We start from the raw sequence: 57,671 nt of genomic DNA, 5'->3' as shown, positions 1-57,671 counted from the left end.
GCTGCGGTGCAGGCGCAACAGGGCTTGAACTCATCAATCGGCAGCCTGTTGACATGTACGGGGTAGAGCCGGATTCACTAAAAGCGACGATCGCAAAAGCATATTATCAAGAAGTCAAAGAAGTGAAAGTAGATGAGTACCCTTGGTCAGAGAAGGAAGCCTTTTTTGATGCAGTCATATTTTCTGATGTATTAGAGCATGTGTCAGATCCATGGCAAATCATTGCACAAGCGCACAATTCTTTAAAGCCAGGTGGCGTCATCATTTGCTGCTTGCCTAACATGATGCATGCGGAGGTGCTCCTTCCATTAATGACAGGGGATTTTACGTATCGAGATGTAGGGATTTTAGATCGAACGCATATGAGATTCTTCACACCAAAAACGATGCGTGCACTATTTCCAGACCATTTGTTTGATCGCGTGATAGAACAACAAATTAATGTACAGATTGATCAAACCGTCCAATTGTTTTTTGACGAAGTAGCGAGAGTCGGAGAGTCACTTGGCTTTCAAACAAAAGCTTTATCTGATCAAGTAACACTATATCAGCTTCTGATTGTGGCACGTAAAAAAGGAGGCACCCCTTCACGGTAACCGCCTTTTTGCTGCGCCTTCTGCACCGAAGTTCAAAATGTCGCCTTTTACATCATAATGAATATCAGCTTCTTGAAATAGCATGTCCCACTCGTCCCGATGCTGATCCCAAAAGTCAGGATACTTGATGCGCACCTGACGACTTAAAAAGATAGGATCAACTCTGGTCGTTCATGCACGAATACTAACTATACGCTCTATTATGATATCCAAGTTTATAACAAATAAAAAACGTCCGGCTTCCTAATAAGAAGCAGGACGTTTTTTGTGTAAGAGCTGCTGTTCTATAAATGATAAGAGCTGCTCACTTGATTGGCCCTTTGAATATTGGTTCCACTCCTCAGCAAAGGTTTTTAATGTATCTCGATTTTCTGATTCGTTTAGATGTAAAAGCTCCTTCAAGAGCATGTCTTGAGTCACGCAAGCCTTCCCTGGGATCATGTCTTCATAATGATCGACTAAGCCCCGTTTCTTTCGATAAATCTCTAGGTCATAAGTGAAGAACAAAACAGGCTTTTGGAGCAGCGCATATTCAAACACAATCGACGAATAATCCGTAATCAGGACATCACAAGCACAGAGTAAGGGATAGAGCGGCTGATCGGACACATCAAATATCCACTCACCATCTGTTTCTGTTTTCGCTAGATGTTTGACCGCAGGATGAAGCTTGACGAGTATAATGTAGTCGCCACTGAGCTCTGTCTGCAATTGCTCTTTTGAAAAGGGCAAAACAAGGCCATCCATAGCAAAATCTCGATAGGTCGGCGCATATAGTAGGACTTTTTTACCTTTCGGACCATCGTTCGCCTCAAAGAAAGACGAACACTGATCATAGTACACATCCGTGAGTGGAACACCTGTTGGTAAAAACCGTTCATCATTGATCCCAAATGATGTCTTGAACATCTCACGCATATGATCTGAGCCCGTGACGATATAATCGAAAGACGAATAGACCCGCTTGAAGCGTTCGATATCACGTGGACTCCGGTTAAGATTTGAAGCATCTTCAAGACCAAACTTTTTCAAAGCGCCATTGGCATGCCACACTTGAATACAGGTGGTAGAAGGACGGTTTCTTAGCACGCTTGTCATGAGAAAGTAATTATCCGTCACGACGACTTTGCTTTTCAGCATCGTATAGATACATCGAATAAGATGAAAGGGATTTTTTTCATGAAAATAGCGAGATGACAGGAGAGGCCCGTCCTTTTCTATTGCGGAAGCATGCTTCGTATAGAGGACAGTCAGCTTCATCGTCATATTCACTTGTTGTTGATAGGTATTAATGAGAGCAGTTGTATTCTCCTGGAATGAAACAAGCAGCGTCACCTGATTTTCACACGGTTTCACGCCGCTCATTAGCCATCCAATAAAAGAAACGAAAGCTGCATAACATGAGATGATCATTGAGCGTATATTCATCATTTGTCAGTCTCTCACAGATGTTTCGTTTGATCCTTTACTTGCTCAGGATAGTAACGTTTTTTTTCTTTGTTTTCTTTTAGAACGGCAAAGGCGTACTTGGGAACATTTAGCATTCTTTTCCATCTCCACGGATTGACAATCAGTCTGTACAGCCATTCCGTATTTGTCTTGATCATCCAGCGTGGTGCACGCTTTACCGTTCCGCTAAATACATCAAAGCTTCCGCCTAAACCGATGCAAACAGCTTGCGGGAATAAATGTTGGTATTCATAAATGAAGTTCTCCTGGTTTGGATATCCTAAAGCAACGAACACCATATCTGCTTTCAAGCGTGCAATTTGTTTTGCCACAAAACGTTTATCGGCTTGATAGCCGTCACAGCTGCCTGCAATGACCACATTTGGATATTCCGTATCAATCCGCTGTTTGACAGCCTCAAGCACTTCTTTTTTTGCACCATATAAAAAGATTCTTTTAGACTGCTTGTTTGCAAGATCAAGCATAGACATGAAAACATCAAAGCCTGCAATTCTTGATTTAAGCGGACTTTGTGTCATGCGTGACATCAACACGACGCCTACACCATCCGGCAATACATAATCTGCAGATGAAACCACTTGATGGTAAGCGTCATCCTTCATGACTGCATAGCCAATCTCGGGATTAACCGTCGCAATCATGGCGCCTCTTTTCTGAGAAATATGATGCTGGTTTATATAGCTGATAAATTCATCTAAGTCGCCGTTTACATAAGAAAGGTTAGACACCACTTCTGTTTGCATTGTTTAGACCTCCTTTTTCAACTTGTTATCTATAATCATTCATTGTAAATTCATTCTTAGCCTACTCATCATTTTATCACAGTTGCTCCATGAATGATTAACAATAACTTTACAATTCTTTAAATTTCGTGACATTTTCATAAATTCATATGGTGAAAAAAAGCGTGAAACATTGAGTTTTCGGACTTTTACTATCCTATCCATTAAAATGGAAATAGTGTGTCTTTACATTTTCTTAACCTTTCATAGGCATTGTGATATAATGAGTTTCCATAGAGCGAAAAAACGACCGAAGATAATAGGATAACGGATAAACATTACTGCTTGAAGAATAAATAAGGATGAAAGAAAGGAGTTTAGTTTGCAATGAAGAAAGTTATTACTTATGGTACATTTGATTTATTACACTGGGGGCACATTAAGTTACTGGAGCGTGCAAAACAGCTCGGAGATTACTTAGTGGTGGCCATCTCTACAGACGAGTTTAACTTACAAAAGTCAAAAAAGGCTTATCATAGCTATGAGCATAGAAAGCTGATTTTAGAGACAATTCGTTATGTAGATGAAGTCATTCCAGAAAACAGTTGGGATCAAAAAGTCCGTGACGTGCAAGAGCATGACATTGATGTATTTGTTATGGGAGATGACTGGGAAGGTAAATTCGACTTCTTGAAAGAGCATTGTGAAGTCGTTTACTTGAAGAGAACGGAAGGGATCTCTACAACACAAATCAAGGAAGAAATTGCGGGACTTTAATATTTTAACATTGTACTTCTTACCATGGTAAGAAGTACTTTTTTAAGTTAGTGTTAGTGACTAAAAAAGGAGACTTCAAGTTGATTACTAATTTCTTAAGCAAATTGAAAAAGGTTAACGTAAACTATACCAATTTATCAGAAGTAAAGCTCCCAGATATGGAATATTACTTTATTAGTGGATTAATTCCTTTTAACTTTGGAGGATTAACAAAGTCACTTTTACTGAGAATGAAAATGTTTGGAGAAGTAGGTGTCAATACAACATTTGTGACATATAGGTTTGACCCGAATTTTAAATTTAAATTGGATCAAATTATTCGACAAAAAATGATTGATCCCTCAAAATCAACTATCCTTAATATGATAGAGGACTTCCTTATTCCAAATAGTGGAAATAAGAGGGTTTATGAGGAATTTGCTGTAGGTAAAAAAGTGGTGAACATAAATGATATTAATATAATAGAAAATGAAATTCGCACAAAAAAATATGACGAGTTTCCATCGTTAATACAATATATTGATGTTCTAAACGAAGCAGGACATATCATTAAGCGTGAAGAGTATAATGTGGATGGCGCTTTATGTAGAATTATGTACTATCTGCCGGGTAAAGAAGCCCCTTACCATGAGGAATATGTGAAAAATCACAACGAGATATACCTTGAAAAAATGTTTAATACCCTTAAGAAAAATAACCCTACAATTAATATTAATTGGTATAGTAACAACGGCATCAAATCTTTTAATAGAAAAACAGACTTACGTCAGTATTGGATCGAGTTTATACAAAAACGTAATGATCAAAAAAAGTTCTTCCTTGTAGACAGCCGTCATCAGGATGAACATTTATTTAGGGTGAAGAAAGATTCAACTTCTTATTATGCAGCTTTTATTCATAGCCGTCATTACTCGGACACTAAGTATAAACTCCAAAAAAGGTTTGAAGAATTATGTAAGCATATTGGATTGGGAAAGATTGATTGCGTGTTTTTTATTACAGAAGATCAAAAAAAAGATTTTGGAGATTTCTTGGGTAAACAGCATTGTTTTTATTTTACACCTCACACACACAAAAAAGGATTCCATCCCGAATTATTAAGAGAAGAGGTTGACCATAAAAAGGCAGTGATTATATCTAGACTAGTACAAGAGAAGAATTTAACAGATGCAATTAAAGCATTTAGAATAGTTGTAGACCATTTACCTGATGTTCGTCTAGAGATATTTGGATCTGGAGAAGAAGAAGAAAAACTGCAACATCAGATTTGTAGCTTGAATTTAGAAAATCATGTTTTACTTAAAGGGTTTACCGCAGATCCTGATAAAGAGTTTCAAACAGCAAAATTTTCCATTTCAACGTCACACTCAGAAGGTTTGCCTTTATCTATTATAGAATCAATTTACAATTATTGCCCTGTTGTTTCATATGATTTTGATTACGGTCCTAATGATTTGGTACATAATGGTGTTAATGGATTTTTGGTGAAACAATATGATGTACAAGAATTGGCAGATAGAATGATTACTCTTTTTCAGGAGAAAAAGAAATACCTAAAAATGGTTAAAAATTGTCGACCAATTGCTGAGAAGTATTCACATAATAGCTATTACTACCATTGGGAGAAGGCACTTAACGAGGTAGTATATAATAGGCCAAAAGTGGAAAAAATAAAAAAAACACTTGAAAAAATCACATGCAATATTAATGATGTGATAGTAGATCAAAGTAGATTGATTTTGTTATTTGAATGGAATCAAAAAAATATAGATTTGAATAAATATACAGCTGAAATAGTAGGCATAGATAGACGTCATAGTGCTGAGTTATTAGCGGCTCAGATCACTGATAATAAGGTGGAGTTTAATTTACTAGACACAAAACTCAAAGAAAAATTGAAGTGTTATGATACAGAGTATGTTGATTTTTACATGAAGATGCACGATCGAGATGAGGAACATATTGAAGCCTTTAAAAGACTCTCATTGAATGAAGAAGTTGAATTTGAAAAGATTAATCATCGTATATCCTATGCAACAGTAAATGGGGATTATTCATGGAAATTATAATGCAGTGTGATATTTTTAGAAGAGGAGAATACTAATTAATGATTGAAGAAACTACTCAACGGCATTGTAAGGTTGAAAGTATGCAAAGACATCACAAAGAAATTGAGATGTTAATTAGTATACAGGAACAATCTCCATTAGAAGGTAAAGAGTTCTTCCTATTAATCAGAGAGAGAAATTCTCAATATGAAAAATATCTTCCTCTTTATCATTCAAGTGAAAATTTATACAAAGTAACTCTGAATGAAGCGTCTCTACAAAATCCAAATGAACAAGGTCAAAGATATAATTTATATGTAACTAATTTTAATGAACAAGAATTAGGTGAAATGAAGTATGCTGATTTCACAATAGATCCTACTAAATTAGAAGAACATCATTTTTACATGAAACGACTAAAAGTAAATGTCGCTATGCCGGAAATCACATTTATAGTGAATGATCAGAGTATGTTGATTATTGCTCCATATTGCACCGACAAAGGAAACTTGTCCATTAAAGTAAAACGTGAAATGAAAATTGTGCGATTTAAGAATATTAGCCTTTTAGACAATCGGGACCTTCTTTTGTCTGGATATACAGGTGTTTTAAGTGCAGAAAAGCCCTATAGGATTAAAAATATTCAATTACTTATCAGGCAGAATAAAGAACCGATCCATGAATATCGTTTTCCCGTTTCGATTCGAAAGAAAGATATGGAAATAGAGGGACATCAACCAATACCTGAATTATATCTATTTGAATCAACATTTTCATTAGACGAGTTGGCTTTCTCTTTAAAAGAGCGGTACGTTTATGATTTTTATTTGGAATTTATTTGCGAAGCAAATGGGATCGAAGAGACTTTAACAACACCATCTCTTGTGCTTGGAGATCGATTTAATAAATTAAAAGGTTTTGTCCAAATACAAAAAAAGAACGATATCCCGGTTCGATATGAAGTGTACCGAAAGAAAAAGCGACAAACACTGGGTATCCGAATTAATGATTACACAATCAAAACCCGTGCGAAGTACTATGTCAAAAGCAAGTGGAAGAAATTCAAAAAGCAAATCGGCAAAATCAAAAAAGTCCGTAACCGTCTTGTGACGCGAACCTTCCAAACGACCTTTAAGCTAGCAAGTAAATTGTCAGTAAAAAAGAAAACCGTTGTTTTTGAAAGCTTTAATGGGAAACAATTCAGTTGTAACCCACGTGCTATTTATGAGTATATGAAAGAACATCACCCTGAATATACGTTGATCTGGAGCGTTAAAAAAGGTCATGAAGTACCATTTAAAGAAAAGGGCATCTATTATATTAATCGTTTGTCATTCAAATGGATTTTTGCCATGGCCAGAGCGGAATATTGGGTCGTAAACAGCCGTCTCCCACTTTGGGTACCAAAGCCTGATCATACAACATACTTACAGACATGGCATGGTACACCGTTAAAACGACTTGCGATGGACATGGACGAAGTGCATATGCCTGGAACGAACACGAAAAAATACAAAAAGAATTTCACGAAAGAAGCATCGAATTGGGATTATCTCATTTCTCCTAATGCATACTCGACGGAGATCTTTATGCGTGCCTTCCAATTCCAAAAGACGATGATTGAATCAGGATATCCAAGAAATGATTTCCTTCACAATCAAAACAATGAAGAAACGATGAGAGCACTCAAGAAAAAAATGAATCTGCCGCTTGATAAAAAATTGATCTTATATGCACCAACATGGAGAGATGACCAATTTTACAAAAAAGGCCAGTACAAATTTGATTTAGACCTTGACCTGCATGAACTAAGAGCATCTATAGGGGAAGAATATATCATTATCCTACGTATGCACTATCTAGTAGCTGAGAACTTTGATTTGGGTCCTTATGAAGGCTTTGCCTATGACTTCTCTCATTACGAAGACATCAGAGACCTTTATATGATTTCTGATCTACTCATAACAGACTACTCATCTGTGTTCTTTGATTATGCAAACCTCAAACGTCCGATGCTGTTCTATGTACCAGACATTGAGACATATCGTGACAAACTAAGAGGCTTCTACTTTGACTTTGAACAAGAAGCACCTGGCCCGCTTGTGAAAGAAACAGCAAGTGTCATTGACTGGGTTCGAGAAACAGAACAACCAACCTTTACATTACCAGCGTCATTCGCTCCGTTTTATGATAAATTCTGCTACTTAGAGAGCGGTGAGTCATCGAAGCAAGTGGTTGAAGTTGTGTTTGAAAGTTAAATAAATCACAATAAAGGCTTGCAGCTTAGCTTGTAAGCCTTTTAACATGATATAAAGTGAAATATTCCTCAACATCTGTTACAATTATGAGCGGTGCTTTTAATTTTAATGGTACTCAAAATTTTTTCTAAGGAAGATAACAATGAACGCAATGTTGACAATATTGAAGGAGCAAATCAGCTCATTTTCGCTGATTATGCGACTTGCTGTTTATGAAACAAAATCAAAATATCAGATGAATTATTTGGGTGTTTTGTGGCAGTTTTTAAATCCATTAATGCAGATGCTGGCTTACTGGTTTGTTTTTGGTCTGGGAATTCGCGGGGGACAGCCAATTGTTATTGGAGACATGGAGGTTCCGTTTATCATCTGGATGCTTGCAGGATTAATACCATGGTTCTTCATTAGTCCAACGATTCTTGATGGATCAAACAGTGTGTTTAAACGCATTAATATGGTATCGAAAATGAATTTTCCGATTAGTGCGCTGCCATCTGTGGTGATTATGTCCAACTTGTTCAGCTATTTTGTCATGATGGGTGTCTATCTGATTGTGCTGATTTCCTATGGCATTTATCCCGATGCGCATTGGCTACAATATATATACTATCTTATTTGTATGATCGCGTTTATGTTTTCGTTTAGTTTGTTTAATTCAACCATTAGCGTACTCGTGAGAGACTATCAATTTCTTTTACAATCAGTGACACGCTTACTTTTCTTTTTGCTACCGATTTTTTGGAATATCTCAGAGAAGCTTACTGGAGACAAGGCGTGGATTGGAGATATTTTAAGACTGAATCCTCTTTTCTACATTATTGATGGTTTCAGAAATAGCCTGTTAAAGGGAGATTGGTTCTTTCATGATGTGAAATATACGCTTTATTTTTGGATGATTACCCTTCTTCTCTTAACAGTCGGTTCATTGCTTCATATGAAATTTAGGGATAAATTTGTCGATTTTCTTTAAAAAGTAAGGAGATTATACGATGAAACTAAAGGTTTCGTTTCGAAACGTATCCAAGCAGTACTTTCTATATAAAAAGCAGTCAGATAAAATCAAGGGACTGTTTTTTCCTAATAAAAATAATAAAGGTTTCTTTGCTGTTCGTGATGTGTCCTTTGATGTATATGAAGGTGAGACGATTGGTGTTGTTGGGATCAACGGGTCTGGAAAATCAACCATGTCGAACCTTCTAGCGAAAATTATTCCCCCGACAAGTGGTGAAATTGAGATGGACGGCCAGCCTTCGTTAATTGCCATTGCGGCAGGTCTGAACAATCAATTAAGCGGTAAAGACAACATTCGATTAAAGTGCTTAATGATGGGGCTGACGAACAAGGAGATAGACGATCTTTATGAAAAAATCGTCGAGTTTGCAGATATTGGCGACTTTATCGATCAGCCTGTAAAGAGCTATTCAAGCGGGATGAAGTCCCGTCTAGGATTTGCCATTTCAGCACATATTGATCCAGATATCCTCATTATTGATGAAGCGTTGTCTGTTGGTGACCAAACCTTCTATCAAAAATGTGTGGATCGTATCACAGAATTTAAAGAACAAGGAAAAACGATCTTTTTTGTCAGTCACTCCATTAGCCAAATTCAAAAAATCTGTGACCGGGTCGCTTGGATGCATTATGGCGAGCTTCGGATGTTTGATGATACAAAAAAGGTCGTGAAAGAATACAAAGAGTTTGTTGATTGGTTTAACAAGCTGTCCAAAAAAGAGAAAAAAGAATATCAATTGGAACACAAGGAAGGTCGAAAAGGTGTACAAAAGACTGAAAAGTTCTCTCGTTATAATGAGAACCGGAAACGACGTTCATTTTTGGGACCAGCGTTTCAAGTGACAATTTTAGCGGTCTTGACCATCTTGCTTGCCCTTTCTATGTTTTCGGATCGTCCGCTTCGTACGCTGGCGACATTTGGTGTCATTTCATCAGATAAAACAGAGGCGCCTCAGTCAACGAGCCCTGAGAAGAAGGGTGCGTCTGATATGAAAAAGGTTGATCAGCAGGCTGTTGTCACGGCAGATCCAATGACGGTTTATAAAGATCAAGCCATGGAGAAAAAGGCAGATGTCTCTCTACCTTTTGGACAAGCGGTACAGGCTGTGGCTGAAAATAAACAAACCGTTCAAATCAAAACAGCGACAGAGACGTATTTTGTGAAACCTGGTGCGCTTCAAAACGCAGATAAATTGAAGCCATTATCCATTGGACCAGAACAGTTCAATTCCTACTTATCACCCGCATCAGCAGGTTCGTACGAGTACTTGCTTTCTTTTCTTGGGAAAGAGGAATCTGTGCTTAAACAAAGAATGCAAACGCTGAGCTCGGTCAAAAGTGAACAAGGTGAAACCATTGAGCGACTGACAACTGAGAAAACCGATTATGTGATTCAAAATGAGCAGGCGAATGCGATTGTGTTCCGTGAGATCATGCCAATTTCTCCTTCAGCACTGGGGCTAACAGAACAGAATGTCTGGATGAATGAGAAACAAACGAAATTCGCAGTAAAGGGCGAAAACAAACTGTTCGTCATTGATAATGAACAGCATACACTGACCATTTCAGCAATCAAATAAAATGAAAAGCTGCACGATGTGATATTATCTGATATGATCCCCTCTAAGTAGAAAGTGTAAAAAGCTCAATTTTCATAATCGGCTGTAACATTATAATCCTAAGTCTATCTTTAAAAGTGTGGAAGAAGAAAGAGATTATTTAAAGGCACAGGTAAGCGTTATCCAAATCTTCACGGGGAGGACGGATTTTGAAGACTGCACGGTTTGAAGCTGTTCATGAATTAAAGAGCCTTTATTCGTTGACATGGCTGGTGTATCCATGGCGTAAGAATCAAAGGGTTTGAATCGAATTATTTTTCTCTCATCTCAAAACACTTCACAAGAGCATAGAAGATTACATTCAATTCTATAATCACGATCGATTCCAGAAAACATTAAACCAGTGTGCTCCGGTAGAATACCGTCACACACTGGCTACTTAGGCTTTTTATATGTGTCTACTTGACAGGGGTAAGACCAATGTCGGTAGCTTTTTTCATTTGACTTCTTCTTTTTCAAGAAGCTGTTTCATAAATGGAATCAGTTTCCTTTTCAACTCTTCATCCTGAAGGGCAAACTCTAGCGTCGTTTCGATGAAACCTTGCTTTTCGCCGACATCATATCGTTTTCCTTCAAAATCATAGGCAAATACGCGCTGAATGTCATTTAGCTTTTGAATGGCATCTGTCAGTTGAATTTCTCCGCCTGCACCAATCTCTTGTTGATCAAGGTACATAAAGATCTCTGGCGTGAAAATGTAGCGCCCTAATATGGCTAAATTTGATGGTGCTGTTCCTTGCGGCGGCTTTTCAACAAAGTTTTTTACTTGGTAGCGGCGTCCTTCTTGGGTAAGAGGGTCAATGATCCCGTAGCGATGCGTATCGCTGTCTGCTACCTGCTGAACGCCGATCACAGATGAAAGTGTTTTTTCATATTCATCCATTAGCTGGCGAAGGCCAGGTGTTTCGGCTTGAACAATGTCGTCGCCTAGTAAAACAGCAAAAGGTTCATCGCCGATAAAGTTACGGGCGCACCAAACGGCGTGTCCAAGTCCTTTAGGTTCCTTTTGACGTATGTAATGAATGTCAGCAATATTAGAGGACTTTCTCACCTTTTCTAAAAGCTCGCTCTTTCCTTTTTCCTCTAGGTTGCGCTCTAGTTCTGGCGCAAAATCAAAATGGTCCTCGATGGCTCTTTTCCCTTTTCCAGTCACAATAATAATGTCTTCAATTCCTGATTCAACAGCTTCTTCAATGATATATTGAATGGTTGGTTTATCAACGATTGGTAGCATTTCTTTAGGCATGGCCTTTGTTGCAGGGAGGAAACGTGTCCCAAGACCTGCAGCAGGTATAATGGCTTTACGTACTTTTTTCAATGAATTTTGCACCTTCCTTACATATAGAAAAAATGATTTGATTTCATTTTTCATCTTTCATAAAGTGTAACTTACAAATGATAGAAATGACAAATGGTTTACGAAAAATGCATGAGCTGATTTAAAACCTATTTGTAAAGAACTTGTGTAAATATTCATGTTGAAAAGAGTAAAGGCGATGTAAAGATTACCGAATAGAATGATTAGGATTCGATTCTATTCTTTTGTATAATGAACAACATACGATAATTGAGAAGGAAAGAGGCATAAACAAGTGAAAAAACTAAATGTAATGACTATTTTCGGTACGAGACCTGAAGCGATCAAAATGGCTCCACTTGTTCTTGAACTTAATAAACACCCACAAATAAATTCAGTTGTAACTGTAACAGCTCAGCATAGAGAAATGCTTGATCAAGTGCTGAAAGCCTTTGTTATCAAGCCCGATCACGATTTAAATATTATGAAAGAACGTCAAACATTATCTGAAATCACATCAAATGCACTGTTGAAATTAGATCAATTATTCAAAGAGGAGAAGCCTGATATTGTGCTTGTTCATGGAGACACAACGACAACCTTTGCGGGAAGTTTGGCTGCTTTTTATCACCAAATTTCAGTTGGTCATGTCGAGGCAGGCTTAAGAACACACAATAAGTATTCACCATTCCCAGAGGAATTGAACCGCCAAATGACTGGAAACATTGCTGATATTCATTTTGCGCCTACACATGAAGCGAAGCAGAATCTTTTAATAGAAAATAAAAAAGAAGAAACTATTTTTGTGACAGGAAATACCGCTATTGATGCTCTGCAAACAACTGTCACAGACCAGTATCAGCATCCAATTCTAGAGAAAATCGGCACAGATAAAATGATCTTGTTAACAGCTCACCGCAGGGAGAATCTTGGCGAACCAATGAAAAACATGTTTAGAGCGATTAGACGAGTTGTAGAAGAGTTTGAAGATGTTCAGGTCGTATATCCTGTTCACTTAAATCCTGCCGTTCGTGATGCGGCACAGACGGAATTCAGTGATCTTGATCGTGTGCACTTAATTGAGCCGCTTGAAGTGGTTGATTTCCATAACTTTGCTGCTGCCTCACACTTTATTTTAACGGATTCAGGAGGTGTTCAAGAGGAGGCGCCATCTTTAGGGAAACCAGTTCTTGTACTGCGTGATACAACAGAACGTCCAGAAGGCGTGAAAGCTGGTACGCTCAAGCTCGCAGGGACAGATGAAGACACTATTTACCAAATGGCAAGAGAGCTGCTAGAAAACCAGCAAGAGTACGACAAAATGTCGAAGTCTTCTAATCCATATGGTGATGGACAAGCGTCGAAACGAATCGTCCAAGAGCTCCTTCATTGTTTTGGATTCAGTGAAGAAAAGCCAGTCCCATTTACATCATAAAAAAGAAGACAAAGGGCTAAAACAACATCTTAGCCCTCTGTCTACGGTTTGAGAAGCCTACAATAATGTAGTCTTCTTTTTTACTGCTCCAAACTATCCTTCAATTCCTTCTTTACTTTCGCTAAACTGCTATCATCAAGCTGATAATAATAAATGTTACTGATTCGTGTGCCCGTTCCTTTTAATTCATGCTGTTTGACACGCTTTCTTGCATCGCGATAATCATTCATCATGGTCCACATATCGTCAAAGGACATGTTTGTTTTCATGTTGTTTTCAACGACTTTGAACATATCGCCGAATTTTGTAATAGACGAAATGTTGGCACCCTTCGCAATGATGCCTTCAATGACTTGGCGCTGTCTTTGCTGGCGGCCAAAATCCCCTTTTGGATCTTGCTTTCTCATTCTTGTATAGGCAAGTGCTTGATCCCCGTTAAGGTTAATTTCACCTGTACCAAATGAATGGCCGTCATAGTTGAAAGCAAACGTGCTATTTACGGTAATGCCGCCAAGCGTATCGACAATATCTTTAAAGCTTTCCATGTTTACTTTAACAAAGTAATCCACAGGTACATCAAGCAATTCTTCTACTGTATCTGCTGCCATTTGTGTACCGCCAAAAGCATAGGAGTGATTGATTTTATCCATTGTGCCTTTCCCGACAATCTTTGTATAGGTATCACGCGGGATACTGACCATTTCTGTTGTTTTATTTTTCGGGTTGACTGTCATATATATTAATGTATCTGCACGGCCACGGTCATTCTTTCTTTCATCGACACCCATCACTAAAATTGAGATCGGGTCTTTTTTGCTTAAATCGACATCTTTGTCACGTTTATCCGACTTCTTTAAATTCTCCTGAATGCCTGCGACGGTTGATGCTGCTGTGTTCCAAAGATGATATGCATATCCGCCAGTTGCTAATACGAATAAGCCAATAATTGATAAAACAATCCAAAGAACCTTTTTCTTTTTTCTTTTTCTCTCAGCTCTCATAATGTCCCTCACCTTTTCTATGATTCTTCCATGATTATAGGTTTACGAATCTTGATAAACAAGTTATTTTTTTACCCTCAACCTAGATATAGACGTTGGAACAAAAAAAAGGTTTCAAAAAACCTTAAATTTACCTTAAAATATTAAGTTATAAGACGATACAAAAACATGAGGTGAAAAAAATGAAGAAAATCATCGTTTTACCGTTCTTAATACTACTACTGGGTATCGTGCTCACAGCATGTGGAACGGCTGAGCAGTCCTTAGAAGAAAAGAAGACAAGCAGTTCAACTTCTCAAACGTTAAAGGAAACAGCCAATTATGTAGGAATGGCAGACTCTCATACAATTGAAGTGAAAAAGTCAAATGTTACTTTGAGTTTTGAATTTACTGAAAACTTCAATGAAGTATTGAATAAATTTCAACCAGGAGATAATGTAGACATTTTTTACATTCTAAATGACAGTGGTCAAAAGGAAATTCAAGAAATGAAAAAAGTTCAATAGAGAGATGGTGGGATCATTAAATTGAAAAAAATCAGTCTAACTTTCACAATGTTCATCTTACTTTTACTTGTATTCATCCCAAAAGATGCTTCAGCGACAAGCTCAACAATTTCTGTGAAATTATCAAACTATGTTGGAAATAAAACGAGCTTTAACATATCATCATCCGGCTTATACAAAGTGACTGGTACAAATGTATCTTCAATGGCTCGATATGATGGTAAGAACCGTTATGAGGTAGCCAATAATATTGCTTCAGCAGGTTGGAAAAATCCATCTACAATTGTCATTGTAAATCGTGATGCGTTTGCAGATGCAATTTCCGCTACACCTTTAGCTTATAAGTTGAATGCACCTATTTTATATACGAATGCTGAAACATTAACAAAAACAACTGAAGAGCAAATTAAAAAGATGAATCCTGACAATATCCTGATTATCGGTGGAACAACAAGTGTTTCTTCAGCAACAGAGAAAACACTGAAGAAATATGGGAAGATCAACAGGATCAGTGGTAAATCACGTTATGACGTTTCACAAAATATAGCAAAAGAGATGGGGAACTATAGTCAAGCTATAGTGGCGACAGGAAGCATTTTTACTGACAGTGCTTCAATAACACCATACGCTGCAAGAAACGGCTATCCTATTCTGTTAACGAAGAAAGATAGCTTACCAACTTATAAGCTTCCAAGTAAAGTCACCATTGTTGGTGGAGAAAAGAGTGTTAGCAAAAAAGTTGAATCTCAAATCAAAAAAACGTCCACAGTTAAAAGAATCGGTGGAGCTAATAGATATGAGGTCTCAGCAAATATTGTAAATGAGTTAAACATGGATGCTAATAAGCTATACCTAGCAAATGGTTCTATCTTTACAGATGCTATTACATTTTCGCTTTTAGCAGCCAAAAATAACAGTCCTATGGTCCTTGTAAAAGAAAATAGTCTAACATCACCTGTTACATCAGTTGTGCAAAAACAGGGGACGAACTCGTTTCAATTGTCTGGCGGAACAAAATCCATTTCAACAAGTTTACAAAAAAAATTATCAAATGAATTTTATTTGAAGAATAATAAGGATTATCAATTGAATGTTTCCAACGGAAAAATTTCTATCCAGGGCATTAAGACGTTTGGATCCTCAGTAAGAATTGTTCCAGAGAATTATTCAACCAGTAATGTCATTCGAGTTGCTGGGAAAGCATATTTGGGGGAAATGAACTTTGCTGTAGAATCAGGCTATATTCGCCCAACAAATGAAAATATCCCTTTTGAAGATTATCTTAAAGGGGTTGTACCGAATGAAATGCCAGCAAGCTGGCATGTTGAGGCATTAAAAGCGCAGGCTGTTGCAGCACGTACATATTCTGTGAACAGTATTGGGAAGGTTGTGCCAGATACAACAGCATTCCAAGTATATGGTGGATACAACTGGTATACAAACTCTACGAAAGCTGTAGATGCTACAAAAGGTAAGGTACTAAAATATAATAATAAACTGATTTCTGCTACCTACTATTCTAGTAATGGAGGCTACACTGAGGCGAGTGACGAAGTGTGGTCAAGTGCATCTCCTTATTTAGTAGCAAAAACAGATACAAAAGATCCAGTGAATGCTTGGACACTTAAACTATCAAAAACACAATTGAGTAGATCGCTTAGCACAGCAGAACCAGCATCTTGGTGGAGTAAGACAACAGAAACAAATGCGAGTCAGTTGACAGGATTGAAGAGCTGGATTCTAAAAAATAAAGAAACTTCGGCTTCAGACATCAAGATAGCTACAATTTCAAGCATCTCCTTTTCAGGTAAAACAAAAGGGCAGAGAGCAAAAACAGCCTCTATGGAAATCAGTTATCACTTAAAAAATAAAACGGGTTCTTATAGTATGAATAAATCAGCGAAACTTAGTTTTAAAATGACTGAATTTAGATCAATACTTGGTGCGACTAATTTAAAAAGCACGTATGCTTCAGTGAAGAATAACACCAATGATTTTACCATCTCAGGAAAAGGATATGGTCATGGAGTTGGAATGAGTCAATATGGAGCGAAAGAGAGAGCTGAATCAGGAACCTCATATTCAAGTATTTTGTCATTCTATTATCCGGGTGCAAAGTTAACAACGAATTAAAACATCAAAGGAGGTTATAAACTGTGCGCTCTATTATAAAAGTTGTATTTTTGAGTGTAGTAACAATGTTTTTGTTTCTTCCATCTGCACTTGCTGACAATTCAGTCACAAGAATTGATGGAAAAAACCGTTATGTTGTTGCGGTGAATGCGGCGAAAAAAGGCTGGACAACATCGAGTACGGTTGTTCTTGTAGGTAAAGAAGCATATGCGGACGCTTTAAGTGCGGTTCCTTATGCGTATCAAAAAAATGCACCTGTTCTTTTTACAAACAGTAGCAGTTTATCTGCAGATACAAAAAAAGGTCTTCAAGATCTAAAGACAAAGAATGTGATTATTCTCGGTGGAACAAAGAGTGTCTCTAGCAAAGTGACAACTCAGCTAAAGGCGATGGGTATTTCAGTAAATCGTATTAGTGGTAATAATCGATATGATTTAGCAGCAAATATTGCAAAGCAAATGAAAAGCTCTAGTACGGCTGTTGTAGCAAATGGCTTTGCTTATGCAGATGCAGTTGCCATTGCACCTTATGCTGCAAAACAAGGCTATCCAATCTTATTAACAAACGATAAAGATTTACGTTCGGAAACCTCAGCGGTGATTAAAAGCAGAGGAGTTAAAAAGACCATTGTGGTTGGTGGAGAGTCTAGTGTAAATAAATCAGCATATTCTAAACTACCTTCACCTGAAAGAATTGGTGGGGCAAATCGTTATGAAGTGGCTGCAAATATTGTGACGAAATACAATATGAGTACAAGTAATACGTATATTAGTAATGGTTTTGCATACGCTGATGCCGCTTCAGGAGCTAGTATTGCTGCCAAGCAGGGTAAAGCCTTTATTTTCACGAATGAAAAAACATTACCGAATGCAACGAGAAAAATCATTGGTTCAAAGAAGATCGCTTCATTTAGTGTTCTAGGTGGTACATCTACTGTGACGAATACTGTGACTTCCCAATTGAAAAATCCAGTCGTTGGAAAAACAGTTTTTATTGACCCTGGTCATGGAGGTCAAGACTCTGGTGCTATTGGATACGGTCTTCTTGAGAAAAACGTGACCCTTGATGTCGCTAAGCGTCTAAATACAAAATTGACTAGTGCTGGGGCACTACCAGTCATGTCACGTACATCTGATACATTTGACAGTCTTGAAACACGAGTAAGTAAAGGTGCTTCTGCGAAAGCAGATATCTTTATTAGTGTCCATGCGAACGCACATGATAACAGCAGCGCAAATGGAACAGAAACGTATTATGACGCAACATATGAATCTGCAAACAGCTTAAAGCTTGCGCAAAACATCCAGCCTAAAATGGTCAGTGCATTAGGCACAAGAGACCGCGGTGTGAAAACAGCTGGATTCTATGTCATTAAGTATTCAAAGATGCCAAGTGTCTTGCTTGAAACTGGTTTTGTTTCCAGTCCAGTCGATTCAAATATTTTGAAATCTGCTACTTATAAAGATAAATTAGCGGCTGGTATTTCAAGCGGCGTTTCAGGTTATTTTAGATAAGAAAAAATATGAGGGGTGGTTAAGATACTCCTCTTAGGCTGCTCGAGAACGTCTCTCCGCAGCCTTTTTTTATCAATAGTACATGAAGTGGTCATACTAAGGATGTTGCCTTCATAAGATATCAAATGTCTTTATTATTCGTGCTCTCCCTAAGCGTGCAGACCAAGCATATTGCTGGAGCCTAGCTTTAACACAAGCCCATTTGATGCAAAATATATAAATCTTCTGCTGCGAAAGATCAGCTTACCTCTGGATTGCATCTGGTGTTTCGACTTACTTTGATTCAAAATGAAAAGACTGTTTATGTGTCAAGTTCAATATACATTCATTTCAGGTTATTTTTGTTATAATTGAAACATAGAGAGTAGATTTTTAACGTGTTTTCGATAACAGCAAATCGACAAATTATGAAGAGGTGACGATATTGAAAAAAATAATCACGATGCCGTTTCTAGTCTTTCTTCTAGGTGTCATGCTTACAGCGTGCGGCACAACTAATCAATCAAGCGACAATACGGATAACAGCAAAAAAGAAACTACTGACAAAGAAAATGTATCAGATGAAACAGTTGAAGATAAGTCTACAAATGAAAAAGCAGACGATCAAAGCAAAGAAACAACTGCTCAAACAGAGGATCAAGCAGGGCAATCCAATGAAGATTCAAAAGAAAGCTCAAGTAAAGAAATCACAAAAGAAGGCACTTTTGTCGGTTTGGCTGATGGACACACAATTGCTGTCAATATTGATGGGAAAGAAGTAGCCATTTCATTCGGAAATTCATTTTCAAAACAAGTGAACAGCCTAAAAGAAGAATCAAAAGTGAAAGTGACTTATACAAAAGATGCAAACGGAACACTACGACTTAAAACAATTGAATCTGTAAAGGCAAAATAAAGAAAAGACCCGCAGAATGGTCTAATCCCTGTCAAGTAGACACATATAAAAAGCCTAAGTAGCCAGTGTGTGACGGTATTCTATCGGAGCACACTGGTTTAATTTTTTCTGGAATGGATCGTGATTATAGAATTGAATGTAATCTTCTATGCTCTTGTGAAGTGTTTTGAGATGAGAGAAAAATAATTCGATTCAAACCCTTGATTCTTACGCCATGGATACACCAGCCATGTCAACAGATAAAGGGTCTTTAATTCGTGAACAACTTCAAACCGTGCAGTCTTCAAAATCCGTCCTCCCCGTGAAGATTTGGATAACGCTTACCTGTGCCTTTAAATAATCTCTTTCTTCTTCCACACTTTTAAAGATAGACTTAGGACATCCACTAAAAGGATTTTCTGACTTTGTATTTTTCCTCGTTGATCTTCAAAAGATTGTCCCTCACGATATTTCCTGTCCCAATTTTTTTGCTGAGTTGAACTTCTGAGACCTGATGCTTCAGATAATGAGTGATAGCTTCTATTCTTCGTACATTTTGACAGCTTTCATCTTAAATTCTTTCGTATAGTATTGAAAATGTTGTCCTGTATGTGCCATAAAAAATCCCCTCCAAGTATAGTGTAACAGCCGATTATGAAAATTTGGCTTTTTACACTGTCTACTTAGAGGGGATCATACCATAAAGCGGGTCTTTTTTACGTTGAAAAGGGCATAACTTGATATAAGTGCTTATTCTTAACACACTTTTACAAGAATTAACATCCCATTTACATCTGCTTAATGTTTCTCTGCTAAACTGACTTTCATAGAACATCTCTTTACACAACAACTATTTGAAGGGTGAGGTGCAGGTCAGTGAGCGCAGAGAAGGCGATGAATCTTTACAGAGAATTTGAAGTGAGACGAAACCATTCTTTTGCCTTAACAGAACATATGGTTCGTTATTTATTTGCAAAACGTTTCATAGACTTATTGTTCTCGTTCATCGGATTGATGTTAAGTACGCCAATCATTTTGCTGTTTGCCCTCTTGATTAAGTTAGAAACACCAGGGCCAGCCTTTTATATGCAGGAAAGGGTCGGGAAAGACGGTGTTTACTTTAAATTATGGAAGCTCAGATCGATGAGAACCGACGCAGAAAGCGGAGGAGCGAAATGGGCGCAAAAAAATGACCCACGTGTCACCAAAGTGGGGGCATTCATCCGAAAAACAAGAATTGATGAACTGCCACAATTTATTAACGTGTTAAAAGGAGAAATGAGTATCGTAGGTCCACGGCCGGAAAGACCGATGTTTACCGCTGAGTTTCATCGGACGATTCCGGGCTTTACAAAAAGGCTGGCGGTGAAGCCGGGACTAACAGGTCTTGCTCAAGTAAATGGAGGATATGAAATTAGTCCAAGTGAAAAATTATCACACGATTTACAGTATATTCAAAACTTTACATTTTCTCTTGACACGAAGATTATGGTAAAAACGTTAAAAGTCATCATGACTGGTGACGGAGCCAGATAAGCAAAGTAGGGAAGAGGAATGGCAAGTATGAAAAATCGAATGCTAGGCGGGGCAAAATGGACAAGTTTGTCCGCATTGATCATTACCATCATCCAAATTGCACAGTTCGCCTTTTTAGGGAACGTGATGTCCCTTAAAGAGTTTGGTCTCGTTGGCATGATCACAACTGTCACAATATTTACGCAGATTTTACTTGATCTAGGCATCGGTGCAGCGATCATTCAAAAGGAACAAACGACAGAACGTCAATTATCTACATTATATTGGATTAACTTACTCACAGGTATTGTCTTGTTTTGTTTACTTATCCTTGTAAGCCCAATGATTGCTGCCTTTTATGCCCGGCCTGAGCTGGAAAATCTGCTCCAGCTATTATCGATTATGTTTCTGATTGCTCCAATTGGTCAGCAATACCAATATATGATGCAAAAAGACTTAGCTTTTAAAACATTAAGTACCATTGAAACGATTGCGACCATCATATCGCTTCTCGTGTTACTCCTCCTTGCCTTTTTCATCAATCCAGTTGTTGCCTATGTCATATCTCAAGTGCTGCTGCAATCAGGAAAAGGTCTATTGTATGCAGCGGCTTATTGGAAGAAGTGGCGACCAGCACCAGTTTTCGCATTAGGGGAAGTGAAAGAATTTTTCTCATTCGGTGCTTTTCAGCTAGCATCTAGGCTAGTTAATCGAGCAGGATCTAATATTGATATGATTTTAGTCGGCCGGTTTCTTGGAGCGGAGGCGTTAGGCATTTACAGCTTGGCCTATCAAATTGTGACGATCCCCGTGCTGAAAATCAATCCAATTGTAACGAGAGTGGCTTTCCCTGTTTTTGCAAAGAGTCAGCGTGATCACTCGATGCTGCGCGAGGGCTTTCTAAGTATGACAAATCTGCTCGCACTGATTAGTTTTCCTTTATTAATCGGCCTCGCTGTTGTATCAGATAGCTTTATAGAAGTTGTGTTTGGAGAGAAATGGTTAGTAGCAGTTCCTGTTCTCAATATTTTGTGCATCGTCGGTCTTCTGCGTGTGCTAATGAACCCAAATGGTTCAATACTACTTGCAAAAGGAAGAGTGGATTTAGCTTTTTATTGGGATACAGTCATGCTCATCATCTATGGATGCGCGTTGTATGCAGGAGTCAGTACAGGCAGTCTGTTGACTGTGGCTTGGATTTACTCAGGTGTCAGCCTACTGAATTTCATTGTCGGCAGATGGCTCATGGCTTACGTGATTCAGCTTGATATGAAGGTGTATCTAAAATCACTTCTAAAGCCTGCTGTCATGACTTTGGTGATGTCCGCCTGTGCTGTGGTTTTACATCAAGGAATGAAGCTGACGTCAGCAGATGTTTCGCTTCAATTACTCCTGACTATTTGTTTAAGTGCTGCTTTGTATGGCCTGCTGCTCGTCAAAATGTATCCACAGGTTGTAGGAAAATTATTGAGAAGAGGTCGTTCGTCATGAAGGTTCTATGGCTGACAAGTGTATATCCTAGTGAAAAACATCCGAGTGAGGGCGTCTTTCATGAAACGCAAGTGCAGGAACTTCTCAAGCAAGGAATAGAAGTGACAGTCATTTGTCCCAATCCAGTGAATCCGCCTATCTTACGGATGTTCAAGGCATCCTATCGGCAGAAAAGAGATTTGCCAGAACAGGAAATACGGTGTGGTGTGACGGTTTACAGACCTCCCTATACAGCATTACCGGGACAGCTGAAATGGGCACAGCCGAGTAAACGAATAGCAGTTGCTGTTCTGCGCACAATGCAGCGTCATCAGCTGTCACCAGATTTCATCCATGCGCACTTTGCCATGCCGTCAGGTGGCGCAGCTGCCGTGATACAAAAAGAAGCTCATATCCGTTATCTTCTGACCTTGCACGGCAGTGATGTCAACGTGTATCCCCGCTATAGCAAAGGGGCGCTTGCAGCCTTTGAGACAGCGGTGAAACAGGCAGCTGCTGTTTTGACAGTGAGTGAGGAGCTGGCAAAAAAGACCAATGACATGACAAAGGTGGGAGCAAAATTTCTCCCGCTCGGTATTCCGCTCAAGTCATTTTCTGAAACGCATGGAAATAAAGAAGACATCAGAAAGCAGTTAGGTTTACCGCTTCACGACAAGCTTGTTGTCTTTGTCGGGCGATTAGTCAAAGAGAAAGGCTTGCTTGAATTAGCTGATGTTGTCAGTGGGATGGATGGTGTGAAAGCGGTATGTGTCGGAATAGGACCACTTGCAAAGGAGCTGACTGAACGAGCTGGGGAATCAATTATACTCCCAGGGCAGGTGCCAAATGATCAGGTGAAAGACTACTTAATGGCAGCCGATCTATTTGCACTTCCTTCCTATAGTGAAGGAATGCCGACCGTCGTCCTTGAGGCGCTTTCGTTAAAGGTACCTGTCATTGCGACACGAGTAGGTGGTCTACCGTCATTATTTTCGACCTATCAACACCTGCTCATTGAACCGCGTTCAACGAGTCAGCTAAAAGAGTCCATTCATACCTACCTTTATGAAAATAAATGGAATGAACAAGTGAAGGACGATCTTCACCGAATCGTCCATAGAGAATATTCATCAACACATAATGCTGAGCATCTGATTCGGCAATATGAAAAGATGCTGAATCAATCAACATCCATCGTTTAAACAGGATGAAATGTGCAAAGGATGATAGATATACAGTTTGGAACGGTCAAATGCTTTTACTGAGAGGATGAAGAATGATGAAGAAAATTGCTGTGATTGGAACAGGGTATGTCGGGTTAGTATCGGGTACTTGTTTTGCTGATATCGGAAATCGCGTCATCTGCTGTGACATCGATGAATCAAAAATCAACAGCTTAAAAAGTGGTATCGTTCCAATTTATGAACCTGGTTTAAAGGAATTGATTGAAAAGAATACAGAAGAAGGAAGACTGTGTTTTACAACCAATATTCTTGCTGCGATTCGAGAATCAACGATTATTTATATTGCTGTAGGCACACCAATGACACCGAAGGGGGAAGCGGATTTAACTTACGTGAAAGCAGTTGCTCAAACTGTTGGTGAATCCTTGAATGGATACAAAGTCATTGTTAATAAAAGTACGGTGCCAGTGGGCACGGGTCGACTTGTTAAAGCCATTGTAGAGAAAGCTTCACGAAGCAAATACCCCTTTGACGTTGTGTCAAATCCAGAATTCCTTCGAGAAGGCTCTGCTATTAAAGATACGATGAATATGGAGCGAGTTGTCATAGGGTCTACAAGTTCTCATGCATTGGAAATCATTAAGGAGTTACATGAACCATTTCAAACAGCAGTGGTGGAAACCAATATAGAAAGTGCAGAGATGATTAAATACGCTGCAAATGCGATGCTTGCAACCAAAATTTCCTTTATCAATGATATTGCCAACATATGTGATCGAGTGGGTGCAGATGTTGAGAAAGTATCAGAAGGTGTTGGCCTAGATAGCCGGATTGGGCAGAAATTTTTAAAAGCTGGAGTCGGATTTGGGGGTTCCTGTTTCCCGAAAGATACCAAGGCACTATTAAAAATAGCTGAAACAGTAGGCTATCGTTTTAAACTAATTGAATCTGTTGTAGAAACAAATACACATCAACGAGCGTATCTTGTAAAAAAATTGATGGATGTCTATGGTGAAATAAAAGGAAAAACCATTTCGGTATTAGGGTTGGCATTTAAACCTAATACAAATGATTTGAGATCCTCTCCAGCCCTTGATATTATTCCTATGCTACAAGATTTGGGAGCTTACGTAAAAGCGTACGATCCAATTGCTCACTTAGAAGCGAAGGAGATCCTTGGGAACGAGATAATATTTAGCAACAATCTATATCAAACAATAGAGAATTCAGATGCCTGTTTAATTTTGACTGAATGGGAAGAAGTATTAAAAATGGATATGGAGAAAGTCAGAAGTCTTCTTCAACGTCCAGTCATTATCGATGGACGCAATGTATTTGAACCAGATCAAATGAGAAAAAACGGCTTTATTTATCATTCAATCGGTCGTCCTCATGTACAGGATGTTAAGATGTTATTAGAAGCTTGATTTAGGAGGAAACTTGGATGAAGAAAGTATTGGTTACTGGAGGCAGTGGATTTATAGGTTCACATACTGTTGAAAAATTAATAGAAAAGGGATATGAGGCCATCGTACTTGATAATTTTTCAACAGGTAGTAAGGAAAATATTGCTCATTTATCTGTTCAATGTATTGAAGCGGATATAACAAAACCAGAAGTGGGTGAAATCATCAAACAAATCGCACCAGACTACATCATTCATCTTGCTGCACAGGTAAGTGTAGCAATGTCGGTCAAAGATTATATATATGATCAGGAAGTGAATATTAAAGGATCTCTGCATGTGATCAAAGCTGCTTCAGAGATTGGTGTCAAGAAGGTAATATTCGCCTCTTCGGCAGCTGTCTATGGAGACCCAGTTTATCTGCCAGTGGATACAGCTCATCCACTACAGCCTGGTTCACCCTATGGCTTATCGAAACTCACAGTAGAGCGATACTTAGAAATGGCAAAATCACTCTATCATGTGGATTATTGTATTCTGCGATATAGCAATGTATATGGCCCGCGTCAAGATGCACTTGGCGAAGGTGGGGTTGTCTCTATTTTTTCTGATAAGTTTGCAAAGCATGAGGCACCATTCATTTTCGGAGACGGCGAACAAACAAGGGATTTTATCTATGTCGGTGATCTAGCAGCAGCGAATGTCAAAGCTTTAACAGCCCAATCAAACGTTTGTTTAAATATATCGTGTGGTGATTCCATTACTGTCAATGAGTTGTTTCAAACGATGAAGCGAGTGACGAAATCACATCTTGAACCGATTTACAAGCCGCAGCGTGAAGGAGATATTGTTCATAGTACATTGGCGAATGAGGATACGAAACGAGTCTTAGCATGGGAGCCTGTCGTAACTTTACAAGAAGGTTTGGCACGTACCATTTCCTACTATGAACAGGAAGTAAAGGCTTAATCCCTCAAATCGGATGGATGGCTTAGGAGGAAAATGGGTATGAGTGTGAAACAAACAGCATGGCAAATCATGCTCGGATTTATTTTATTTGCTGCAGGAATTTGGCTTGTGCAAATGGCATTCACGCAGCCTGTTGGGGTAAAAAAGATGATGGCAATTCCGGTATTGCTTGTAGTTCTTGTGGCAGTTGCAGTATTGATGAAGCTATATTTGAATGGTGAGCAAATATTCATGTCAGCTATCTACCTTTTGATTGCATTCACCTTTCTCAATAACGCTTTCTTTTCTATTAGTGTCGGTTTCTTTAGTCTTTTTCTATATCGGATTATGCTCATTGTCGTCTTTGCTTTATTGATTTGGAGGATGAGAGATAAGGGGACGTACATATCGCATTGGCAACATCTTCGTGTAAAAGGCATTCTCGGTTTTTTCGCTTCATGGTTTCTTTACGGGCTCATCTCATTGCTTTGGGCTCATTCAGTCACAGACGGTCTGAAATATATGTCTCTCCTTGCGATGGGGATGGGGTTCGTCTTTCTTGTGGTCATGTACATTCAGCGGATGGATCAGATTGTGACATTTTATAGCATTTGGCTTGTCATGACCGTATTTGTGATGGGGATCGGGTTTTATAATCACTTTACCTTGATCCATTTACCGAATACATCATTGTATCTTGGACCAGCGTACAAACAGCACTATCCTACAGCTGTCTTCTTTAATCAAAATGATTTCGCGACGTTTTTATCCATTAGCTTTTTCTTATATGTGGCGTGTATGCGTCAAATGAAAAATGGTTATATCAAAGCGTTTGGTTTATTAGGAGCGATCGCAGCGCTGTATCTCATTTTGTTAACAGAATCTCGCGCCAGCTTGCTTGGTGTTTTTGCTGGAGCGGCGATCTATGTGTGGCTGCTGATGCCTCGCTTCTTAAAAAAGTGGTCACTCATCGCAGCAGGCGGGTTAGGTGTCATATGTATTGCCGTCTTTTCAGCTAAGATCTATTCGGTCTTTTATGACTTGTTTCTTGCTTCTCAGGTCGCACATTCTTTTAGTGAACCACTCCCATCCAACATTGCTAGAGCGAATTTGATTAAAAACGCATGGCATTTCTTTACGAATTCATACGGGTTCGGGGTCGGAGCGGGCAACGTGTCATACTACTTAGCCCACTTTTCGATCTTTGATACAGATCAAGTCGTTGAAGTACACAATTGGCTGCTAGAGGTGATGACGAATTTTGGATTTGCAGTCACGCTAGGCTATATCGCAGTGTACGCCTATCTCATGTTCTCACTGTACAAACAATACAAATTGGCTGACACGAGATCAGCAAAGATGATTATTGAAGGTCTATTTGCTGCAATGCTGAGCTTTCTCGTCTCAAGTATCAGTCCTAGTTCCGTCTCGAATTTATATTTCCACTGGGTGTTTTTAGGGCTGGTGATCGCAGCGGTGAATATCATGAAAAATAAACAACGTTTCAAGCCGTGGTAAAACGTGTGATGCTGAGCTTGTATGGTTACACTAGTGAAAAAGCAAATACGTCAAATGTTGGGAGAATGAACATGTCTGGTTTCATATTAAGAATAGGGAAGCGAATCAAAAAATATATCATATGGCTTGTGCTGCTACCTGTCGTATTAGCCGCTTTTGGTTTCTTTTTTGCCAAAGGGACAGTAGAAAAGTCTAGTTACACAGCAGTTGTTACCTTGACGCTTGGTAAATATGATGACGGGGTGTATAACAATATAGCAGAAGTGACATCTCTATTAAAAAGCGATGCATTTCTTAGTCAAGCACTCCGAGATGTAAAGGAAGAAGAAAGGCAGGATGTGAAAAACCGTCTGATTCTAACCAATCAATTAGATACACAATTACAGCTTTCGTTTACAGATGCCGATAAGGATCGAGCTTTGGCTGTTGTCAAGCAGGTATCAGATACATTTCTAAAGCAAGACAAAGCATTATTTACGAAAAGACAGCAGGTTATTGAAAGTAGATTATCCGCTATTGAAGACGAATCTGTCAGCAATGGCTCCAAAGTCGATAAAGAACGATTCTTATATGAATTGGAGGCAACAAAGCTCGGAATGAAGCAGGCAACGATTGTCGATCATGCCCAAGTGCTGGATGAAGGCAATAAAGGCATGTCAGCGAAAAAACGGGCACTGCTTGGACTTGTCATTGGCTTTAGCATCTCGCTTATGTTTGTGGTGTTACCTGAAGTGTTCAAAGAATCTTAATGATGAACTGGAGATGAGTCTTAGGTGAACAAACAACCGTTAGTATCAATCATTACACCGGCGTATAATGCGGAACGTTATTTAACGGATACAGTTCATTCCGTCCTTGCCCAAACCTATTCTAACTGGGAGCTGATCATTGCAGATGATCGCTCAACAGATGGAACAAGGAAGCTATTAGGCGAATTAAGTCAAACGGACGACAGAATCAACGTCATATATTTAGAGGAAAATGGGGGAGCCGCCATTGCTAGAAACACAGCCATCAAACAGGCAAGAGGCCGTTTTATCGCATTTTTAGACAGCGATGATAAGTGGAAAGAGACAAAGCTCGAAAAGCAGGTAGGCTTTATGTTAGCGAATGATTATGCCTTTTCATTCACCGCGTATGACATCATTGCAGAAAATGGAGAACCATTACAAAAAACAGTCACTGCACCATCTCAATTGAACTACAATGAAGCCTTGAAAAATACAATTATCGGCTGTTTGACAGTGATGCTAGATCTTCAACAGGTAGGACATGTGGAAATGCCGAACATCCGAACTAGACAGGACCTGGCAACATGGCTGTCAATTTTAAAAAGAGGATTTACGGCCTATGGGATGAGTGAGCCCTTAAGTGAATATCGCATCGTTGGAAACTCTATCTCTAGTAACAAGTGGAAAGCGGCGAAAAAAACGTGGTTTGTCTACAGAGAAATAGAGCAGCTTCATTTTGTCAAAGCGTCTTGGTGTTTTATGCACTATGCCACAAATGCTGTGAAGAAGCGCTTATAAACAGAAGGGAAAAAAGGTGATAAAGGTGAAAGCCAACTCGATCATACATGTTATCGTAGCAACGGGAGAATGGGGGCAGGATGGCCTGAGGTACAGACGGCATCGCTTGGCTGAATTTCTAGCATCTGATCCAGAAACGAAAGAGGTTATTTGGGTATGTCCATCTTCAGCCCGTCATACAGCTCCCTTTCAGCCCATAACGGATCGAATGAAGCAAATGACCATTCCTGATGTGTTTAAGAGCAAATTTTTTCGCTTTGGTCGTTATCAAGATATGTTCTATATTCATAAGTTGTCCCCACTTCTTGAGCATTTGCGGCAGGAGGAAAAGAAGGGGGTAGCTGTTTGCTTATGGTATACGTTTCCTGGCTTTCCGCTCTTATCTTCTTTATTTAAATGGAAACATATTGTGTATGATTGCAGTGATCTGTGGGGAGAGCCGATAAGCGGGAAAAATAACATCCTCTCTTATATGAGACAGCGTGTCATTGTAAAAGCAGAGAATCGTATTATTAAATACTCACATAGTATTACATGCTCTTCACAATATTTACACGATCAAATCAAAAAGCGTCTCATGGGTGAACCGAAAGATGTGTTCACAGTGGAAAATGGGGTTGAATACGATATGTTTGCGAAAAGCACTCTCCCTTGTAAGGAGGATGTGCTAGAAGGAAGAAAAGGAACCGTTCTTGGCTTTATTGGAGGAATCAAGCCGAAGCTCGATTTTGACATGATTGCGCAAGTTGCTCACATGCAGCCAGATTGGACATTTTTATTTGTCGGTCCGGATGGAACAAATGGAGATCCATCTTTTCAGCATGCACTCAAACTGCCAAATGTCATTTGGACAGGGGCTGTTGCACCAGAAAAAGTGCCTGCGTATATGAAACTGATTGATGTAGGAATGATGCCATACAAACAGTCTCCTTATAATAAAGCGGTTTTCCCGCTTAAGCTATTTGAATTTTTAGCTGCAGGAAAGCCTGTAGTAGGTTTAAATCTTCCGTCAACGGAAAGGCTAAGAGAGAATAATGTGTATGAGTATTTAGAGGGCAAAAATCCAGCTCTTTTCGTAGAAGCCTGTCAAAAAGTGATCAGCAAAAAAGACGACTTGACCTACAAACATCTAAGACAAAGTCGGGCAAAGAAAAAAGATTGGCATGCGCTGTTCACAAATATGGTGGAATTAACGAATATTAAAGAAAACGCATAATTGATTCAGGATTGTGCGTTTTTATTTGTATCTTCTTCACAGAGGGAGCTTGTGATCATCCTATATTCAATTGTATAATGGAAAGAGCGGCCAATATACAAAATACAGATTTCAATTTAGAAGGAGACTGACCTATGGAATACGAACGCGCCCTGTTAGCGTTTTTTGTCTCTCTGGCTACAGTTTTAATTGTGACACCAATCGTCAAAAAGTTTGCAATTAAGATTGGTGCAGTGGACCAGCCGAATAAACGAAAAGTTCATGATAAAGTAATGCCTCGAATGGGCGGTTTGGCGATTTTTATTGGGGTAGTGGCTGGAGCATTAGCAGGTGGGCTGTTTCTACATAATAAAATTACAGCTATTTCAGTTGGTGCCGTACTCATCGTCATTTTAGGTATATTTGATGATAAATATAATTTAAGTGCAAAATTTAAATTTCTCGTGCAAGTTCTCGTGGCTTGCTTGATCGTGAGCACGGGTTTAAAAATGGACTTTTTCTCTGTTCCTTTCTTAACAGATCGACTCGAGTTAGGCTGGATGGCATATCCCCTAACTGTGTTATGGATTGTCGGAATCACAAATGCGATCAATTTAATTGACGGCCTGGATGGACTTGCTGCCGGAATTTCTGTCATCGGTTTAACAACGATTGCTGTGATGGCATTTTCTGCTGACAAGATACTCATTCTTTCTTTGTCTCTTGTCGTCATTGGCAGTACAATCGGCTTTCTATTTTATAACTTCCATCCGGCAAAGATTTTTATGGGTGATACAGGCTCATTATTTTTAGGCTACATGATTTCAGTGCTGTCTCTGTTAGGGTTATACAAAAGTGTCACTTTGTTTAGTGTCGTTATCCCGGTGATCATCTTAGGTGTCCCTATTTTCGATACCACTTTTGCGATCATCAGGCGGATATTAAATAAACAGCCAATTTCGGCGCCTGACAAATCTCACATCCATCATAGACTCATGGCCTTTGGCTTATCTCATCGAATGGCTGTGATCGTAATTTACATGATTGGCTTAGTCTTCAGCTTGAGTGCGATTTTGATGACAAGCGCAACCATTTGGTTATCACTGATCATTATATTTTTACTGGTCATGTTTATGCAAGTCATTGCGGAAGTCACTGGTTTAGTGAACGAAGAGTTTAAACCATTTACAAAATTCTATAAGCGCATGGTCAAAAGGCAATAAAAAAACAACCTGTTCCTAATGAAGTGACCCCTGTCAAGTAGACAGTGTTAAAAAGACACTAAGCAGCCTGAGTCCTGTATTGATATGGGCTCAGGTTGTTTAACTTCTGTTGGAATCGTTGATGGTTGTAAAATAGATATATTTACATACTGCTTCTTGAACTGCTTCAGCTATTTTGAATTTTACGTGTTTCCCCAAAAAAACCCCTCCATTATAGACAGATTAGTATGCTTTCTTTTTTCTGTCTACTATGAGGGGATCCTATCATAGGAAGCGGGTTGTTTTTTATTGTCCTGATGAATTGGTCTGTGAATCTGTTCCAATGGATGACTCAATAGGAAGCTTTAAATGCGTCCGTAATTCATTTTGCAGCTCAGCCAAGTTGGTTTGATCTGGCTCGAAGTAGTACGTTCGATTTGGTCCTAAATAAAGGTCTGATCCTTTAATAGAAATTGTTTCTGTGTCGTCTCCTTTAAAACCACTGTAAATTTGCTGAAGAGCAAGGCCTTCCGTGATACGGAAATTGGTCGTAATGTGATCACTTACTTCTCTTGCGATATTATCGATGTTTGCAATGTTATTTGGTTTCGCCATTTGATCGATCATTGCTCGTAAAATTTGTTTCTGACGATCGTTACGCCCGAAATCACCACGTGGATCTTGTTTTCTCATACGTGCGTAAGCAAGTGCTTCTTCCCCGTTTAAATGCATATTTCCTTTTTTAAAGTAAATCTTTTTTGATTTTTTGACGTCACTTTTTTCATTGAAGTCAAATGGAACATCTATATCAATTCCACCCACTTCATCAATGACATCTTTGAAGCCCTCAAAATCCACTGTTGCATATTTGTCGATCGGAATATGCAAGAATTGTTCGACAGTTTCAATCGTTTCGTCTTTTCCGCCTTTAGCAAATGCCGCATTAATCTTTCCTTTACTTCCTGTCGTATCACTTGCAAGCTGTACCCGTGTGTCACGAGGAATACTAACCATTTTCATCGTTTTATCCTGAGGATTAATGGTTGCGACAATGAGTGAATCTGAACGGCCATAATCACCATTCGTGGCATAATCTTCAATTCCGACAAATAGAACAGAGAAAGGTTTCTTCTTAATGTCAATCACAGCATCACGGAGCTTTGATTTCTCCCCGCGCTCTAATTCATCATATGTTTTGTCAGCAGCCTGAAGTGTATTAACAATTTTATATACTGCAAATCCGCCCATGCAGATGAAGAGAAGCAAAAATAAGATCAGAATACGTTTGAAAATCTTTTTCTTCTTCCATTTTTTCTTTCGTACACGCACTTTTACTCGTTGTGCCATTCATCTTTCTCCTTTATCGGACAAATGTCCTTTTCTAAATAAATAAGTACACCTTCTTTTGTAACACTGTTTCCATTTGTCAGCTCAGTCATCCATTTGATGAACTGCTCTGTTTGTGATTCTTCTACATACGTCTCAAAAATAACATCTTCGGCATAATGGATTTCTTTTAGCTGAAAAGATGAGGCTCTAAGCTCATTCTCTACCTTTCCAAGCCATGTATAATCTATTGTTGTGTGCATCGTACGCATTAAGCAACATTCTACCGTACCAACATGATTGATTGCTTCTGATACAGACTTTCCGTAGGCACGAATTAATCCACCGGCACCTAATTTGATACCGCCGAAATAGCGAGTGACCACAACGACTGTATCTTTAAGCTTACGTTTCTTTAGCACTTCAAGCATTGGCACACCTGCTGTACCACTTGGTTCACCATCATCATTTGCTTTTTGAATCAAATCATTTTCACCAATGAGATAAGCTGAACAATTATGTGTGGCATTCCAATGTTGTTTTTTAATGGTTTGTATAAATGCTTGTGCTTCTTCTTCTGAGACAGCACGCTGTATATGACAAATAAAACGTGATTTTTCAATGACGACCTCATGCTCGCCACGACTTTTTACTGTAAGATAGCGGTTCAGCAAAAGACATACCCTCCTGACAAGCAAATTGTAAGACTAGAGAAAATTTGCATTGGCTTTAGAATTTTACAGCGTATTTTGTTATGATGATAGGAGCGTAAAAAGGGTCGTCATAAAAACTTCATGATTTATACGCATTCTTTCATTATAATTCGACATAAAATGCAGATCAATGACATTTATAATAAAAAAAGATGACATCACTGTTACGGGAGGGAAAAGCCATGACAACACCCAAAATGGATCCGAAATTATTGGATTCAATCATCATAAAAATGCTAAGTACAGTTGATGGTAGCAAGGACGAAGTATTTAGAATAGGCGAACAGTCCCGTCAACAATATGAAAGCCTAGTAGAAGAGCTTAAGCAAATCAAGCAGCAAGTGAACGAAGTAATCGACTTTGGGGATAAACTAGAAGTCCATACGAGACATGCTAGAAATCGCTTATCTGAGGTCAGCAGAAACTTCAACAAATTCAGCGAAGACGAAATTCGAGAGGCCTATGAAAAAGCACATAATCTTCAAGTAGAACTCACCATGATCCAACAGCGTGAAAAGCAGTTGAGAGAGAGAAGAGACGATCTCGAAAGACGCTTATTAAACCTACAAGACGTCATTGAACGTTCTGAAACGCTTGTGAGTCAGATCACGGTTGTCCTCAACTATCTCAACCAGGATTTACGCCAGGTGGGCGTTTTGCTGGAAGATGCACAGGCAAAACAAGATTTTGGTCTAAGAATTATTGAAGCGCAGGAAGAAGAGCGCAAAAGGGTGTCCCGGGAAATTCATGACGGTCCTGCTCAGATGCTGGCAAACGTAATGATGCGTTCTGAATTGATTGAACGGATTTTTAGAGACCGTGGTACAGAGGAGGGCTTTAAAGAAATTAGAAGTCTCAGACACAATGTGCGAAATGCTCTGTACGAAGTGAGAAGAATCATTTATGATTTAAGACCGATGGCTTTAGATGATTTAGGTCTCATTCCGACATTAAGAAAATACTTAAATACAATTGAAGAGTATGATGGAAACACCAAGATTACGTTCCAATGCATAGGTGATACAGAAAACGAAAGAATTGCTTCTCAATTTGAAGTGGCACTGTTTAGGCTAGCCCAAGAAGCTGTCACTAATTCCTTAAAACATTCTGAAGCTGGAGAAATTTCTGTAAAGGTAGAAGTAACAAAAAATTCTGTGACATTAATTATCAAAGATGATGGAAAAGGCTTTGATATGAAGGATGTCAAAACAATCAAAAACAAATCCTTTGGTTTACTTGGCATGAAAGAGCGCGTAGACTTACTAGAAGGTAAAATAACCATAGACTCAAAAATAGGTCTAGGGACATTCATCATGATTAGAGTGCCGTTAACATTGCAGAATAAAATTGTAAAATAGAGTCAAAAGACATATTGACCATAAAGTTCAGGTGTAGAACAATAAACATGGGGAGGCGTAGCTTGTGACTAAAGTAAATATTGTAATTATTGATGACCACCAATTATTCCGTGAAGGTGTCAAACGGATTTTAGATTTTGAACCTACTTTTGAAGTAGTTGCAGAAGGAGACGACGGTGACGAAGCTGCACGTATTGTAGAGCACTATCATCCGGATGTTGTCATTATGGACATTAATATGCCGAATGTAAATGGTGTAGAGGCTACAAAGCAGCTAGTAGAGCTTTATCCCGAATCAAAAGTCATTATTCTATCTATTCATGACGATGAAAACTATGTGACACATGCATTGAAAACAGGTGCGAGAGGTTACCTGTTAAAAGAAATGGATGCAGACACTCTCATTGAAGCAGTAAAAGTAGTAGCTGACGGAGGATCTTATTTACATCCAAAAGTAACTCATAACTTAGTAAATGAATTTCGACGTCTAGCGACTAGTGGTGTTTCAGCATATCCACAGCACGAGGTATACCCAGAGATTCGCAGACCACTTCATATTTTAACAAGACGTGAATGTGAAGTTCTTCAAATGTTAGCTGATGGAAAGAGCAATAGAGGAATTGGTGAATCGCTCTTTATTAGTGAGAAAACAGTCAAAAACCACGTAAGTAACATTTTGCAAAAAATGAATGTAAACGACCGTACACAAGCTGTTGTTGTAGCGATTAAAAACGGCTGGGTAGAAATGAGATAATGTTCCGGACAAGTACTCCTTTTTCGCCTGTTTTTGGTTCTCTCACATCCTTAGATTGAGTGAAATGATAGGTTTGATAAGAAGTCTTTTTCGGAGATAGTGGCTTGCCTATTGATTAGGCAGGCTTTTTTGATTACTATTATAAATCTAACGAAAACAATGATCATTCCTTTAGAATAAAAAAGAGTAACGAATAAGGAAGGTATTTAAGAATGAAAATAGCCGTTGTAACAGACAGTACTGCTTATATACCACAAGAGCTACGTGACAAACATCAAATTCATATGATCCCCCTTAACGTCATCTTTGGCAGTGAATCGTATCGAGAAGAAATAGAGATGGATTGGAAGGCATATTATGAGGAAGTAAAAAAGCATAAAGACCTTCCAACAACCTCTCAGCCTGCTTTTGGTGAACTAGTAGAATTATATGAAAAATTAAGTGAAACACACGACGCTGTGATTAGTATTCATCTTTCAAGTGGAATCAGTGGAACTTATAATAGTGCAGCCATAGCAAACGATATGGTTGAAGGAATTGACATTTATCCGTTTGATTCAGAAACTAGTTGTATGGTGCAGGGTTTTTATGCATTAGAAGCTGCTGAAAAAATTCAAAAAGGTGCTTCTCCAGAAGAGGTTTTAACACATCTCAATCAATTGAAAGAAAACGAACGAGCCTATTTTATGGTAGACGACTTAACTCATTTGCAAAGAGGCGGCAGATTAAATGGTGCTCAGGCTTTTATTGGAAGCCTCTTAAAGGTAAAGCCTATCCTTCATTTTGACAACAAGCTAATTGTCCTTTTTGAAAAGATTCGTACACGTAAAAAGGCCATTTCCCGTATTTTTGAATTATTTGATGAAGATGCATCATGCGGTGTTCCGATGAGAGCAGCAATCATTCATGGAAATAGAGAAGAAGAAGCAGAAGAATTGTTGGCGCATTTATCAGAAAAGTACCCACATGTTGAATTTTATAAAAGCTATTTTGGTGCCGTGATCGGCACTCATCTAGGCGAAGGCTCATTAGGTATTGGCTGGGTAATCAGATAGAACTCAAAATCCCCTTTTCTCATAAAAAAGGGGATTTATTTTTCTGTTATTGCAGTTGGACGAAAGCTCAGGTCTTTGTACATAATAGGCAAACATCAATTGAAAGGTGTTTGGTGAAATTGAACATGAACAAAGCAATGAAACTAATGGGACAACTCCACTCACGGCACCTCCTTACCTTTGAATGCAGATGCACACAATCCAATTTGGATTGGCTGGAGGAGAAAGGGTTAATAACTAGAACTCCTGCCATTGAAAGGAAAGCGAGCGGTTTTATATGCTTGCGGTGTGGTGTATCAAAAAAGCAATATTTTGCTCTCTCTCTGTGTGAAATGTGTCAAAAAGAATGTGTGTACTGTAGATCATGCATCATGATGGGAAAAGCAACCGAATGTAGCTCTCTTTATGAATGGATTGGTCCACAAACGAAAGAAACATTTCAAGTTGAATTAACATGGCAGGGAGAGCTGTCTAAGGGACAAAAGGTAGCGTCAGAAAAAATGATAGAAGCGATAAAAAATAAATCTGATCTACTAGTATGGGCTGTTTGCGGGGCAGGGAAAACAGAGGTGCTTTTTCACGGAATTGAATATGCGTTAAAGAAAGGAATGAGTGTATGTATTGCCACACCTAGAACAGATGTTGTGCTTGAACTTGAACCGCGAATTAGAAAAGTATTTCAAGGGGTGAATATAGCTGTGCTTTATGGTGGAAGTCCTCAAAGGTTTCAAATAGCGCCGCTTATGATTGCCACAACACATCAGCTGATGAGATACAAAAATGCTTTTGATGTCCTCATTGTAGATGAAGTCGATGCCTTTCCTTTCTCAATCGATGAGCGTCTTCAGTTTGCTGTTCATAAGGCCATGAGCAAAAGCGGAATCAAAATTTACTTAAGTGCCACACCATCTAAAAGAATGAAAAGAGACGTTTCTCGCGGACGATTAGAAGCAGTAAAGATTCCTCATCGTTTCCATCAACAACCTTTACCGGTCCCATCATTTCAATGGATCGGACATTGGAAAAAGAAATTAAAAAAGAATCAGCTGCCGTTTACTGTGGTGAAATGGCTTCAGCAACATATCACAAAAAGGAGAAGGGTTTTACTTTTTGTTCCTTCTATTTCTACTATGAAGAAGGTAATGACTATTCTTCGAGAACTTCATGTAAATGTAGAGGGTGTTTCTGCTGACGATCAAGATAGAAAAAAAAAGGTAAGGAGATTCAGGAATGATACATACGATGTCCTGGTTACCACAACTATTTTAGAGAGGGGTGTAACCATTCAAAATGTTCAGGTTGGGGTACTAGGTGCAGAATCAACTATTTTTACAGAAAGTGCACTTATACAAATTTCTGGGAGAGCAGGTAGGCATCCTGATTATTCTGATGGAGATGTTCTCTTTTTTCATTTTGGTTTAACGAGAAGTATGAAGCAAGCGAAGAATCATATCGTACAAATGAATGGTACGGCTGCACAGGAGTTTTCTTGAAAATAGTGTGGTTTCAGATAAATCAGGGTACATAATATTGACAATACACAAATGGCAGGAGGGACAAAATATGCTACTCAATGCAAAAGAAATACTACTAAAGAAAATCCTCTATCAATATCTCGACCAATTAAACATGATTTGTCATTGTGAAAAGTATATAGAAGATGTATTGGCTATTTCGCTGAATCAAATGAAACTACAATATATTATAGATATCGAGAAAATATCTTACAGTAAATCCGAGATGGTAGATAAACAAAAAAATACGGCTATGCTTGTCATTCTCACAGAAGCTGCTTCAAAGGTCACAACATTTCCAAGATGTGCAAATCGTCTACCGTTGAATAAGGAAAATAGTTGATTTGTCCAATCTGTGAGGGACAATTTGTTGCTCCTTTTACATGGAAATCATTACTTCTATTAAGTGAAGATAGTTTATGTATAGCTTGTAAGAAACGACTAATTAAGATTCATAGCCCTATTTGTCCCAAATGTGGAAGAGCACAGGTTAGTAATCAATTATGCCATGATTGTTTCCGCTGGAATCAACGATCTGATTCGACTGAGGTGCTGGTAAAAAATAGGTCTGTTTATGTTTATAACGATTTCATGAAAGGCCTCCTAGCCCGGTATAAATTTCGAGGTGATACTGCTTTAGCTGATTTGTTTAAGAAAGATGTACAAGAAGCGTTTAAGTGCTCTTTTTCAATAGAAAAACCGGCATTGGTCCCGATTCCTTTAAGTAAAGAGAGGTTAAAGGAAAGAGGATTTAATCAGTCAGTCGTGCTAGCTTCCTTCATTGGATTGCCTATACTGCAACCACTCATTAAAATTCATCAAGATAAGCAGTCTAAGAGAAGTAAAAATGAACGTCTAGATCAAAAGGGTTTGTTCCAATTAAAGCAACGAGACGGCATCGTTCAAAAGGATGTCATTTTAATCGATGATATCTATACAACTGGGGCGACAATCTATGATGCGGCAAGAATTTTAAAAGATGCAGGTGCCAAAAGTGTTTCCTCTTTTACGTTGATTCGTAGTTAAAAATCATGATAATCAACCGATATTAAAAAAGAAAATAACGCAAGGGGTTTTGGTTATGAATCAATTGGCAAACTGTCCACAATGTAATCAGTTATTTTTAAAAACCACCATCCAAACTGTTTGTAATAAATGCTTTGAAGAAGAAGAACGTTCTTTTGATATCGTTTATAAATTCTTGCGGAAGCAAAGTAATAGACAATCAACCATTGTTGAAATAGTAGAAGCAACAGAGGTTGATGAAGAATTAATCTTGAAATTTATCCGGTTGAAAAGGCTTCAGATTAGTCAATTTCCGAATATCAACTATCCTTGTGAAAGATGCGGCCAACCGATCAGAAAAAATAAGCTGTGCAGCCAATGTGAACAGGATATAAGTTCGCAAATCACTCAAATGAACCAAGAAGATGGGCGTAAAAGGGAGATCGAATCTAGGAAAAAAGACACTTATTATGCCATTAATCCTAAAAACGACTGATTTCCTAAACTAAGTTGCAGTTTGGTCGATAAAAAGGATAGAATCAATACAGACTGTAACGGAAAGCGAGAGGAATCCCGTGAAAATTAATCGATATGGAACACAGCCAGTAAATCCTTACAAGAAAACATATGAGAAACAGACGTTGCAATCGAATCAAGCAAAATCAACTGATAAAGTCGAAATTTCTAAAAAGGCAATCGAAATGCAAAAGGTGCCGAATTTAATGAAAGAACGCCAAGATAAAATAGAGCAAATTAAAAAAAGCATTGAAGCCGGAACATATCAAGTAGATACAAAAGGCATAGCAGATAAAATGCTGAATTTTTATAAACAACAATAACAGAAGGAGTAGCGTGAATGTCAGTTAAAATAATTATTGAAGAGCTGCATCGACTCTATGGATTGCATGAACAGCTTCTAAAGCTGTCTAATGATAAAACAGAAATGCTGAAAAGTAATGAGATTGATGCTCTTTCAGAGGTTCTGAATCTAGAACAAAAATATATTCAGGCCATTTCTCAATTAGAAGAAAAGCGGATTGAAGCCACAGTTCAATTTTTACAAAGTGATCAATCGTCTACAATCACCGCATGTATCGAAAAGGCTGAAGGTACGGATCAAGTAGAGCTCATTTCATTATATGAAAAATTAAATGACATCATGGTGGAACTGAAAGATGTAAATGATCTAAATAAACAGCTCATTCAGCAATCACTTCAATTTATTTCACTGACATTTGATCTCGTTAATCCTAATAAAGAAAATATGAATTACGGACAAAATGGTCTTGAGAGTTCAAAGCCTACACAGCATAGGGCTTTGTTTGATTCAAAGGCTTAAACAAGGAGGATACCAATGGGTTCTACATTCATGGGACTAGAGACGGCTAAAAGAGGAATCACAGCCCAGCGTGCAGGGCTTTATGTCACATCAAACAACGTGTCTAATGCAAATACGGAAGGCTACTCAAGACAAAGAGTTACCTTTAAAGCAGATAATCCTTATCCAGTGAATTCTGTTTATGACGGCAAGACTTATGGCCAAATGGGGACTGGTGTTCAAGTTGGAACCGTTGAAAGAATTAGAGATAGTTTTTTAGACCTTCAGTTCAGAGGTCATAACAACAATTTGTCTTACTATCGAGCCAAGTCTGATGCCCTTTCACAAATGGAGGGGGTTATGAATGATTTGACAGATGAAGGCTTAAACAGAGCCTTTGATAATCTTTGGAAATCATTACAGGTCCTATCAGAATCGAAAAATGCTGATTCTGCTTCGGCGCGTACGGTTGTCAAAACAAGTGCACAAGCTTTAGTAGACCAATTTCGCCTGCTCAATTCTTCTTTAACAACGATACAAAAGAATCTAAAAACAGAACTCGATTCAACAGCAAAAAATGTGAACACTCTTTTATCTCAAATAGAGGAAGTGAATAAACAGATTGCAACAGTTGAGCCAAATGGATATCTTCCAAATGATCTTTATGATACGCGTGATGCCCTTATAGATCAGTTATCCTCACTTGTTGATATTAAAGTGAGCTACAATCCACCTGGTGGAAATGCACTCAAAATTGCTGAAGGAACTGTCAACATCGACATTATCGGTGCGAATGGACAATCTGCTGGTACAATTTTGAATGGCATTACCAACGAGAAGTCTGAGTTGCAAATCTCCTACGATAATACGACAGGTCTTGTAAACTCGCTTCAATTCGGAACAACAACGATTGCAGCAGATCAGTTACAAGTGAATGGAAAAGTGAAAGCACTTGTTGAATCGTATGGCTACATGTCAAATGGAGCTGAAAAAGGAATGTATCCAGAGATGCTTGCAGAGCTAGATGAAGTAGCACAAGTATTCATGGATACATTTAACGACGTGCATAAGCAAGGGTACACATTAAACGGTACAAGCGGCCAAAACTTTTTTGACATTGAGGATAACAATGATTTGAATAAAGGATTGGCAGCTCGTATCAAGGTGAGTGATGTGATTTTAGCATCAACAGATAATATTGCCGCATCTCTCAATCAAACACAAGGTGACGGTTCGAATGCTACGGAATTAGCCAATATTCAAAATATAAAGCTGTCAATAGGCGGGAATACAACAACGATTCAAGATTACTATCAAAATGTCATTGCTGAAATGGGGATACAAGGGAAAAAGTACATGACGCTGGAAAGAAGTTCAGCTGATCTTGCTACCTCAGCAAATGAACGTAGAATGTCTACAAGCTCTGTCTCCATCGACGAAGAAATGTCGAATATGATTCAATTTCAGCATGCATATAATGCCGCCGCAAGAATAATGACATTACAAGATGAAGTATTAGATAAAGTAATTAACGGCATGGGTGTCGTAGGAAGGTAGGATAACTGATGCGAGTCACACAAGGTATGATTTCTCAAAACTCACTTCGCAATATTAGTAAAAGTTATGAAAAACTTTCTAAAATTAATGAGCAGGCGCAAACTGGAAAACGTTTTACAAAAACGTCTGATGATCCTGTTGCAGCAGTGAAAAGTCTTCAGTATAGTACAGCTCTGTTTCGAAATGAACAATATCAAAACAATCTAAATGAGGCTCGAAACTGGATTGATACATCTGAAACGAGTGTCACTGAAATCATTGATATTATGTCAAATGTACGAGACAAAGTGCTTGATGCGGCTAATGGAACAAAGCAGCCTGAAGATTTAGCGGCTATCGGAGTGGAAATTGGTCAGATGAAGAAACAAATCATTGATGCAATGAACACTCAGATGTTAGGCAAGTTCGTATTTAATGGGACAAATACGAATGTAAAACCAGTTGTAGAAAACGCAGATGGCACGTATACGTTTAACTTTGAAAATTATACGGATGCTAATGTAGTTAAATCGAACATTTCTGATGGTATTACTTTAAATGTGAACTCAAATCCACTTTCAGCTTTTGGGGGACAATCTGCTAGCGGTCAAAATGTCATCGAAATGCTGACGGATTTAGAAAACTCACTAAAAAATGGAACGTTTACAAACTCTGATGATGCATTAGGAAATATCGATCAGTTTAAAGAAGTGATGAGTGCTGAGCGCTCAGACCTTGGAGCCCGATCGAATCGTATTGATTTAGTAGGTAGCCGTTTGACTTCACAATTCGAAATGCTGAAAAATGCTAAATCAGATAATGAAGATGTTGAAAGTGAAAAAGCGATTATTGATCTTCTTCAACAAGAGGTTGTGAATAGAGCTGCTTTAGCGGCGACAGCTAAGGCTATTCAGCCATCACTTGTCGATTTCTTAAGATAATAAAAAGCATCCATTGGGTGCTTTTTTGCATCATGGAGGTGAATATATGCAAATCCCTAGATTGTTAATTCAACAAACCTATGCAAAGCTGCAAATGTCAACAACTCCTTCTAGACAAGAGGTGGAGCAGCCAAGAGCGGATCTTGAGATACAGCAGCCAAAAGCTGTCATGAACATTACAAGGACACCGTCGAAATTAACAATTGATCAAACTGAGGCATTTGCTGATATGGATATCAAATCAATTTTTAGGCGGTCTGAGGAATGGGCAGTTGAGGGGAAACGTGCTGTTGAAGAAGGAATGGGCCGAAGAGCGGAAGAAGGAAGCGAACTAATTAAAATTGAGAATGGTGGTAATGCAATTGCTGAATATGCCAAAATCAATGGCAGTTCTCCAGCAAAACAATTCACCATCGGTGTGATTCCTTCGTTCTTTAGTGTCAAAATTCACTATCAGCCTTCCGAGCTTCAAATTGATGTTGAGCCGCAAAAAGCCATCATTGAGGCAACAACGCATAAGCCAATTGTTAACTATCAGCCGGGTAAAGTAAATATTGATATGTTACAATACCCTGAATTAAAAATAGAAGTTGACGAAACGGGCCAAAATGGTGATAAGGTATAGTTAAGAAAAATGAAAAAGGTCGTGAATTATGATCATTCAAACAAAATACCATGGCGAAGTGCCGATTAAAGAGGAGCAAATCATCAACTTCTCTAATGGGATACCAGGATTTTTGGATCAAAAACAGTTTGTTATTTTACCTTTATCAGAAGAATCCCCATTTTTAGTTCTTCAATCATTAAAAAGTGCCGAATTAGGGTTTATTGTCAGCAGTCCGTTTATATTTTTCAACCAATACGAATTTGACTTAGATGAGGCGGTTGTGGAAATTATTGGTGTGGAAGATGCGAACGATATTGAAGTAATGGTTATTTTAACAATGGAATCTTCTATTGAAAAAACGACAGCCAATTTAAGAGCGCCTATTATTGTAAATCGGAAAAACATGAAAGCGAAACAGGTCATTTTGCATGATTCAGCTTATCATACAAAACATTTGTTAGAGGTAGCTTCCTCATGCTAGTTCTATCTCGTAAATTAAATCAGTCGATTCAAATAGGCGATGATATTGAAGTCAAGATTATCTCGATCGAAGGCGATCAATTGAAAATCGGAATTGATGCTCCTAAGCACATCGACATTCACAGGAAAGAAGTTTACCTGTCTATTCAAGAAGAGAACAATCGCGCTGCGAGTATGTCCTTAGATCTACTTTCTCAATTATCCTCACAAAAAAAGTGAGGATTTTTTTATCTGACTGACCCATTCTCCTTCGTGTGAGAGCGTTTCTGTGTGAATGTTACTATCTATATGAAACTTTAACAAATCTGTCTATCTATATTTAATTTGAAAATTCAAAGCCGATATAAAAGATAGATTAAAGCACAGGAGCTGAATAACTATGTCTGTTGGTAAGTTGACATCGCTAGAGACAATTATCGATGCATATCAAACCCGTGTTTCTAATAATCAGAATGACAGTGTAAACACTGATTTACAAGGAAATGGCAAGGTCGTTTCAAAAGAAGAAATTGAAAAAACCATTCAAGGAGCAAATAAACTAATAGAACCTACTCAATTTCATCTTCAATTTGAATTACATGAAAAGCTCAATGAATATTATGTCAAAGTAGTAGATAATCAAACAGAAGAAGTCATTAGAGAAATTCCTTCCAAGGAATGGCTTGATTTCTACGCGGCGATGACAGAGATTGTCGGTTTATTTGTAGATAAAAGGATGTAAATGAAGGGAGAAATGAACAATGGTTAATCGAATTACTGGATTTTCAAATGTGTTTGATATTGATGAAATCATATCAAAGTTAATGAAATCTGAACGAGCACCGCTTGATAAAATGACACGTCAGAAACAGATACTAGAATGGCAAAGAGACAGCTATCGAGAGGTTAATTCGAAAGTCAAAGAATTAGATGATCTGATTAACAAATTAAACTTAACGCTTCCAAGTACTTATGGCGCAAAAAAAGTGACAAGCTCTAATGAAGCTGCTGTCACAGCGACTGGAACGACAAGTGCTACCTCTGGCTCGATCAATGTCACTCAGCTTGCGACAGCTTCTGTATACAAATCTTCTGGTACATCTGGGTTTACACCTACAAACGGTACATTTACGTTTGAGGTAACTACACCAGATTCAACGAAACCAAAAACAGTGACAATTAATACCTCTGATACCGATACACTTGATGATATTGTCGCCAGGCTGAATAACTCTCAGCTAGGTGTAACGGCTTATAAAGGACAAATTTTTGATGGGACAAGCTATGTGGATACGATTGCTCTCACCTCGCGAACGACTGGTGAAGGTGTCAGTATTAAAGCAACTGATGGTGATTCAGCTTCATTCTTAACACAATTAGGATTTCAAGTAGATGGAGATAACAAATTAGTTGCGACGACACAAGGGCAGAAGGCGCAATACGAAATTAACGGTCTGAAAATGGAAAATAACAATAATACGTTCACCCATGCTGGTATCACATACGAGCTTAAAGCAACTACTGATAAGCCAGTCAGCTTAAACGTTTCAACAGATGTCGATGCGATCTATGACAAAATCAAACAATTTGTTGATAAATACAACGAACTCGTTGAGCAGATCAATGGCAAAGTCAATGAAAAAAGAAATAGAGATTATCAACCATTAACAGCTGAAGAAAAAAAAGCGATGTCTGACAAAGAAGTGGAGCTATGGGAAACGACCGCGAAGTCTGGTTTGCTGAGAAGTGATTCAATTTTACGATCTGGTGCCTCTAAAATAAGAAGTGATTTTTATGCTGATATTACGACAAGTGATTCGAATAAAATTCACATCACACAAATTGGTATTACGACATCATCAAAGTATAAAGATGGTGGAAAGCTTGAAATTAATGAAGAGAAGCTAAGAAAAGCTATTGAAGAAGATCCTCAAAAGGTCAGTCAAATGTTCATCTCGGGAAGTTTAAACCTTGATTCAAAAGATAAAGACAAAGCACAGCAGCAATATAAAGAACAAGGAATTATTTACCGTATTAAAAACTCCTTATCAGACTTCACGAAAAGTATTCAGATAAAGGCTGGTAGCACAACAATGGAGCTGAAAGAATACGGACTTGGGAAGGACCTGGATTCTTTGGCAAAACGAATGAGTACATTCCAAGACCGCTTGAAACTTGTTGAAAATCGTTACTATATAAAGTTTAATGCGATGGATAGTGCAATTCAAAAGCTAAACAACCAATCGGGCTATCTTTCTCAACTGCTTGGATAATAATTGGAGGTTTATAACATATGGCAATACAGAACCCTTATGCCGCCTATCAGAAAAATTCTATTGAAACCGCAACACCGGCCGAGTTGACGCTTATGCTTTATGAAGGGTGCTTAAAGTTTATTAGACTAGCGAAGCATGCCATTCAAAAAGAGGATGCTGAAACGAGAAACTTGAACCTGAAAAAGGCTCAAAACATCATCCAAGAATTAAATGTCACCTTAAATCGCTCCTATGACGTATCAAAGAGTATGGCCAGTATGTATGATTACATCTACCGTAGACTCATTGAAGCCAATCTCCAAAATGATGAAGAGATGTTGAATGAAGTAGAGCAATTCGTGATCGACTTCCGTGATGCTTGGAAGGAAGTCATTCAAACGGATCGAAAAGGTCGTCACCACTCTATCGGGGGATCTCTATGAGTATTGTTGACCAACTGCATGACCAAACATTAAAAATGGCGGCTGAAATAGCGGCAAATCCACAAAGTGAAACGTTGGTTGAAGACTTTGACGCTTTTTTAATTGAGAGAGACGAATTAATGAAAAATATTCAGCATGAGCTTACAGATCAAGAAAAAGAGAAGATCAAAGAGATCATTCAAACGGATCAACAGATGGCGAAGCAATTGACGACCATTCAAAAAGGGATTAAAGCGGATATTCAAGCCATTCAAAGAAAGAAAACGAAACAGATGAATTATCAAAATCCCTACAAGCCAATGACGAGTGACGGCGTTTTCTACGATAAACGGAAATAAATAGGTGAGACCTGTGGCGTATCGTTCAGATGACTATATCTTATTAACCAAATATTATGAACTTCTATATACGATAGAAGAGAGCCTAAAATATTTAGATGAAATTGAGAAGGATTTTGCTAAAACAGAAGGGGATCTGATCTTTAATGATCTGATCCAAGCCTTCTTTCATTTAGAGACAACACATCCCCTTCTGCTTTCAATTATTGAAAATGAGCACTTTGCTAAGACGATTCGTTCGTTTGACCAAATTTTTTCAAGTTTCGATATACTAGCTTTCTATACATTCCCTTCAAATCACTTCCAATCATTTCTTAAAACTTCTTTTATACCTGAATATAGAAAGTGGATGGATGAAATACATGCCTGTATGAGGCCGTATGTCATTCATTAATTTTTGTTCAATTCAGACCTTTCGGAGGAAATTATGAGACTAAAAAATCAATTTTTATGTGGGCTTATTGTCATATGTGTGTTGTTTGTCAGTATTTTAGGTTTCTCAAGCTTTATCTATAACAAAACAGATCAATCCTATAAAGCGCTCCTCAACAAAGAAGTGAAGCTCTATCAAACCTCACTGGAACTAGAGACACTGCTGCAAAAGCAGGAAGCGCAAATCAAGACATATGTTGCCGTGCAAGATGCTGAGAATTTACAGAAAATTGAGCGAACATATGAAGATATTAACAAGAAAACTAAGGAAGCTTCAAAACTTAGTACCGTTAAACAAGCAAAAAATCTGTTAGATCAAATTTCAGAAAAAAATTATCTCTACTACACCTCAACCAATCGATTATTTAATTCACTTAATATGCAAAATCAAAAAGAATTCAACACCCGCCTCAGTCAAGAATTACATCCTATCGAACAAGAAATACATACCTTTACAAAAGAATTCGCACAAACACAACTGAAACAACGAGATCAGAAAATCAATCAGCTCAATCAAGACAGTAACCAATTATTGCTGACCCTCATTCTTGTCAGCGCAGCGATCGTAGTCGGCTTTTTGGTAATTGGTATCAGGTTTGTTCATCGAATGACAAAACCGATTGTCTCTGTTACAAATGCTGCAAGAAGGATGGCAGATGGTGATCTCACACTCGAAGAGATTGAAGTAAGTTCAAGAAATGAGATTGGCCAACTAGGGAAAGCTTTTAACCAAATGACAACTCATTTGCGTCAGCTCATTTTTCAGGTGCAGAACGGATCAAGACAATTATCTGATTCTGCTGCTCAATTTGAGGAAACCATCAGCCAGACCATTTCAGCTAGTAAACAGACGTCTAGCTCGATTGAACAGGTCAGTGAAGCGTCACGTGAACAATCAGATGCGGTCGGAAAAGTCGCTTCTGCCATTCAAGAGGTCTCGACTGGCATGCAAAATGCAGTTGAACACACATCCGATGTTTCGGGTCAATCAATTTCAGTGACTGAAAAGGCTGAAGAGGGCGCATCTCTCATTCAACAATTTGTAAAACAAATGAGCTCTATTAAGGAGTCTGTCAATGAACACCACTCCACAATGTCTAATGTACAAGCGCAGTTTACGGCCATCCAAGATCTATTAGGCAATATTCACGCCATTGCCGATCAGACGAATTTGCTTGCTTTAAACGCTGCAATTGAAGCGGCAAGAGCAGGGGAGCATGGAAGGGGTTTTGCGGTTGTGGCAGATGAAGTGAGGAAACTGGCAGAAGAATCGAGTCAGCTGACAGATCAAATTAGTCAATTGCTCGCCAACTTGAACAAGGATACGGGAAAGTCATCACAATCTATGACGAAGGTTGAACGAGATGTAGAAGAAGGAGTGAAAGCATCGCAATTGTCTGCACAGAACTTTCATGACATTTTGGAATCCATTCGTGATATCTCCATGAAAGCAGAGGAGATGTCAGCGACCGCAGAGCAGATTTCAGCTAGTACAGAGGAGATTTCTCAAACGGTTGGTGTCATTGAAGAAGGGGCAAAACGGAACTCAGAAGAGACGGAACATATGTCGGCGAATGTTGAAGAATCACTAGCGGCGAATGAAGAAATGAAAGCATCTGCGAAGGATTTAAAGTCTTTGTCTCAATCGCTGAAAACATCTATTTCATCTTTCAAAATTTAAAGCGTGCTGGTCTTTTTCAAGAATGAACGGAATATATATTCATCACCTATCAAGCAAAGCTGAAGCACTGCAAAATTCGACAAATTTCAATAAATATTCACATTTATTTTACGTTTGAGCAGGAGAAAAGGAGGGAAAAGTAGAAATAAGTTTACATATCCTTAATTTTAAAGGAGGCGTTCTTTACATGAATTACAATGTCAGAGGAGAAAACATCGAAGTAACACCTGCACTAAGAGATCATGTCGAGAAAAAAATTGGAAAGCTGGAGCGTTATTTTGAGTCAGATGTAGATGCTTCAGTCAACGTGAACTTGAAGTTTTACAACGATCAAGAATCTAAAGTTGAGGTTACCATTCCAATGACAGATCTAGCACTTCGAGCTGAGGTGCATAATGAGGACATGTACAATGCAGTAGACCTAGCAGCAAGTAAATTAGAACGTCAAATTAGAAAACACAAAACAAAGGTGAATCGTAAGTTCCGTGAGCAAGGTGCGAAAAAGCACTTATTTGCTGGAGGAAATGGCACTGTCGATGTAGCGGTTCAAGATGATGAAGAAGTTGATGAAACAGAAATCGTCAGACAGAAGCGCTTTAACTTAAAACCGATGGATAGCGAAGAGGCCATCCTTCAAATGAACATGTTAGGTCACAGTTTCTTTGTCTTCACGAATGCTGACACAAATTTGACCAATGTGGTGTATCGCCGAAATGACGGTAAATATGGACTTATTGAGCCAAACGCTTAACTGTCAGCTTTTCATGACTAAAAACAACCTAAATAAAGTAAACCCGTTCCCTTGATGAGGGGCGGGTTTTTTGTTCTAAATCATTGCAAATTCTTTGGAAATCATGGAAGGTATGGTATGATAAATGTAGGTAAATATGGACCTGTTAAACTTTTGTACATGCCGAAAAATTGCATGAAATAGAGGAGCGTTATTATATGCTTGGAATCTTAAACAAAGTGTTTGATCCTACGAAACGTACGATCAGCCGATATGAAAAAAAGGCAAATGAAATCGAAGCTCTCGCTCAAGATTTTGAGAAATTATCAGACGAGGCTTTACGAAATAAAACGATTGAATTGAAAGAAAAACTGGAAAAAGGACAATCCGAGGATGACCTTTTAGTTGAAGCTTTTGCAACGGTTCGCGAGGTATCGCGCCGCGTGACAGGAATGTTCCCATTTAAAGTGCAGCTCATGGGGGGGATTGCGCTTCATGAAGGTAACATCTCTGAGATGAAAACAGGTGAAGGTAAAACGCTAACATCAACGATGCCCGTTTATTTGAATGCTCTTTCTGGAAAAGGCGTCCACATCGTGACAGTCAACGAATATTTGGCAAGCCGTGATGCGCAGGAAATGGGCAAAATCTTTGAATTTCTTGGATTAACGGTAGGCTTGAATTTAAACAGTTTAGACAAAGATGAAAAAAGAGAAGCGTATGCCGCTGATATCACGTATTCAACAAACAATGAACTTGGCTTTGACTATTTAAGAGATAACATGGTGCTTTATAAAGAGCAAATGGTCCAAAGACCAATTCATTATGCCGTGATTGATGAAGTTGACTCCATCTTAGTGGATGAAGCGAGAACACCTTTGATTATTTCTGGACAAGCTGCAAAATCAACGAAGCTTTATGTACAAGCAAATGCATTTGTTCGTACATTAAAAATAGAAGATGATTTTACGTATGATATTAAAACAAAAAGTGTACAGCTGACAGAAAGCGGAATGACAAAGGCGGAAAAGGCATTCGGCATCGAGAACTTATTTGATGTCAAACATGTGGCACTTAACCACCATATCGCTCAAGCCTTAAAGGCACATGTTGCGATGCAAAAAGACGTTGATTATGTCGTAGAAGATGGACAAGTCGTGATTGTTGACTCCTTCACAGGCCGTTTAATGAAAGGACGCCGCTATAGTGAAGGTCTGCATCAAGCCATCGAGGCAAAAGAAGGTCTTGAAGTGCAGAATGAAAGCATGACACTTGCAACAATTACGTTCCAGAACTACTTCCGTATGTATGAAAAGTTATCTGGTATGACAGGTACAGCGAAAACGGAAGAAGAGGAATTTCGTAACATTTACAACATGCAGGTTGTGACAATTCCGACCAATAAACCAGTGGTTCGTGATGACAGACCTGACTTAATTTATCGCACAATGGATGGTAAATTTAAAGCAGTGGCTGAGGATGTTGCGCAGCGTTATATGACAGGGCAGCCCGTTCTAGTCGGAACAGTTGCTGTTGAGACATCTGAGCTGATTTCTAAGCTGCTCAAAAATAAAGGCATTCCTCATCAAGTGTTAAATGCGAAAAACCATGAGCGTGAAGCACAAATTATTGAGGAAGCTGGTCAAAAAGGTGCCGTTACCATTGCAACAAACATGGCGGGACGTGGTACAGACATCAAGCTTGGCGAAGGTGTGAAAGAATTGGGCGGTCTCGCTGTTATTGGGACAGAGCGTCATGAATCACGCCGTATTGATAACCAGCTTCGTGGTCGTTCTGGTCGTCAAGGAGACCCAGGCATTACACAATTTTATCTATCCATGGAAGATGAATTGATGCGAAGATTCGGTGCAGAGCGGACAATGGCGATGCTTGACCGATTTGGCATGGATGACTCTACACCAATTCAGAGTAAAATGGTGTCTAAAGCCGTTGAATCTTCCCAAAAACGTGTTGAGGGAAATAACTTTGATTCCCGTAAGCAACTTCTACAATATGATGATGTGCTGCGTCAACAGCGTGAAGTCATTTACAAACAGCGCTTTGAAGTCATCGATTCTGATAACTTGAAATCGATTGTGATCAATATGATTCAATCGTCTATTGAGCGGGCTGTTGGATCTTATACGCCGAAAGAAGAACTTCCAGAAGAGTGGAAACTAGATGGTCTTGTTGAATTAATCAATACGAACTATTTAGATGAAGGTGGCATTACGGTCAAAGATATCTTCGGTAAAGAAGCAGATGAAATCACGTCCTTCATCATGGATCATATTAAAGAGAAATACGATGCAAAAGAAGAGACATTTGGCAATGAACAAATGCGTGAATTTGAAAAAGTCATCGTCCTTCGTGCAGTAGATTCGAAATGGATGGATCACATTGATGCAATGGATCAGTTGCGTCAAGGAATTCATTTGCGTGCGTATGCACAAACAAATCCGCTTCGTGAGTATCAAATGGAAGGATATACGATGTTTGAGCACATGGTGGCTTCGATTGAAGATGATGTGGCCAAATATGTTCTAAAATCAGAAATCCAAAACAACCTAGAACGTGAAGAAGTTGTTCAGGGTCAAACAACTGCTCATCAGCCTCAAGAGGGTGATGAGGAGAAAACGGTGAAGAAGAAGCCGGTACGGAAAATAGTTGATATTGGACGAAACTCACCATGTCATTGTGGAAGCGGTAAGAAATATAAAAATTGTCATGGGAAGACAGAATAAGTAATAGAAAGAGGTGAAAACCTCTTTCTATTCATGTCAACCCCCATACATCTATGAGGTGAAGGATATGGAATTAGTTGAAATTAGACAAGAGCTTGAAAATATGGCTAGCAGGCTAGCTGATTTTAGGGGGTCTCTTTGACCTCGAAACAAAAGAAGCCAAAATCACAGAGCTTGAAGCGACCATGTCAGAGCCTGACTTTTGGAATGATCAGCAAAAGGCGCAAGGTGTCATCAATGAAACTAATGCACTGAAGGATTATGTAAATACATATCATGAGCTTAGTGAATCACATGAAGAGCTGCAAATGACGTATGACTTATTAAAGGAAGATTATGATGGGGAACTTCATGCAGAGCTTGAAAAAGAGCTGAAGAACTTAACAAAACAGTTTAACGAGTTTGAGTTGCAGCTACTCTTAAGCGAACCATACGATAAAAACAATGCCATTCTTGAGCTTCACCCTGGTGCAGGGGGTACCGAATCACAGGACTGGGGTTCTATGCTTCTGAGAATGTACACTCGCTGGGCAGAACGTAGAGGCTTTAAAGTTGAAACGCTTGATTATCTACCTGGTGATGAAGCTGGAATTAAGTCTGTGACATTGCTGATCAAAGGGCATAACGCTTACGGTTACTTAAAAGCAGAAAAAGGTGTCCACCGTTTGGTGCGAATTTCTCCTTTTGATTCATCAGGCCGTAGACATACATCCTTCGTTTCCTGTGATGTCATGCCAGAATTCAATGAAGAAATTGATATTGATATTCGTACAGAGGATATTAAGGTTGATACGTATCGTGCTAGCGGCGCAGGTGGCCAGCACGTCAATACGACGGATTCTGCGGTTCGTATCACACACATTCCAACAAATGTCGTGGTGACATGCCAAACAGAAAGATCACAAATCAAAAACAGAGAACGTGCGATGAAAATGCTGAAATCGAAACTATACCAAAAACGGATCGAAGAACAGCAGGTAGAATTGGATGAAATCAGAGGAGAACAGAAGGAAATTGGCTGGGGCAGCCAAATTCGCTCTTATGTATTCCACCCATATTCCCTTGTGAAAGACCATCGAACCAATACGGAGATGGGAAATGTTCAAGCGGTCATGGATGGAGATTTAGATTCATTCATCGATGCTTATTTGCGTTCGAAATTATCATAAAAACTCGGCTTTTTGCTGGGTTTTTTTAATTGTGAGAACATATAATGAATATAAAGGAATACATACGCCATACTGACTTTACATTCTTTGTATGATGAAATTAGCACATAAAGGGGGAAATACTTTGGGATTAAAACCATTACAAGAGACGTGGGATTTAGATGCTTTTTTTAAGGGAGGCAGTTCTTCATCAGAATTTATCACATACTTGCAAAACATTCAGCAACTATTAGATGAATTACGCAAAAAGGTAGATGCCTTTTCAAAAGAAGATACACAAATTGAAAACAAATTAACGTCTGTCCTTGAAACGTATGAAACCACATATAAAAAACTTTCTCAAGCCGGTTCATTTGTATCTTGTCTACAATCTCAAAATACAAAGGATATGAAAGCAGGCAGCCTTCGAGGGTCCATTGCCAAGCTGGAAGCTGAATTAGAAACCATTCTTACGCTGTTTGACCAAGTGTTGGCTGCAATACCTTCTAATAAGTGGAAAGAACTGATGGATTCAGCCGACTTTTCAGATGTTCGTTACATATTAAATGAACGAAGAGAGCGCGTGAAGGACCAATTACCTGTTGAACAGGAAACGTTGATTCAAAAGCTAGCAGTAGATGGATATCATGCGTGGGATGAGCTTTATTCTAGCTTAGTGAATAAGATTACCATTCCATTTGAGCAAAATGGTGAAACGCAGATGATTTCTGTAGGCCAGGCAGAAAATACAATGGATGATTCAGATCGTGAAGTCAGAAAGTCTGTTTATCATAACCTAGAGCATGCATGGACGCAGGATGAACATTTATTTGCAAGCACCCTCAATCACCTCTCTGGTTTTCGATTACAAGTGTATGAAGCAAGAGGCTGGGATCATATTTTAAAAGAGCCACTTGATATTTGCCGTATGAAACAAGAAACACTTAATGCGATGTGGTCTGTGATCGATGAACATAAACAGCCATTCATTGATTACTTACAACGGAAAGCTGATATGCTTGGGGTTGGTAAGCTGAGCTGGTTCGATATTGGGGCACCTATTGGACGTGAGACAAAGACTTTTCCTTATCAAGAAGCAGCTGCTTTTATTGTGAAGCATTTTGCTGGGTTTGGAAAAGAGCTTGCTGCCTTTACTGAAAAAGCGTTTAATGAACGCTGGATAGAAGCTGAAAATCGTCCAAACAAACGTGTGGGCGGCTTTTGTACAAATTTCCCTGACAGCGGAGAATCTCGCATTTTTATGACTTTCTCAGGAAGTCCATCCAATGTAGCGACATTAGCGCATGAGCTTGGTCACTCTTTTCATCAGGAAGTGATGCAGGATGTTCGCATTTTGAATCGTAAATATGCGATGAATGTAGCAGAAATGGCATCGACCTTTGCAGAAATGATTGTAGCTGATGCTTCATTAAAAGAAGCGGCAAATGAAGAAGAGCGTCTCAGTTTGTTAGAGGATAAGCTGCAGCGTAGTGTAGCATTTTTTATGAACATTCAATCACGTTTTTTATTTGAACAGCGCTTTTATGAAGAGCGTAAACATGGAGAAGTGCCAGCTGATCGCTTGAATGAGCTGATGGTAGAAGCGCAGAAGGAAGCCTTTGGTGACTCCTTAGATGAATACCATCCGCATTTCTGGGCGTCTAAACTACATTTCCATATTACAGGTGTACCGTTTTATAATTTCCCTTATACATTTGGATACATGTTCTCGCTAGGTATTTATGCGAAAGCATTGCAGGCTGGGGCATCATTTGAAGAGAAATACATTGCATTATTAAAGGATACAGCTTCAATGGCGGTAGAAGATTTAGCATATAAGCATTTAGGTGTCGATCTCACCCAAAAAGCTTTTTGGGAGGAAGCCATTTCTCTAGCTGTGGCAGATGCCGAAGAGTTTTTAGAAGCAACGAAAAAATAGATGAAAAGCTCCTATTATGGGAGCTTTTTTGCTGGTTTTAACCACGTAAGCATTGTCTGAATGATGTCTTTTTGTTATGTCAGAGCTGGAATGTCAGCAGGCTGATCACCTTTTTGGTTGCAATACATGATTGCCTTTTCTCCTGATATAGACAGTACTTGAAAGGGTGCTTGTTTCAGGTCGTCTGATGCTGGATAAGAGGATAGAAAAAAGAGACCGTCTAGCTTGCTTTGATTGTTTTCTGCATACATAGCCGCAGCTGGTCCACCAAGTGAATGTCCGCCAACATACCAATGTTTCATTGCTTTATGCCCTTTGATGATGTCCTGTGCTTTTTTTGTATGGAAGATCGCAAAGGAAAATGGCATGTCAGGGATAAAGATAGAGTAGGCTTTTTTCGAGAGTGCTTCCCCTATAAAGTCATACGCAAGCGGTTCGACCTTGGCCCTAGATAGAGGATAATGCCAGTCATTTTCAGTAATTTCTCCATCGCATGTCCCTTCATTCTCATGTATATATTCAATATACCATCATTTCGCTCATACCAAGTAATGAGTACGCTGATCCGGCTGTGTGATAAAGTATTAATCCATTAGCACTGCATTTGGCTGTTATTTACAATCTGGATAGGAGGGCTTAAAATAGGTGTGCATTCAGAAGTAACGGAGGAAGAAAGACATGAAGCAGGGACATTCTCAATTTTGGATTGAAGCGAAAAATTATCTTTTCATTTTAATAGGATCAACCATCGTGGCGATTGGATTTAATACGCTATTATTACCGAATCAGATTGCAGCTGGAGGTGTGAGCGGGATTAGTACTATTATGCAGTCATTCGGTTTTGAAGCAGCGTATGTGCAATGGGGCTTGAATATCCCCCTATTTTTCGCTGGGTTTTATTTATTAGGCCGTACATTTGGGGTGAAAACACTAGTTGGCTCTATTTTTTTACCTTTGCTGGTGTTTTTAACAAGACATATTGCACCTGTGACGCATGAAGCTCTTTTAGCAGCGATTTTTGGAGGAGTGGTAATTGGGATCGGTATTGGGCTCGTGTTCCTTGGAAATGGATCAACGGGTGGAACGGCACTCGCTGCGAAAATCATCAATAAGTATACAGGCCTGTCGTTAGGCACATGTTTAGCGATAATAGATGGCCTTATTGTTCTGGCTGCAATGACAGTTTTTGGGATAGAAGAAGGACTGTATGCTATCATTGGTGTATTTATTTCTAGTAAAACGATTGATGTGGTTCAGGCAGGCTTCAGTCATTCGAAAATGGCGATGATCATTACCGGGCATGAGGATGAGGTCAGGCAGGCTGTTTTTGATCAAATTGATCGTGGTGTAACGAAAATCTCAGCAGTAGGAGGATATACCGATCACGACCGGCCGATTCTTATGTGTGTCGTTGGGCAATCACAATTCACAAAGTTGAAACAAGTTGTGAAAGCAATCGATGCATCAGCATTTGTCATCGTAATGGATGCGAAAGAGGTACTTGGTAAGGGTTTTAAAAGGGGGTAAACAAGGATATAATAACATTGACCGAAAGATTGTAAGGGAGGAAAATAGATGAAAAAGGGCGGATTAACGCTGCTATTCATGGCAATGCTTTTTGTACTTGCGGCTTGTGGAGGAAATTCGAGCAGCAGTAACAAAGAAGGCAGTAAGAGTGCTTCAACTGTTAGCAGTGGTGAGAAAATTTATCAGCAGAACTGTATTGGCTGTCATGGGAAAGATTTATCTGGTGGAGGCGGACCAAGCCTAAAAGAAGTAGGGAAGAAATATAATGAAAACCAAATCGCAGATATTGCACAGAACGGTAAAGGGTCTATGCCAAGCGGAATGGTGGATGAGAAACAAGCAACAGAAGTCGCAAAATGGCTTGCAGAGAAAAAATAAAACCTTTGTCTAATGGGACTGACCCCCGTTTTTGAGACAGGGATCAAAACACCTTTATGAAACAGCCAGTTGTCGAAACTCTTTCGGTGACTGGTTGTTTCATTTTAATTGAATTCGGATATTGTTATAATAATTAATATACTCCCTGACCGTTTTTTCTACAATGGCTGTTGTAGTGTTTGTCAGGTGGTGGAGATAGAATCCTTCTGATTTTAAACTGGAGTGGAAGGATTCGATGGGGGC

Annotated in this window: 58 protein-coding genes (1 of these 58 running past the window's edge); 48 read left to right on the top strand and 10 right to left on the bottom strand. The window is 38.8% G+C overall.

Annotation, left to right across the window (positions count from 1 at the left end):
- Positions 1-596, top strand: partial view of a bifunctional glycosyltransferase family 2 protein/class I SAM-dependent methyltransferase gene (locus LC033_RS07985; protein WP_226567739.1) — the 3' end only. 802 nt of this gene lie to the left of the window's left edge; 596 of the gene's 1,398 nt are visible here — the last part of the coding sequence; its start codon lies off the left edge, out of view; its stop codon occupies positions 594-596.
- Here the strand turns inward: LC033_RS07985 and LC033_RS07980 are convergent.
- The 3 genes from LC033_RS07980 to LC033_RS07970 form a co-directional block, all read right to left on the bottom strand.
- A complete protein-coding gene (locus tag LC033_RS07980) occupies positions 588-749 on the bottom strand; it encodes a Ger(x)C family spore germination C-terminal domain-containing protein (protein ID WP_226567756.1) in 162 nt (53 codons plus the stop codon). The two genes, LC033_RS07985 and LC033_RS07980, sit on opposite strands and share 9 nt — an antisense overlap.
- A 90-nt stretch (positions 750-839) precedes the next feature.
- Complete coding sequence (locus LC033_RS07975) at positions 840-2,027, bottom strand: CDP-glycerol glycerophosphotransferase family protein (RefSeq protein ID WP_226567738.1); 1,188 nt, start codon at positions 2,025-2,027, stop codon at positions 840-842.
- An 11-nt stretch (positions 2,028-2,038) separates the two neighbouring features.
- The gene (locus LC033_RS07970) at positions 2,039-2,809 is read right to left on the bottom strand and encodes a WecB/TagA/CpsF family glycosyltransferase (protein ID WP_226567737.1); all 771 of its coding nucleotides are present in this window, start codon (positions 2,807-2,809) and stop codon (positions 2,039-2,041) included.
- 366 nt (positions 2,810-3,175) lie between these two features.
- Between LC033_RS07970 and tagD the strand changes: the two genes are divergently transcribed.
- The 6 genes from tagD to LC033_RS07940 all read left to right on the top strand — a co-directional run bounded on the left by tagD (position 3,176) and on the right by LC033_RS07940 (position 10,884).
- A complete protein-coding gene (tagD, locus tag LC033_RS07965) occupies positions 3,176-3,565 on the top strand; it encodes a glycerol-3-phosphate cytidylyltransferase (RefSeq protein WP_008343212.1) in 390 nt (129 codons plus the stop codon).
- Positions 3,566-3,645: 80 nt separating this feature from the next.
- Positions 3,646-5,634, top strand: coding sequence for a glycosyltransferase (locus LC033_RS07960; protein WP_226567736.1), 1,989 nt, complete (start codon positions 3,646-3,648; stop codon positions 5,632-5,634).
- 38 nt (positions 5,635-5,672) lie between these two features.
- Entirely contained in the window at positions 5,673-7,871 is a 2,199-nt protein-coding gene (locus LC033_RS07955; RefSeq protein ID WP_226567735.1) for a CDP-glycerol glycerophosphotransferase family protein, read from the top strand.
- Between the two features lie 142 nt (positions 7,872-8,013).
- Positions 8,014-8,841 carry an ABC transporter permease gene (locus LC033_RS07950; RefSeq protein ID WP_226567734.1) on the top strand — a complete coding sequence of 276 codons (828 nt, stop codon included), beginning with the start codon at positions 8,014-8,016 and terminating at the stop codon, positions 8,839-8,841.
- A 19-nt stretch (positions 8,842-8,860) separates the two neighbouring features.
- Positions 8,861-10,462 (top strand): teichoic acids export ABC transporter ATP-binding subunit TagH, encoded by a 1,602-nt coding sequence (tagH, locus tag LC033_RS07945; protein ID WP_226567733.1) that lies wholly within the window; start codon positions 8,861-8,863, stop codon positions 10,460-10,462.
- 284 nt (positions 10,463-10,746) lie between these two features.
- Positions 10,747-10,884: an IS3 family transposase gene (locus LC033_RS07940; RefSeq protein ID WP_312887862.1), complete on the top strand. Its 138-nt coding sequence runs from the start codon at positions 10,747-10,749 to the stop codon at positions 10,882-10,884.
- Between the two features lie 53 nt (positions 10,885-10,937).
- Here LC033_RS07940 and galU read toward each other — a convergent pair whose 3' ends face one another.
- Positions 10,938-11,819, bottom strand: coding sequence for a UTP--glucose-1-phosphate uridylyltransferase GalU (gene galU, locus LC033_RS07935; RefSeq protein ID WP_226567732.1), 882 nt, complete (start codon positions 11,817-11,819; stop codon positions 10,938-10,940).
- Positions 11,820-12,093: 274 nt separating this feature from the next.
- Between galU and wecB the strand changes: the two genes are divergently transcribed.
- Entirely contained in the window at positions 12,094-13,233 is a 1,140-nt protein-coding gene (gene wecB, locus LC033_RS07930; protein WP_226567731.1) for a non-hydrolyzing UDP-N-acetylglucosamine 2-epimerase, read from the top strand.
- 80 nt (positions 13,234-13,313) lie between these two features.
- Here the strand turns inward: wecB and tagU are convergent, their stop codons facing one another.
- Positions 13,314-14,234: a polyisoprenyl-teichoic acid--peptidoglycan teichoic acid transferase TagU gene (gene tagU / locus LC033_RS07925; RefSeq protein ID WP_226567730.1), complete on the bottom strand. Its 921-nt coding sequence runs from the start codon at positions 14,232-14,234 to the stop codon at positions 13,314-13,316.
- 182 nt (positions 14,235-14,416) lie between these two features.
- Between tagU and lytA (LC033_RS07920) the strand changes: the two genes are divergently transcribed.
- The 4 genes from lytA (LC033_RS07920) (at position 14,417) to lytA (LC033_RS07905) (ending at position 19,282) form a co-directional block, all read left to right on the top strand.
- Complete coding sequence (lytA, locus tag LC033_RS07920; RefSeq protein WP_226567729.1) at positions 14,417-14,740, top strand: acidic lipoprotein LytA; 324 nt, start codon at positions 14,417-14,419, stop codon at positions 14,738-14,740.
- Positions 14,741-14,761: 21 nt separating this feature from the next.
- Positions 14,762-16,873 carry a SpoIID/LytB domain-containing protein gene (locus LC033_RS07915; RefSeq protein ID WP_376776424.1) on the top strand — a complete coding sequence of 704 codons (2,112 nt, stop codon included), beginning with the start codon at positions 14,762-14,764 and terminating at the stop codon, positions 16,871-16,873.
- Positions 16,874-16,896: 23 nt separating this feature from the next.
- Positions 16,897-18,387 (top strand): N-acetylmuramoyl-L-alanine amidase, encoded by a 1,491-nt coding sequence (locus LC033_RS07910; RefSeq protein ID WP_226567728.1) that lies wholly within the window; start codon positions 16,897-16,899, stop codon positions 18,385-18,387.
- A gap of 424 nt (positions 18,388-18,811) precedes the next feature.
- Complete coding sequence (gene lytA / locus LC033_RS07905; RefSeq protein ID WP_264188682.1) at positions 18,812-19,282, top strand: acidic lipoprotein LytA; 471 nt, start codon at positions 18,812-18,814, stop codon at positions 19,280-19,282.
- Positions 19,283-19,336: 54 nt separating this feature from the next.
- Here the strand turns inward: lytA (LC033_RS07905) and LC033_RS17255 are convergent, their stop codons facing one another.
- Entirely contained in the window at positions 19,337-19,474 is a 138-nt protein-coding gene (locus tag LC033_RS17255) for an IS3 family transposase (protein ID WP_226567754.1), read from the bottom strand.
- A 663-nt stretch (positions 19,475-20,137) separates the two neighbouring features.
- On the opposite strand from LC033_RS17255, the gene LC033_RS07895 reads away from it, so the two are divergent.
- From LC033_RS07895 to LC033_RS07850, 10 genes are all read left to right on the top strand, one after another.
- Positions 20,138-20,797, top strand: coding sequence for a sugar transferase (locus tag LC033_RS07895; RefSeq protein ID WP_226567726.1), 660 nt, complete (start codon positions 20,138-20,140; stop codon positions 20,795-20,797).
- Between the two features lie 18 nt (positions 20,798-20,815).
- Complete coding sequence (gene tuaB, locus LC033_RS07890; protein ID WP_226567725.1) at positions 20,816-22,267, top strand: teichuronic acid biosynthesis protein TuaB; 1,452 nt, start codon at positions 20,816-20,818, stop codon at positions 22,265-22,267.
- On the top strand, positions 22,264-23,448 hold the full coding sequence (gene tuaC / locus LC033_RS07885; RefSeq protein WP_226567724.1) for a teichuronic acid biosynthesis protein TuaC: 1,185 nt from the start codon (positions 22,264-22,266) through the stop codon (positions 23,446-23,448). The genes tuaB and tuaC overlap by 4 nt, the downstream gene beginning before the upstream one ends.
- A 74-nt stretch (positions 23,449-23,522) precedes the next feature.
- Complete coding sequence (gene tuaD, locus LC033_RS07880) at positions 23,523-24,857, top strand: UDP-glucose 6-dehydrogenase TuaD (RefSeq protein WP_281430319.1); 1,335 nt, start codon at positions 23,523-23,525, stop codon at positions 24,855-24,857.
- Positions 24,858-24,874: 17 nt separating this feature from the next.
- A complete protein-coding gene (locus LC033_RS07875) occupies positions 24,875-25,804 on the top strand; it encodes an NAD-dependent epimerase/dehydratase family protein (RefSeq protein ID WP_226567723.1) in 930 nt (309 codons plus the stop codon).
- Between the two features lie 39 nt (positions 25,805-25,843).
- On the top strand, positions 25,844-27,301 hold the full coding sequence (gene tuaE / locus LC033_RS07870; protein WP_226567722.1) for a teichuronic acid biosynthesis protein TuaE: 1,458 nt from the start codon (positions 25,844-25,846) through the stop codon (positions 27,299-27,301).
- 71 nt (positions 27,302-27,372) lie between these two features.
- A complete protein-coding gene (gene tuaF / locus LC033_RS07865) occupies positions 27,373-28,050 on the top strand; it encodes a teichuronic acid biosynthesis protein TuaF (protein WP_226567721.1) in 678 nt (225 codons plus the stop codon).
- A gap of 24 nt (positions 28,051-28,074) precedes the next feature.
- Complete coding sequence (gene tuaG / locus LC033_RS07860; RefSeq protein ID WP_226567720.1) at positions 28,075-28,830, top strand: teichuronic acid biosynthesis protein TuaG; 756 nt, start codon at positions 28,075-28,077, stop codon at positions 28,828-28,830.
- A 19-nt stretch (positions 28,831-28,849) separates the two neighbouring features.
- Positions 28,850-30,046, top strand: a complete 1,197-nt coding sequence (tuaH, locus tag LC033_RS07855) for a teichuronic acid biosynthesis protein TuaH (protein ID WP_226567752.1) — start codon at positions 28,850-28,852, stop codon at positions 30,044-30,046.
- A 134-nt stretch (positions 30,047-30,180) separates the two neighbouring features.
- Positions 30,181-31,248, top strand: coding sequence for a glycosyltransferase family 4 protein (locus LC033_RS07850; RefSeq protein ID WP_226567719.1), 1,068 nt, complete (start codon positions 30,181-30,183; stop codon positions 31,246-31,248).
- 285 nt (positions 31,249-31,533) lie between these two features.
- On the opposite strand, the gene LC033_RS07845 is transcribed toward LC033_RS07850, so the two are convergent.
- Positions 31,534-32,574, bottom strand: a complete 1,041-nt coding sequence (locus LC033_RS07845) for an LCP family protein (RefSeq protein ID WP_226567718.1) — start codon at positions 32,572-32,574, stop codon at positions 31,534-31,536.
- On the bottom strand, positions 32,559-33,227 hold the full coding sequence (locus LC033_RS07840; RefSeq protein WP_226567717.1) for a YigZ family protein: 669 nt from the start codon (positions 33,225-33,227) through the stop codon (positions 32,559-32,561). The genes LC033_RS07845 and LC033_RS07840 overlap by 16 nt, the downstream gene beginning before the upstream one ends.
- Positions 33,228-33,448: 221 nt before the next feature.
- On the opposite strand from LC033_RS07840, the gene degS reads away from it, so the two are divergent.
- From degS to LC033_RS07715, 24 genes are all read left to right on the top strand, one after another.
- Entirely contained in the window at positions 33,449-34,624 is a 1,176-nt protein-coding gene (degS, locus tag LC033_RS07835) for a two-component sensor histidine kinase DegS (protein WP_226567716.1), read from the top strand.
- 64 nt (positions 34,625-34,688) lie between these two features.
- Positions 34,689-35,378 carry a two-component system response regulator DegU gene (gene degU / locus LC033_RS07830; RefSeq protein WP_226567715.1) on the top strand — a complete coding sequence of 230 codons (690 nt, stop codon included), beginning with the start codon at positions 34,689-34,691 and terminating at the stop codon, positions 35,376-35,378.
- A gap of 212 nt (positions 35,379-35,590) precedes the next feature.
- A complete protein-coding gene (locus tag LC033_RS07825) occupies positions 35,591-36,433 on the top strand; it encodes a fatty acid kinase binding subunit FakB (protein ID WP_226567714.1) in 843 nt (280 codons plus the stop codon).
- A gap of 119 nt (positions 36,434-36,552) precedes the next feature.
- Positions 36,553-37,926, top strand: coding sequence for an ATP-dependent helicase ComFA (locus LC033_RS07820; RefSeq protein WP_281430318.1), 1,374 nt, complete (start codon positions 36,553-36,555; stop codon positions 37,924-37,926).
- A 70-nt stretch (positions 37,927-37,996) separates the two neighbouring features.
- On the top strand, positions 37,997-38,290 hold the full coding sequence (locus LC033_RS07815; protein WP_226567712.1) for a late competence development ComFB family protein: 294 nt from the start codon (positions 37,997-37,999) through the stop codon (positions 38,288-38,290).
- 302 nt (positions 38,291-38,592) lie between these two features.
- On the top strand, positions 38,593-38,973 hold the full coding sequence (locus LC033_RS07805; RefSeq protein WP_226567751.1) for a ComF family protein: 381 nt from the start codon (positions 38,593-38,595) through the stop codon (positions 38,971-38,973).
- A 55-nt stretch (positions 38,974-39,028) separates the two neighbouring features.
- A complete protein-coding gene (locus tag LC033_RS07800) occupies positions 39,029-39,448 on the top strand; it encodes a TIGR03826 family flagellar region protein (protein WP_226567711.1) in 420 nt (139 codons plus the stop codon).
- A 79-nt stretch (positions 39,449-39,527) separates the two neighbouring features.
- Positions 39,528-39,791, top strand: a complete 264-nt coding sequence (gene flgM, locus LC033_RS07795; protein ID WP_226567710.1) for a flagellar biosynthesis anti-sigma factor FlgM — start codon at positions 39,528-39,530, stop codon at positions 39,789-39,791.
- A 17-nt stretch (positions 39,792-39,808) separates the two neighbouring features.
- Complete coding sequence (locus tag LC033_RS07790) at positions 39,809-40,291, top strand: flagellar protein FlgN (RefSeq protein WP_226567709.1); 483 nt, start codon at positions 39,809-39,811, stop codon at positions 40,289-40,291.
- A 15-nt stretch (positions 40,292-40,306) separates the two neighbouring features.
- Entirely contained in the window at positions 40,307-41,827 is a 1,521-nt protein-coding gene (flgK, locus tag LC033_RS07785; protein WP_226567708.1) for a flagellar hook-associated protein FlgK, read from the top strand.
- A gap of 8 nt (positions 41,828-41,835) precedes the next feature.
- Positions 41,836-42,747, top strand: a complete 912-nt coding sequence (gene flgL, locus LC033_RS07780; RefSeq protein ID WP_226567707.1) for a flagellar hook-associated protein FlgL — start codon at positions 41,836-41,838, stop codon at positions 42,745-42,747.
- 46 nt (positions 42,748-42,793) lie between these two features.
- The gene (locus LC033_RS07775; RefSeq protein ID WP_226567706.1) at positions 42,794-43,372 is read left to right on the top strand and encodes a DUF6470 family protein; all 579 of its coding nucleotides are present in this window, start codon (positions 42,794-42,796) and stop codon (positions 43,370-43,372) included.
- Between the two features lie 28 nt (positions 43,373-43,400).
- Complete coding sequence (gene fliW / locus LC033_RS07770) at positions 43,401-43,835, top strand: flagellar assembly protein FliW (RefSeq protein ID WP_226567705.1); 435 nt, start codon at positions 43,401-43,403, stop codon at positions 43,833-43,835.
- Positions 43,829-44,053: a carbon storage regulator CsrA gene (csrA, locus tag LC033_RS07765; protein WP_226567704.1), complete on the top strand. Its 225-nt coding sequence runs from the start codon at positions 43,829-43,831 to the stop codon at positions 44,051-44,053. Before fliW ends, csrA begins: the two co-directional genes overlap by 7 nt.
- 160 nt (positions 44,054-44,213) lie before the next feature.
- Positions 44,214-44,555, top strand: a complete 342-nt coding sequence (gene flaG / locus LC033_RS07760; RefSeq protein ID WP_226567703.1) for a flagellar protein FlaG — start codon at positions 44,214-44,216, stop codon at positions 44,553-44,555.
- Between the two features lie 19 nt (positions 44,556-44,574).
- The gene (locus LC033_RS07755) at positions 44,575-46,086 is read left to right on the top strand and encodes a flagellar hook-associated protein 2 (RefSeq protein WP_226567702.1); all 1,512 of its coding nucleotides are present in this window, start codon (positions 44,575-44,577) and stop codon (positions 46,084-46,086) included.
- 20 nt (positions 46,087-46,106) lie between these two features.
- Positions 46,107-46,511 (top strand): flagellar export chaperone FliS, encoded by a 405-nt coding sequence (gene fliS / locus LC033_RS07750; protein ID WP_226567701.1) that lies wholly within the window; start codon positions 46,107-46,109, stop codon positions 46,509-46,511.
- Entirely contained in the window at positions 46,508-46,849 is a 342-nt protein-coding gene (gene fliT / locus LC033_RS07745) for a flagellar protein FliT (RefSeq protein WP_226567700.1), read from the top strand. The genes fliS and fliT overlap by 4 nt, the downstream gene beginning before the upstream one ends.
- Positions 46,850-46,862: 13 nt before the next feature.
- Positions 46,863-47,243, top strand: coding sequence for a DUF8042 domain-containing protein (locus tag LC033_RS07740; protein ID WP_226567699.1), 381 nt, complete (start codon positions 46,863-46,865; stop codon positions 47,241-47,243).
- A 33-nt stretch (positions 47,244-47,276) separates the two neighbouring features.
- Positions 47,277-48,962: a methyl-accepting chemotaxis protein gene (locus LC033_RS07735; protein ID WP_226567698.1), complete on the top strand. Its 1,686-nt coding sequence runs from the start codon at positions 47,277-47,279 to the stop codon at positions 48,960-48,962.
- Between the two features lie 187 nt (positions 48,963-49,149).
- Positions 49,150-49,713 carry a ribosome hibernation-promoting factor, HPF/YfiA family gene (hpf, locus tag LC033_RS07730; RefSeq protein WP_226567697.1) on the top strand — a complete coding sequence of 188 codons (564 nt, stop codon included), beginning with the start codon at positions 49,150-49,152 and terminating at the stop codon, positions 49,711-49,713.
- 197 nt (positions 49,714-49,910) lie between these two features.
- Complete coding sequence (secA, locus tag LC033_RS07725; RefSeq protein ID WP_226567696.1) at positions 49,911-52,436, top strand: preprotein translocase subunit SecA; 2,526 nt, start codon at positions 49,911-49,913, stop codon at positions 52,434-52,436.
- Positions 52,437-52,503: 67 nt separating this feature from the next.
- Positions 52,504-53,605, top strand: a protein-coding gene (gene prfB / locus LC033_RS07720) for a peptide chain release factor 2 (protein WP_226567695.1) whose coding sequence is annotated in 2 segments (ribosomal slippage) — positions 52,504-52,575 and positions 52,577-53,605 — 1,101 coding nt in all. Because the reading frame shifts where the segments join, the coding sequence is not laid out codon by codon here.
- Positions 53,606-53,729: 124 nt separating this feature from the next.
- Positions 53,730-55,523, top strand: a complete 1,794-nt coding sequence (locus LC033_RS07715) for a M3 family oligoendopeptidase (protein ID WP_226567694.1) — start codon at positions 53,730-53,732, stop codon at positions 55,521-55,523.
- 74 nt (positions 55,524-55,597) lie between these two features.
- On the opposite strand, the gene LC033_RS07710 is transcribed toward LC033_RS07715, so the two are convergent.
- Positions 55,598-55,939 (bottom strand): alpha/beta fold hydrolase, encoded by a 342-nt coding sequence (locus LC033_RS07710; RefSeq protein WP_312887861.1) that lies wholly within the window; start codon positions 55,937-55,939, stop codon positions 55,598-55,600.
- 262 nt (positions 55,940-56,201) lie between these two features.
- Between LC033_RS07710 and LC033_RS07705 the strand changes: the two genes are divergently transcribed.
- A complete protein-coding gene (locus LC033_RS07705) occupies positions 56,202-57,050 on the top strand; it encodes a YitT family protein (protein WP_226567693.1) in 849 nt (282 codons plus the stop codon).
- A gap of 48 nt (positions 57,051-57,098) precedes the next feature.
- Complete coding sequence (gene cccB, locus LC033_RS07700) at positions 57,099-57,428, top strand: cytochrome c551 (RefSeq protein WP_226567692.1); 330 nt, start codon at positions 57,099-57,101, stop codon at positions 57,426-57,428.
- A gap of 99 nt (positions 57,429-57,527) precedes the next feature.
- Here cccB and LC033_RS07695 read toward each other — a convergent pair.
- A partial coding sequence (locus LC033_RS07695) for an IS3 family transposase (RefSeq protein WP_226567749.1) occupies positions 57,528-57,671 on the bottom strand: 144 nt, incomplete at its 5' end.

Origin of the sequence: Bacillus stratosphericus (genome assembly GCF_020524495.1) — a bacterium.
GTDB lineage: Bacteria > Bacillota > Bacilli > Bacillales > Bacillaceae > Bacillus > Bacillus stratosphericus_B.
The sequence above is the reverse complement of the archived record's forward strand: the minus strand, read 5'-3'. Positions and strand labels throughout refer to the sequence as shown.

What these genes read in the sequence shown, in the direction of transcription:
- fliT (WP_226567700.1), top strand. Translation starts at nt 46,508, where the DNA reads ATGAGTATTGTTGACCAACTGCATGACCAAACATTAAAAATGGCGGCT.
- LC033_RS07705 (WP_226567693.1), top strand. Translation starts at nt 56,202, where the DNA reads ATGAAGCAGGGACATTCTCAATTTTGGATTGAAGCGAAAAATTATCTT.
- cccB (WP_226567692.1), top strand. Translation starts at nt 57,099, where the DNA reads ATGAAAAAGGGCGGATTAACGCTGCTATTCATGGCAATGCTTTTTGTA.
- tagU (WP_226567730.1), bottom strand. Translation starts at nt 14,234, where the DNA reads ATGAGAGCTGAGAGAAAAAGAAAAAAGAAAAAGGTTCTTTGGATTGTT.
- LC033_RS07775 (WP_226567706.1), top strand. Translation starts at nt 42,794, where the DNA reads ATGCAAATCCCTAGATTGTTAATTCAACAAACCTATGCAAAGCTGCAA.
- LC033_RS07955 (WP_226567735.1), top strand. Translation starts at nt 5,673, where the DNA reads ATGATTGAAGAAACTACTCAACGGCATTGTAAGGTTGAAAGTATGCAA.
- degS (WP_226567716.1), top strand. Translation starts at nt 33,449, where the DNA reads ATGACAACACCCAAAATGGATCCGAAATTATTGGATTCAATCATCATA.
- LC033_RS07755 (WP_226567702.1), top strand. Translation starts at nt 44,575, where the DNA reads ATGGTTAATCGAATTACTGGATTTTCAAATGTGTTTGATATTGATGAA.
- tagH (WP_226567733.1), top strand. Translation starts at nt 8,861, where the DNA reads ATGAAACTAAAGGTTTCGTTTCGAAACGTATCCAAGCAGTACTTTCTA.
- LC033_RS07735 (WP_226567698.1), top strand. Translation starts at nt 47,277, where the DNA reads ATGAGACTAAAAAATCAATTTTTATGTGGGCTTATTGTCATATGTGTG.
- tuaF (WP_226567721.1), top strand. Translation starts at nt 27,373, where the DNA reads ATGTCTGGTTTCATATTAAGAATAGGGAAGCGAATCAAAAAATATATC.
- flaG (WP_226567703.1), top strand. Translation starts at nt 44,214, where the DNA reads ATGTCTGTTGGTAAGTTGACATCGCTAGAGACAATTATCGATGCATAT.
- lytA (WP_226567729.1), top strand. Translation starts at nt 14,417, where the DNA reads ATGAAGAAAATCATCGTTTTACCGTTCTTAATACTACTACTGGGTATC.
- tuaE (WP_226567722.1), top strand. Translation starts at nt 25,844, where the DNA reads ATGAGTGTGAAACAAACAGCATGGCAAATCATGCTCGGATTTATTTTA.
- LC033_RS07845 (WP_226567718.1), bottom strand. Translation starts at nt 32,574, where the DNA reads ATGGCACAACGAGTAAAAGTGCGTGTACGAAAGAAAAAATGGAAGAAG.
- csrA (WP_226567704.1), top strand. Translation starts at nt 43,829, where the DNA reads ATGCTAGTTCTATCTCGTAAATTAAATCAGTCGATTCAAATAGGCGAT.
- tuaD (WP_281430319.1), top strand. Translation starts at nt 23,523, where the DNA reads ATGATGAAGAAAATTGCTGTGATTGGAACAGGGTATGTCGGGTTAGTA.
- flgL (WP_226567707.1), top strand. Translation starts at nt 41,836, where the DNA reads ATGCGAGTCACACAAGGTATGATTTCTCAAAACTCACTTCGCAATATT.
- LC033_RS07825 (WP_226567714.1), top strand. Translation starts at nt 35,591, where the DNA reads ATGAAAATAGCCGTTGTAACAGACAGTACTGCTTATATACCACAAGAG.
- LC033_RS07975 (WP_226567738.1), bottom strand. Translation starts at nt 2,027, where the DNA reads ATGATGAATATACGCTCAATGATCATCTCATGTTATGCAGCTTTCGTT.
- fliS (WP_226567701.1), top strand. Translation starts at nt 46,107, where the DNA reads ATGGCAATACAGAACCCTTATGCCGCCTATCAGAAAAATTCTATTGAA.
- LC033_RS07800 (WP_226567711.1), top strand. Translation starts at nt 39,029, where the DNA reads ATGAATCAATTGGCAAACTGTCCACAATGTAATCAGTTATTTTTAAAA.
- fliW (WP_226567705.1), top strand. Translation starts at nt 43,401, where the DNA reads ATGATCATTCAAACAAAATACCATGGCGAAGTGCCGATTAAAGAGGAG.
- LC033_RS07815 (WP_226567712.1), top strand. Translation starts at nt 37,997, where the DNA reads ATGCTACTCAATGCAAAAGAAATACTACTAAAGAAAATCCTCTATCAA.
- LC033_RS07790 (WP_226567709.1), top strand. Translation starts at nt 39,809, where the DNA reads ATGTCAGTTAAAATAATTATTGAAGAGCTGCATCGACTCTATGGATTG.
- tagD (WP_008343212.1), top strand. Translation starts at nt 3,176, where the DNA reads ATGAAGAAAGTTATTACTTATGGTACATTTGATTTATTACACTGGGGG.
- tuaC (WP_226567724.1), top strand. Translation starts at nt 22,264, where the DNA reads ATGAAGGTTCTATGGCTGACAAGTGTATATCCTAGTGAAAAACATCCG.
- flgK (WP_226567708.1), top strand. Translation starts at nt 40,307, where the DNA reads ATGGGTTCTACATTCATGGGACTAGAGACGGCTAAAAGAGGAATCACA.
- hpf (WP_226567697.1), top strand. Translation starts at nt 49,150, where the DNA reads ATGAATTACAATGTCAGAGGAGAAAACATCGAAGTAACACCTGCACTA.
- LC033_RS07950 (WP_226567734.1), top strand. Translation starts at nt 8,014, where the DNA reads ATGAACGCAATGTTGACAATATTGAAGGAGCAAATCAGCTCATTTTCG.
- secA (WP_226567696.1), top strand. Translation starts at nt 49,911, where the DNA reads ATGCTTGGAATCTTAAACAAAGTGTTTGATCCTACGAAACGTACGATC.
- LC033_RS07970 (WP_226567737.1), bottom strand. Translation starts at nt 2,809, where the DNA reads ATGCAAACAGAAGTGGTGTCTAACCTTTCTTATGTAAACGGCGACTTA.
- LC033_RS07875 (WP_226567723.1), top strand. Translation starts at nt 24,875, where the DNA reads ATGAAGAAAGTATTGGTTACTGGAGGCAGTGGATTTATAGGTTCACAT.
- tuaB (WP_226567725.1), top strand. Translation starts at nt 20,816, where the DNA reads ATGGCAAGTATGAAAAATCGAATGCTAGGCGGGGCAAAATGGACAAGT.
- LC033_RS07850 (WP_226567719.1), top strand. Translation starts at nt 30,181, where the DNA reads ATGGAATACGAACGCGCCCTGTTAGCGTTTTTTGTCTCTCTGGCTACA.